The sequence below is a fragment of the Streptomyces sp. Q2 genome (assembly GCF_056820935.1).
On record NZ_JBXEJE010000001.1, the window covers coordinates 322,112 to 378,275 of the forward strand.

At 71.2% G+C, this 56,164-nt stretch carries 51 protein-coding genes, 1 tRNA gene and 5 pseudogenes; 44 read left to right on the top strand and 13 right to left on the bottom strand.

The features are described from left to right. Positions 1-191: 191 nt before the first annotated feature. From ACWBNA_RS01485 to ACWBNA_RS01525, 9 genes are all read left to right on the top strand, one after another. Positions 192-782 (top strand): small secreted protein, encoded by a 591-nt coding sequence (locus ACWBNA_RS01485; protein WP_482701439.1) that lies wholly within the window; start codon positions 192-194, stop codon positions 780-782. A gap of 58 nt (positions 783-840) precedes the next feature. Further along, entirely contained in the window at positions 841-2,373 is a 1,533-nt protein-coding gene (locus ACWBNA_RS01490) for a DUF7059 domain-containing protein (RefSeq protein ID WP_482701441.1), read from the top strand. Between the two features lie 180 nt (positions 2,374-2,553). After that, a complete protein-coding gene (locus ACWBNA_RS01495) occupies positions 2,554-5,145 on the top strand; it encodes a serine/threonine-protein kinase (protein ID WP_482701443.1) in 2,592 nt (863 codons plus the stop codon). 140 nt (positions 5,146-5,285) lie between these two features. Beyond that, a complete protein-coding gene (locus ACWBNA_RS01500) occupies positions 5,286-5,483 on the top strand; it encodes a hypothetical protein (protein WP_482701445.1) in 198 nt (65 codons plus the stop codon). Between the two features lie 248 nt (positions 5,484-5,731). Then, positions 5,732-8,554 carry a type I DNA topoisomerase gene (topA, locus tag ACWBNA_RS01505; RefSeq protein WP_482701448.1) on the top strand — a complete coding sequence of 941 codons (2,823 nt, stop codon included), beginning with the start codon at positions 5,732-5,734 and terminating at the stop codon, positions 8,552-8,554. A 148-nt stretch (positions 8,555-8,702) separates the two neighbouring features. Next, positions 8,703-11,972: a dTMP kinase gene (tmk, locus tag ACWBNA_RS01510; protein WP_482701449.1), complete on the top strand. Its 3,270-nt coding sequence runs from the start codon at positions 8,703-8,705 to the stop codon at positions 11,970-11,972. Between the two features lie 314 nt (positions 11,973-12,286). After that, complete coding sequence (locus ACWBNA_RS01515; protein WP_482701451.1) at positions 12,287-13,492, top strand: DNA polymerase III subunit delta'; 1,206 nt, start codon at positions 12,287-12,289, stop codon at positions 13,490-13,492. 155 nt (positions 13,493-13,647) lie between these two features. Then, positions 13,648-15,279 carry an alpha/beta hydrolase gene (locus ACWBNA_RS01520; protein ID WP_482701453.1) on the top strand — a complete coding sequence of 544 codons (1,632 nt, stop codon included), beginning with the start codon at positions 13,648-13,650 and terminating at the stop codon, positions 15,277-15,279. A 108-nt stretch (positions 15,280-15,387) separates the two neighbouring features. Then, a tRNA-Thr gene (locus ACWBNA_RS01525) sits at positions 15,388-15,461 on the top strand. 120 nt (positions 15,462-15,581) lie between these two features. On the opposite strand, the pseudogene ACWBNA_RS01530 reads toward ACWBNA_RS01525, so the two are convergent. Continuing rightward, positions 15,582-15,803 (bottom strand): annotated as a pseudogene (locus ACWBNA_RS01530) (PIG-L deacetylase family protein); the annotation flags it as partial. A gap of 198 nt (positions 15,804-16,001) precedes the next feature. On the opposite strand from ACWBNA_RS01530, the gene ACWBNA_RS01535 reads away from it, so the two are divergent. Continuing rightward, positions 16,002-16,703, top strand: coding sequence for a helix-turn-helix transcriptional regulator (locus tag ACWBNA_RS01535; protein WP_482701455.1), 702 nt, complete (start codon positions 16,002-16,004; stop codon positions 16,701-16,703). 144 nt (positions 16,704-16,847) lie between these two features. Here ACWBNA_RS01535 and ACWBNA_RS01540 read toward each other — a convergent pair whose 3' ends face one another. After that, positions 16,848-17,780 (bottom strand): UbiA family prenyltransferase, encoded by a 933-nt coding sequence (locus tag ACWBNA_RS01540; protein ID WP_482701457.1) that lies wholly within the window; start codon positions 17,778-17,780, stop codon positions 16,848-16,850. A 204-nt stretch (positions 17,781-17,984) separates the two neighbouring features. On the opposite strand from ACWBNA_RS01540, the gene ACWBNA_RS01545 reads away from it, so the two are divergent. Continuing rightward, positions 17,985-19,430, top strand: coding sequence for an FAD-dependent monooxygenase (locus ACWBNA_RS01545; RefSeq protein WP_482701459.1), 1,446 nt, complete (start codon positions 17,985-17,987; stop codon positions 19,428-19,430). Between the two features lie 81 nt (positions 19,431-19,511). Further along, on the top strand, positions 19,512-19,907 hold the full coding sequence (locus ACWBNA_RS01550; RefSeq protein ID WP_482701461.1) for a PPOX class F420-dependent oxidoreductase: 396 nt from the start codon (positions 19,512-19,514) through the stop codon (positions 19,905-19,907). Here the strand turns inward: ACWBNA_RS01550 and ACWBNA_RS01555 are convergent. Next, positions 19,894-20,415 (bottom strand): cysteine hydrolase family protein, encoded by a 522-nt coding sequence (locus tag ACWBNA_RS01555; RefSeq protein ID WP_482701463.1) that lies wholly within the window; start codon positions 20,413-20,415, stop codon positions 19,894-19,896. The two genes, ACWBNA_RS01550 and ACWBNA_RS01555, sit on opposite strands and share 14 nt — an antisense overlap. Positions 20,416-20,586: 171 nt before the next feature. Between ACWBNA_RS01555 and ACWBNA_RS01560 the strand changes: the two genes are divergently transcribed. The 21 genes and pseudogenes from ACWBNA_RS01560 to ACWBNA_RS01660 all read left to right on the top strand — a co-directional run bounded on the left by ACWBNA_RS01560 (position 20,587) and on the right by ACWBNA_RS01660 (position 36,004). After that, a complete protein-coding gene (locus tag ACWBNA_RS01560) occupies positions 20,587-21,795 on the top strand; it encodes a serine hydrolase domain-containing protein (protein ID WP_482701465.1) in 1,209 nt (402 codons plus the stop codon). 33 nt (positions 21,796-21,828) lie between these two features. Beyond that, the gene (locus tag ACWBNA_RS01565) at positions 21,829-22,236 is read left to right on the top strand and encodes an acyl-CoA thioesterase (protein WP_482701467.1); all 408 of its coding nucleotides are present in this window, start codon (positions 21,829-21,831) and stop codon (positions 22,234-22,236) included. Positions 22,237-22,334: 98 nt separating this feature from the next. Beyond that, positions 22,335-23,714: an MFS transporter gene (locus ACWBNA_RS01570; protein ID WP_482701469.1), complete on the top strand. Its 1,380-nt coding sequence runs from the start codon at positions 22,335-22,337 to the stop codon at positions 23,712-23,714. Between the two features lie 62 nt (positions 23,715-23,776). Next, positions 23,777-24,814: a ketoacyl-ACP synthase III family protein gene (locus tag ACWBNA_RS01575; protein ID WP_482701471.1), complete on the top strand. Its 1,038-nt coding sequence runs from the start codon at positions 23,777-23,779 to the stop codon at positions 24,812-24,814. A 47-nt stretch (positions 24,815-24,861) separates the two neighbouring features. Beyond that, positions 24,862-25,143, top strand: coding sequence for an acyl carrier protein (locus ACWBNA_RS01580; RefSeq protein ID WP_482701473.1), 282 nt, complete (start codon positions 24,862-24,864; stop codon positions 25,141-25,143). A gap of 20 nt (positions 25,144-25,163) precedes the next feature. Then, positions 25,164-26,393 (top strand): beta-ketoacyl-[acyl-carrier-protein] synthase family protein, encoded by a 1,230-nt coding sequence (locus ACWBNA_RS01585; protein WP_482701693.1) that lies wholly within the window; start codon positions 25,164-25,166, stop codon positions 26,391-26,393. Further along, positions 26,390-27,523, top strand: a complete 1,134-nt coding sequence (locus tag ACWBNA_RS01590; protein WP_482701475.1) for a beta-ketoacyl synthase N-terminal-like domain-containing protein — start codon at positions 26,390-26,392, stop codon at positions 27,521-27,523. Before ACWBNA_RS01585 ends, ACWBNA_RS01590 begins: the two co-directional genes overlap by 4 nt. Next, positions 27,520-28,470, top strand: a complete 951-nt coding sequence (locus ACWBNA_RS01595) for an AfsA-related hotdog domain-containing protein (RefSeq protein WP_482701478.1) — start codon at positions 27,520-27,522, stop codon at positions 28,468-28,470. Before ACWBNA_RS01590 ends, ACWBNA_RS01595 begins: the two co-directional genes overlap by 4 nt. Then, positions 28,467-29,189 carry an HAD family hydrolase gene (locus tag ACWBNA_RS01600; RefSeq protein ID WP_482701479.1) on the top strand — a complete coding sequence of 241 codons (723 nt, stop codon included), beginning with the start codon at positions 28,467-28,469 and terminating at the stop codon, positions 29,187-29,189. The genes ACWBNA_RS01595 and ACWBNA_RS01600 overlap by 4 nt, the downstream gene beginning before the upstream one ends. Beyond that, entirely contained in the window at positions 29,186-29,896 is a 711-nt protein-coding gene (locus tag ACWBNA_RS01605; protein ID WP_482701481.1) for an SDR family oxidoreductase, read from the top strand. The genes ACWBNA_RS01600 and ACWBNA_RS01605 overlap by 4 nt, the downstream gene beginning before the upstream one ends. Beyond that, entirely contained in the window at positions 29,896-30,384 is a 489-nt protein-coding gene (locus ACWBNA_RS01610) for an ApeI family dehydratase (RefSeq protein ID WP_482701483.1), read from the top strand. Before ACWBNA_RS01605 ends, ACWBNA_RS01610 begins: the two co-directional genes overlap by 1 nt. Next, positions 30,381-30,887 carry a 3-hydroxyacyl-ACP dehydratase FabZ family protein gene (locus ACWBNA_RS01615; RefSeq protein ID WP_482701485.1) on the top strand — a complete coding sequence of 169 codons (507 nt, stop codon included), beginning with the start codon at positions 30,381-30,383 and terminating at the stop codon, positions 30,885-30,887. Before ACWBNA_RS01610 ends, ACWBNA_RS01615 begins: the two co-directional genes overlap by 4 nt. A gap of 53 nt (positions 30,888-30,940) precedes the next feature. Next, the gene (locus ACWBNA_RS01620) at positions 30,941-31,936 is read left to right on the top strand and encodes an ACP S-malonyltransferase (protein WP_482701487.1); all 996 of its coding nucleotides are present in this window, start codon (positions 30,941-30,943) and stop codon (positions 31,934-31,936) included. A gap of 76 nt (positions 31,937-32,012) precedes the next feature. After that, on the top strand, positions 32,013-33,557 hold the full coding sequence (locus ACWBNA_RS01625; RefSeq protein WP_482701489.1) for an acyl-CoA carboxylase subunit beta: 1,545 nt from the start codon (positions 32,013-32,015) through the stop codon (positions 33,555-33,557). Continuing rightward, complete coding sequence (locus tag ACWBNA_RS01630; protein ID WP_482701491.1) at positions 33,554-33,844, top strand: acyl-CoA carboxylase subunit epsilon; 291 nt, start codon at positions 33,554-33,556, stop codon at positions 33,842-33,844. The genes ACWBNA_RS01625 and ACWBNA_RS01630 overlap by 4 nt, the downstream gene beginning before the upstream one ends. Positions 33,845-33,877: 33 nt before the next feature. After that, positions 33,878-34,045, top strand: coding sequence for a hypothetical protein (locus ACWBNA_RS01635; RefSeq protein WP_482701493.1), 168 nt, complete (start codon positions 33,878-33,880; stop codon positions 34,043-34,045). A gap of 43 nt (positions 34,046-34,088) precedes the next feature. Further along, positions 34,089-34,193 (top strand): annotated as a pseudogene (locus ACWBNA_RS01640) (hypothetical protein); the annotation flags it as partial. An 85-nt stretch (positions 34,194-34,278) separates the two neighbouring features. Next, positions 34,279-34,362, top strand: a pseudogene (locus ACWBNA_RS01645) (ATP-binding protein); the annotation flags it as partial. Between the two features lie 175 nt (positions 34,363-34,537). Next, positions 34,538-34,666 (top strand): annotated as a pseudogene (locus ACWBNA_RS01650) (4'-phosphopantetheinyl transferase); the annotation flags it as partial. Between the two features lie 199 nt (positions 34,667-34,865). Then, positions 34,866-35,384, top strand: a complete 519-nt coding sequence (locus ACWBNA_RS01655; RefSeq protein WP_482701495.1) for a 4'-phosphopantetheinyl transferase family protein — start codon at positions 34,866-34,868, stop codon at positions 35,382-35,384. Positions 35,385-35,422: 38 nt separating this feature from the next. Further along, entirely contained in the window at positions 35,423-36,004 is a 582-nt protein-coding gene (locus tag ACWBNA_RS01660) for an SRPBCC family protein (protein WP_482701497.1), read from the top strand. 106 nt (positions 36,005-36,110) lie between these two features. Here ACWBNA_RS01660 and ACWBNA_RS01665 read toward each other — a convergent pair whose 3' ends face one another. Both ACWBNA_RS01665 and ACWBNA_RS01670 read right to left on the bottom strand, forming a co-directional pair. Continuing rightward, positions 36,111-39,119 carry a S53 family peptidase gene (locus ACWBNA_RS01665; RefSeq protein WP_482701498.1) on the bottom strand — a complete coding sequence of 1,003 codons (3,009 nt, stop codon included), beginning with the start codon at positions 39,117-39,119 and terminating at the stop codon, positions 36,111-36,113. Positions 39,120-39,406: 287 nt separating this feature from the next. Then, entirely contained in the window at positions 39,407-39,640 is a 234-nt protein-coding gene (locus ACWBNA_RS01670) for a hypothetical protein (protein WP_482701500.1), read from the bottom strand. Between ACWBNA_RS01670 and ACWBNA_RS01675 the strand changes: the two genes are divergently transcribed. Next, a complete protein-coding gene (locus ACWBNA_RS01675; RefSeq protein ID WP_482701502.1) occupies positions 39,632-40,114 on the top strand; it encodes a hypothetical protein in 483 nt (160 codons plus the stop codon). The two genes, ACWBNA_RS01670 and ACWBNA_RS01675, sit on opposite strands and share 9 nt — an antisense overlap. 159 nt (positions 40,115-40,273) lie before the next feature. Beyond that, positions 40,274-40,531: a hypothetical protein gene (locus ACWBNA_RS01680; protein WP_482701504.1), complete on the top strand. Its 258-nt coding sequence runs from the start codon at positions 40,274-40,276 to the stop codon at positions 40,529-40,531. Positions 40,532-40,696: 165 nt separating this feature from the next. Here ACWBNA_RS01680 and ACWBNA_RS01685 read toward each other — a convergent pair whose 3' ends face one another. Further along, positions 40,697-42,709, bottom strand: coding sequence for a GDSL-type esterase/lipase family protein (locus ACWBNA_RS01685; RefSeq protein ID WP_482701506.1), 2,013 nt, complete (start codon positions 42,707-42,709; stop codon positions 40,697-40,699). Between the two features lie 308 nt (positions 42,710-43,017). On the opposite strand from ACWBNA_RS01685, the gene ACWBNA_RS01690 reads away from it, so the two are divergent. The 4 genes from ACWBNA_RS01690 to ACWBNA_RS01705 all read left to right on the top strand — a co-directional run bounded on the left by ACWBNA_RS01690 (position 43,018) and on the right by ACWBNA_RS01705 (position 47,299). Then, on the top strand, positions 43,018-44,367 hold the full coding sequence (locus ACWBNA_RS01690; protein WP_482701508.1) for an ice-binding family protein: 1,350 nt from the start codon (positions 43,018-43,020) through the stop codon (positions 44,365-44,367). 47 nt (positions 44,368-44,414) lie between these two features. Next, positions 44,415-45,176: a DUF5819 family protein gene (locus tag ACWBNA_RS01695; protein ID WP_482701510.1), complete on the top strand. Its 762-nt coding sequence runs from the start codon at positions 44,415-44,417 to the stop codon at positions 45,174-45,176. Further along, entirely contained in the window at positions 45,166-46,254 is a 1,089-nt protein-coding gene (locus ACWBNA_RS01700) for an HTTM domain-containing protein (protein WP_482701511.1), read from the top strand. The genes ACWBNA_RS01695 and ACWBNA_RS01700 overlap by 11 nt, the downstream gene beginning before the upstream one ends. 151 nt (positions 46,255-46,405) lie before the next feature. Then, a complete protein-coding gene (locus ACWBNA_RS01705) occupies positions 46,406-47,299 on the top strand; it encodes a glycosyltransferase family 2 protein (RefSeq protein WP_482701513.1) in 894 nt (297 codons plus the stop codon). Between the two features lie 117 nt (positions 47,300-47,416). Here ACWBNA_RS01705 and ACWBNA_RS01710 read toward each other — a convergent pair whose 3' ends face one another. The 3 genes and pseudogenes from ACWBNA_RS01710 to ACWBNA_RS01720 all read right to left on the bottom strand — a co-directional run bounded on the left by ACWBNA_RS01710 (position 47,417) and on the right by ACWBNA_RS01720 (position 50,598). Continuing rightward, positions 47,417-49,102 carry a bifunctional 3'-5' exonuclease/DNA polymerase gene (locus ACWBNA_RS01710; protein ID WP_482701515.1) on the bottom strand — a complete coding sequence of 562 codons (1,686 nt, stop codon included), beginning with the start codon at positions 49,100-49,102 and terminating at the stop codon, positions 47,417-47,419. An 84-nt stretch (positions 49,103-49,186) separates the two neighbouring features. Next, entirely contained in the window at positions 49,187-49,921 is a 735-nt protein-coding gene (locus tag ACWBNA_RS01715) for a Clp protease N-terminal domain-containing protein (protein ID WP_482701517.1), read from the bottom strand. A gap of 48 nt (positions 49,922-49,969) precedes the next feature. Next, positions 49,970-50,598 (bottom strand): annotated as a pseudogene (locus ACWBNA_RS01720) (LysE family translocator). 65 nt (positions 50,599-50,663) lie between these two features. On the opposite strand from ACWBNA_RS01720, the gene ACWBNA_RS01725 reads away from it, so the two are divergent. Then, entirely contained in the window at positions 50,664-51,782 is a 1,119-nt protein-coding gene (locus ACWBNA_RS01725) for a DUF2786 domain-containing protein (protein ID WP_482701519.1), read from the top strand. A 243-nt stretch (positions 51,783-52,025) separates the two neighbouring features. On the opposite strand, the gene ACWBNA_RS01730 is transcribed toward ACWBNA_RS01725, so the two are convergent. The 4 genes from ACWBNA_RS01730 to rpmB form a co-directional block, all read right to left on the bottom strand. Next, on the bottom strand, positions 52,026-52,577 hold the full coding sequence (locus tag ACWBNA_RS01730; protein ID WP_482701522.1) for a DUF4232 domain-containing protein: 552 nt from the start codon (positions 52,575-52,577) through the stop codon (positions 52,026-52,028). 325 nt (positions 52,578-52,902) lie between these two features. Further along, positions 52,903-53,424: a hypothetical protein gene (locus ACWBNA_RS01735; RefSeq protein WP_482701524.1), complete on the bottom strand. Its 522-nt coding sequence runs from the start codon at positions 53,422-53,424 to the stop codon at positions 52,903-52,905. Between the two features lie 84 nt (positions 53,425-53,508). Next, the gene (rpsN, locus tag ACWBNA_RS01740) at positions 53,509-53,814 is read right to left on the bottom strand and encodes a 30S ribosomal protein S14 (protein ID WP_482701526.1); all 306 of its coding nucleotides are present in this window, start codon (positions 53,812-53,814) and stop codon (positions 53,509-53,511) included. After that, a complete protein-coding gene (gene rpmB / locus ACWBNA_RS01745; RefSeq protein ID WP_392005462.1) occupies positions 53,814-54,050 on the bottom strand; it encodes a 50S ribosomal protein L28 in 237 nt (78 codons plus the stop codon). The genes rpsN and rpmB overlap by 1 nt, the downstream gene beginning before the upstream one ends. 63 nt (positions 54,051-54,113) lie before the next feature. On the opposite strand from rpmB, the gene rpmG reads away from it, so the two are divergent. From rpmG to rpsR, 4 genes are read left to right on the top strand one after another with little or no spacing between them, the layout of a single operon-like run. After that, positions 54,114-54,278 carry a 50S ribosomal protein L33 gene (gene rpmG / locus ACWBNA_RS01750; RefSeq protein ID WP_046260352.1) on the top strand — a complete coding sequence of 55 codons (165 nt, stop codon included), beginning with the start codon at positions 54,114-54,116 and terminating at the stop codon, positions 54,276-54,278. A gap of 9 nt (positions 54,279-54,287) precedes the next feature. After that, positions 54,288-54,536 carry a type B 50S ribosomal protein L31 gene (locus ACWBNA_RS01755; RefSeq protein WP_482701528.1) on the top strand — a complete coding sequence of 83 codons (249 nt, stop codon included), beginning with the start codon at positions 54,288-54,290 and terminating at the stop codon, positions 54,534-54,536. Positions 54,537-54,546: 10 nt separating this feature from the next. Next, a complete protein-coding gene (locus ACWBNA_RS01760; protein WP_482701530.1) occupies positions 54,547-55,701 on the top strand; it encodes a CobW family GTP-binding protein in 1,155 nt (384 codons plus the stop codon). Between the two features lie 7 nt (positions 55,702-55,708). Next, positions 55,709-55,945: a 30S ribosomal protein S18 gene (gene rpsR / locus ACWBNA_RS01765; RefSeq protein ID WP_482701532.1), complete on the top strand. Its 237-nt coding sequence runs from the start codon at positions 55,709-55,711 to the stop codon at positions 55,943-55,945. Positions 55,946-56,164 lie beyond the last annotated feature (219 nt).

The window sequence follows — 56,164 nt, forward strand, 5'->3', positions numbered from 1 at the left end:
TCCACCGGGAGCCCAGCTCACAGGGGCGGGCGGGAGGCGCGCGAAGGCGTGTCGACCGCCCGCCCTGCTGTGTTCACGCCGTCATCGTGAGCCTTCTCTCGCATGGTGTAAAAGGCGGCGAAGTATCACAAGATGGTCATCCGTTATACAGGTGGTCCCCTTATGGCGTGTAAGTTCCGGGGCCGAGAGCCATGGAAGGGACCAATCCGGTGAACAAGAAGCTCGCGGCCGCACTGTCCGGCGGTGCGGTACTGGTACTGGCGCTGTCGGGATGCAGCAGTGACGACAGCAGCGAAAAGCTGAACTCCTGGGCCAAGGAGGTCTGCGACGCCGTAAAGCCGCAGGCCAAGAAGATCGAGGCCGCCAATGCCGCGATCCAGAAGGAGACCTCGGACAACAGCACCCCGGAAGAGGTCCAGAAGACCGACGCGCAGGCCTTCCAGGACATGTCGGACGCCTACAAGGCGATCGGGGCGGCGGTGACCAAGGCCGGGGCGCCCGACGTGGACAAGGGCGAGAAGAAGCAGCAGGACGCCGTCAAGGAGCTCGACGGCATCTCCACGTCGTACGCCTCCCTGAAGAAGCAGGTCGACGAGCTCGACACGAAGGACCAGGGGAAGTTCGCGGACGGCCTCAAGGACATCGCGACCGCCCTGGACAAGCTGAGCACGAGCGGGAACGACGCCCTGAAGACCCTCGAGGAGGGTGACGTCGGCAAGGCGATGGCCGAGCAGGAGAGCTGCAAGAGCGCCGCCGCCACGGCGCCGGCGACGAAGAGCTGAGGTTCGCGGCGGCTCACGGGTCGCGTTTCCGCGACGGTTCGCGGGTCACAATGGGGACGTGAGTACCTCCAGCCTGCCCGCCCTGCCCGCTTCCGACCGCCCCGATGTCGCCGCCCGGCTCCGGGACGCCCTGCTCGGGGCCTCCTTCACGGCCGACGGGCTGCTCGAGCTGCTCGGTGCGCCCGCGTACGCGGCGCTCGCCCGGAGTGAGATCGTGCCCGCGCTCCGGGCGACACGCTCCGACACGCCGCTGGAAATGCTCGTACGGCTGTTCCTGTTGCAGCAGCCCGTACCGCACGCGCGCGTGGAGGGCGTTCTCCCCGTGGACGCCTGCCTGGAGAGCGGGTGGCTGGTGCGCGTCGACGAGGACGAGGTGGCCGCGACCGTGGACGTACGGCCGTACGGCGGGCCCGGTGGCGAGGACTGGTTCATCGTGTCCGACCTGGGATGCGCGGTCGGCGGGGCGGGCGGCATCGGCGGCCGCGGCCGTCAGCCGGACACGGCCGTCGTCCTGGGTGTCGGGGGCGCCTCCACGACCCTGGCCGGCATCACCGTCCGCAGGCCCGTCTCCGCCGCCCTCGACCTCGGCACCGGCTCCGGGATCCAGGCGCTGCACGCCGCCCAGCACGCCACGCGCGTGACGGCCACCGACCTCAACCCGCGAGCGCTGCACATCACCGCGCTGACGCTGGCGCTCTCCGGCGCGCCCGCCGCCGACCTGCGCGAGGGCTCGCTCTTCGAGCCGGTCCGGGCCGACGAGACGTACGACCTGATCGTGTCGAACCCGCCCTTCGTGATCTCGCCGGGGGCGCGGCTGACGTACCGCGACGGCGGGATGGGCGGGGACGATCTGTGCCGCACGCTCGTTCAGCAGGCGGGGGAGCGGCTGAACGAGGGCGGGTTCGCGCAGTTCCTCGCCAACTGGCAGCACGTGGCAGGGGAGGACTGGCAGGACAGGATCAGGTCGTGGGTGCCGCGCGGGTGCGACGCGTGGATCGTGCAGCGCGAGGTGCAGGACGTCACGCAGTACGCCGAGCTGTGGCTCAGGGACGCCGGTGACCATCGCGATGACGTGGCCGAGTACCAGGCCCGGTACGACGCGTGGCTGGACGAGTTCGAGGCGCGCAAGGTCAGGGCCGTGGGCTTCGGCTGGATCACGCTGCGCAGGACGGACGCCGCGGAGCCCTCGGTGACCGTGGAGGAGTGGCCGCACCCGGTCGAACAACCGCTCGGTGACACGGTCCGGGCGCACTTCGAGCGCCTCGACTACCTGCGGGCGCACGACGACGCGGCACTGCTCGAACACCATTTCAAGCTCGCCGCCGAGATCGTGCAGGAGCAGGTCGGGCTGCCCGGCGCCGAGGACCCGGAGCACGTGGTGCTGCGCCAGAACCGCGGGATGCGGCGGGCCACCAAGGTGGACACGGTCGGAGCGGGCTTCGCGGGCGTCTGCGACGGCTCGCTGAGCGCGGGCCGCATCCTGGACGCGATCGCCCAACTGGTGGGCGAGGATCCGGTGTTGCTGCGCGACCGTACGCCCGCGCAGATCCGGCTGCTGGTGGAGCAGGGGTTCCTCGACCCGGCCGAGTGACGGCTCGGCGGCATCCTTTCGTGTCACGCGTGAGGCGGGCGCGCGGCCCTGAGTCGCATGTGTCCGATCTGGCGGGATTGCTCCGGAAAAGGGCTCCTGTCAGTGGTGCGTGCGAAGCTACCTTCTAGGGACGAACTTCGCGCGTTCTCGGGGGAGGCGCGCTGTCTCGGGGGAGGCGTGATGGCGGGGGAGACGCCGGATCAGGGCGAAGGCAGGATCATCAACGGGCGGTACCGGCTGCTGCGGACGCTCGGTGCGGGTGGCATGGGCCGCGTGTGGCTCGCCCATGACGAGGAGTTGGCCTGCGACGTCGCGATGAAGGAGATCGCGCTTGGGGACGCGATGGACGCGGCCGAGCCCGCGATGCGGGGGAGCATCGCGCGGGCCCGCAGCGAGGCCCGGCACGCGGCACGACTGCGCGGCCATCCGCACGTGGCCACGGTGCACGACGTGGTGGTGCACGAGGGGCTGCCGTGGATCGTCATGGAGTACGTACCGGACGCCGTCGATCTCCAGGCGCTCGTACGGCGTTCGGGGCCGCCCGCGCCCGCGCAGGTGGCCCGCGTCGGACTGGCCGTCCTCGACGCGCTCACCGCGGGGCATCGCATCGGCATCCTCCACCGGGATGTGAAGCCGGCCAACATCCTGCTGGCCCCCGACGCTTCGGGCGATCCGTACGCGCGCGTGCTGCTCACCGACTACGGCATCGCCCTCCAGCCCGAGTCCCGCGAACCACGGCTCACCGCCACGGCCGGCATCCTCGGGACGCCCGGCTACCTGGCCCCCGAGCGGGTCCGTGGTGAGCCGCCTACCCCGGCCGCCGACATGTTCTCCCTGGGTGCCACGCTGTACGCCGCCGTGGAGGGCCGCGGCCCCTTCGACCGCCACGGCGACTACGCGACCCTCACGGCCCTGCTCGGAGAGGACCCGACCCCACCGGTGCGGGCGGGCGAACTGACCCCGGTGCTCCTGGGGTTGCTGGCCAAGGACCCTGTGCGCAGGTTCGCGCCGGAGGCGGCCGCACGAGGGCTGGAGCGGGTGGTGCGAGGGGGCGCGGGACCGCTGTTGCCGCCTGGCTGGGGTGCGGCACCGGCCGCGGGGGCGGAACAGGCGGGATTCGCCTCGCCACCGGAAGGCTTCGGGCCGCCGCCCGAGGGATTCGGCGCGGAACCCGCGGGGGCGGGGCGGTCGCCCGAGGGTTACGGGGCAGCCCTGGGGAGTCACGACGCGACGCCGCGGGGGCATGGCGGCGCGTCGGGCCAGGAAGCCTCGCCGGGAGGTGCGGCTGCTGACGGCCCGCCACCCGGCTACGTCACGAGCACCCCACCCGGGTACGTCGCGGGCGCGCCCGGCGGCTGGGAGGGGGCTCGGCCGACGCCGGGCACGCCGCCGGACACCCCCCACACCCAGGCCGGCGGCCAGGGCGCGGAGGGGCCGGCCACGCCGGGATCCAGCGGAGCGGCAGGTGGAAGTGGAGGTCAGGGCGCAGGTGGCGCCGCGACACCCGGCGGGAGGCCCGGCCCCTCGCCGTACGACCCGTGGCGGCAGCCCGCCGCCCAGGCAGCGGACGCCGGCAACCCCTATGCGCAGGCCTCCGGTTCGCCGTACGAGAGCGGGAGCGGCCCGTCCCCCTACGCGAGCGGTGGTGCCCGGTCGCCGTACGCCGGTGAGCAGTCGCCGCCCGGAAGCGGTGGCGCTCAGCCGCCGTACACCAGCGGCAGTTCGCAGCCGGGCTACGGAGGCGGCGCTCGATCGGCCTACCCCGGTGGCGCCCCCTCGCAGCCCGGATACGGCGGCTACGGCGGCCCGGGTGTGCCGACCGCTCCCGGTGGACAGCCCCCGCCCGCGCCGTCCCCCGGGAAGAAGCGGCTCGCCCTGGTCGCCCTTGTCGTGGCCGCCGTTCTCGTCATCGCCGGGGGTGCCTGGGGGATCGTCTCGTTGACGGGGGACGACGGGGACAAGAAGGAGGCGGCGACGAAGGGGTCGGCCTCGCCGAGCGTGAGCGTGCGCGAGAGCGGGCCGCAGGGGTCGGCGTCGCCGGCGGGGCCCGTGCTGCCGTACGGCGATGTGGTCGGCCTCGGGGAGGCTCTGGAGCCGGGGGACTGTGTGCAGGCGGTGTGGTCGGGGGCGCCGTTCACATCGGAGCCGAACCTGGGGCTGGTGGACTGCGCCGAGGACTGGCCGGACGGGCAGGTCGTGGCGATCGACACCGCCACGGACCACGCCGACGCCCGCGCGCAGGGCGCGAAACGCTGCGAGAACCAGACCCGGACGCTCGTCGACGCACTACCGGACGCGGCCGGCTACGCCGTCGTACCGACGGCGGAGGGCTTCACCGCGGCGGGTGGCGGTACGGCATGTCTCGTACTCGGCCGCCATGCCGCGATAGGCGGTGAGGTCGGCCGTTTCCGCGACGCGGGGACGGACCTGTGGGTCGGGCAGATGAGCGTCGGCGACTGCTGGGTCTACGAGGAACAGGAGGACAGCTACAACGCCCCGCTCACCGACTGCGCCAAACCGCACACCGACCAGGTCATAGGCACGGTCCAGGCCCCTGCCGGAATGGCCTACAAGAAGGGCACCGACAACGCGTCCAAGCTGTGCGGCAACAAATTCGAGTCGACCTGGGCACCGGGGCCGGAGCGGACCGTGTACGGCTGGGTCGCCGACCAGGACGACTGGGACGAGGGCTTCAACAAGGTCGTGTGCACGGTGAGCCGGGCGGACGACAAGAAGACGACCGGAAAGATACCCGCGCCCGGCGCCGTCTGAGGCCGGCCGGGAGGCGCGGGCCCGGGAGTCCGCAGCCGCGCCGGTCCGCCGTTCACCCGGGGTTCGCCTGTCCGCCGTCCCCGCGTGCCAGTCTCCACGGCCTGAGCACGCAGGGGCCGGAGAAAAGGGGCGAGGCAGCCATGGAAAGCGGACCGGCGATCTTCGTGGGATTGGTGTTCGCCGTGTTCGGAGGCGGACTGCTGGTGTGGACCGCGGCCCGGGTCCGGCACCGGGAACCGGTCGCCCACGGTGTGAGCCCTGTCGCATCGGCTACCGTCGCCAGTCTCGTCGCACTGATCGCGCTGGCCCTCGGCACCTGGTGCCTTACGCGGGCGTGAGAACCGCGCGAGAGCTGCGGTTCAGGTAACTGGGAGATCGCGCTCCGGATGGGCTCGAAAAGGCCGGTGGGTACTCCGGGCGGCAGGAATGGCGGTAGTCGGGTTACCGTTCGAGTGGCCGTTGCGAGCTTTTCCCGTTTGACACGGGGGCGGGATGTACCGTCACACTCCGCAGCGTCAGCATGACCCGACCCCGGGAACCAAGGCCGGGGGAGAGACCCCAGCGCCGACCGGAGAGAAGAGCGAAGTTGTCCCCGACCAGCGAGACCGCACAGGGCGGCCGCCGACTCGTCATCGTCGAGTCGCCTGCCAAGGCGAAGACGATCAAGGGCTATCTCGGCCCCGGATACGTCGTCGAGGCGAGCGTCGGGCACATCCGCGACCTCCCCAACGGCGCCGCGGAGGTGCCGGAGCAGTACACCGGCGAGGTCCGTCGGCTCGGAGTGGATGTCGACAACGACTTCCAGCCGATCTATGTGGTCAACGCCGACAAGAAGGCCCAGGTCAGGAAGCTCAAGGACCTGCTGAAGGACTCCGACGAGCTTTTCCTCGCCACCGATGAGGACCGCGAGGGCGAGGCGATCGCCTGGCACCTCCAGGAGGTGCTGAAGCCCAAGGTCCCGGTCAAGCGGATGGTCTTCCACGAGATCACCAAGGCCGCGATCCAGGCCGCCGTCGCCAACCCGCGCGAGCTGAACCAGAAGCTGGTCGACGCCCAGGAGACCCGCCGCATCCTCGACCGCCTCTACGGCTACGAGGTCTCGCCGGTCCTGTGGAAGAAGGTCATGCCGCGGCTGTCGGCCGGCCGTGTCCAGTCCGTCGCCACCCGGCTCGTGGTGGAGCGGGAACGCGAGCGCATCGCGTTTCGTTCTGCCGAGTACTGGGACCTGACGGGCACCTTCGGTACCGGCCGCGCCGGGGACTCGTCGGACCCCTCGTCGCTGGTCGCCCGCCTCCAGTCCGTCGACGGCAGGCGGGTCGCGCAGGGCCGCGACTTCGACTCGCTGGGACAGATCAAGAGCGCGAACACCCTCCACCTCGACGAGGCCAACGCCCGCGCGCTGGCCGTCGCCCTGGAGAACACGCAGTTCTCGGTGCGGTCCGTCGAGTCGAAGCCGTACCGCCGCTCGCCGTACGCCCCGTTCCGTACGACCACGCTCCAGCAGGAGGCCTCGCGCAAGCTCGGCTTCGGTGCGAAGGCGACCATGCAGGTGGCCCAGAAGCTGTACGAGAACGGCTTCATCACCTACATGCGTACGGACTCCACGACCCTCTCGGAAACGGCGATCACCGCCGCCCGTGCCCAGGTCACGCAGCTGTACGGCGCCGACTACCTGCCGGCGCAGCCGCGGACGTACGCCGGGAAGGTCAAGAACGCGCAGGAGGCGCACGAGGCGATCCGCCCCTCGGGTGATCGTTTTCGCACGCCTGCCGAGACCGGACTCACCGGCGACCAGTTCAAGCTCTACGAGCTGATCTGGAAGCGGACCGTCGCCTCCCAGATGAAGGACGCGACCGGCAACTCCGTCACGGTGAAGATCGGTGGCGCCGCCGCCGACGGCCGCGACGTCGAGTTCAGCGCGTCCGGCAAGACGATCACCTTCCACGGCTTCCTGAAGGCGTACGTCGAGGGTGCCGACGACCCGAACGCCGAGCTGGACGACCGCGAGCGCCGGCTGCCCCAGGTCAGCGAGGGCGACGCGCTCCGGGCCGAGGAGATCACGGTCGACGGGCACGCCACCAAGCCCCCGGCCCGCTACACCGAGGCCAGCCTGGTCAAGGAACTCGAAGAGCGCGAGATCGGCCGCCCCTCGACGTACGCGTCGATCATCGGCACGATCCTCGACCGCGGCTATGTGTTCAAGAAGGGCACGGCCCTGGTGCCGTCCTTCCTGTCCTTCGCCGTGGTCAACCTCCTGGAGAAGCACTTCGGGCGGCTCGTGGACTACGACTTCACCGCCAGGATGGAAGACGACCTCGACCGCATCGCCCGCGGTGAGGCGCAGGCCGTGCCGTGGCTCAGGCGCTTCTACTTCGGCGAGGGCAGCGGCGGGGGCGGTGCCGCGGACGCCGGCAACGGCGACGGGGACCACCTCGGCGGCCTCAAGGAGCTGGTGACCGACCTGGGCGCGATCGACGCGCGCGAGGTGTCGTCGTTCCCGGTGGGCAACGACATCGTGCTGCGGGTCGGGCGCTACGGCCCGTACGTCGAGCGCGGCGAGAAGGACTCCGAGAACCACCAGCGGGCCGACGTGCCCGAGGATCTGGCCCCGGACGAGCTGTCCGTCGAGCTCGCGGAGGAGCTGCTGGCCAAGCCGAGCGGCGACTTCGAGCTCGGTGCCGACCCGGCGACGGGCCACCAGATCATCGCCAGGGACGGCCGCTACGGCCCGTACGTCACCGAGGTGCTCCCCGAGGGCACCCCGAAGACCGGCAAGAACGCCGTCAAGCCGCGTACGGCCTCGCTGTTCAAGTCGATGTCCCTCGACACGGTGACGCTTCAGGACGCCCTCAAGCTGATGTCGCTGCCGCGCGTCGTCGGCAAGGACGCCGAAGGCGTGGAGATCACCGCGCAGAACGGCCGCTACGGCCCGTACCTGAAGAAGGGCACGGACTCGCGCTCGCTGCAGACCGAGGACCAGCTCTTCACGATCACCCTCGAAGAGGCGCTGGAGATCTACTCCCAGCCCAAGCAGCGTGGCCGGGCCGCCGCCAAGCCGCCGCTGAAGGAACTGGGCGCCGACCCGGTCAGCGGGCAGCCGGTGGTCGTCAAGGACGGTCGCTTCGGGCCGTACGTCACCGACGGGGAGACCAACGCGACCCTGCGCTCCGGTGACAGCGTCGAGGAGATCACCCCGGAGCGCGGCTTCGAACTGCTCGCCGAGAAGCGGGCGAAGGCGCCCGCCAAGAAGACGGCGAAGAAGGCGCCCGCCAAGAAGGCTCCGGCGAAGAAGGCGACGGCCGCGAAGAAGACCGCCGCCAAGAAGACGACCACGGCCGCGAAGAAGACGACCGCCAAGAAGACCACCGCGAAGAAGGCGACGGCTTCGAAGACGGCGTCCGAGGACTGAGCCGGGCCGGCTCAATCGGCTCGCTTTCCCCGCCGTTTCCCCACGACGGCTTCGCAAAACGAACGCCCCGGCATCACTTTGGTGTCGGGGCGGGCGTACGTTCGGACGCGCGCCCCGGGCTGTCGGTGGGTCCCGATAGGCTGAATGCATGACCCCAGCGGAGCAGCCAACGGCCCCTCACCCGGCCCCCGACGACGCCCTGGTCGCGGACTCCCGCGAGCGCGCCGTCCGCGCCCTGCTGCGCCGACCGCAGCTGAAACGGCTGTGGAGCGCACAACTCGTGGGCGGTGTCGGTGACACCCTCGCGCTTTTGGTGCTGGTCGTCCTCGCCCTCCAGGCGGCCATCGCCGAGGGCTCCTTCGGCGGCGGCTACCGGGGCGTGGCGTTCGCAGTGGCGACCGTTTTCGGGGTGCGCGTTCTCGCGACCCTGCTCTTCGGAGCCGTTCTCCTCGGCCCGCTGACCTCGCTCACCTCTCAGGACGGCCCGCTCGACCGCCGCTGGACCATGGTCGGCGCGGACGGGCTGCGGGCCGCGGTGCTCATCGTGGCGCCCCTGTGGATCGACTGGACGCCCGACGACGCGCTGGCCATCCTCCTCGTCACCGCCTTCGTGACCGGCGTCGCCGAGCGCTTCTGGACGGTGTGCCGGGAGAGCGCGGCGCCCGCGCTGCTGCCCGCCCCGCCCCCGGAGGGCGCGACGGTACGACCGCTGCCGGACCACATGGACGCCCTGCGTCGTCTGTCGCTGCGGACGACCTTCGTGGCCATCCCGCTCGCGGCCGCCGTACTCGTCGTCGCGAGTCTGCTCAACAACCTGCTCGGCTCGGGCATCGCCTGGTTCGCCCAGCACCAGGCGGCCCTCGCCTCGTACGTCGCGGCCGGACTGTTCGCCGCGTCCCTGTCCCTGCTGACCTTCCTGGAACTGCCCGACACCCGCACCCCACGCGCGCGTTCGCCGCTGGAAGGGCTGCGCCGGCCCAAGACGGGCACCGGCGTCGACAAGGGCCGCACCGGGGCGATCCCTCTGCTGGTGCTCGCCTGCGCGGCGATCGCCGGGGCGGTGGCCTCCGCGGTCGCCGTCTCCGTGCTGCACGCCAAGGACCTGGGCGGCGGCCCGGTGATGTACGGACTGCTGGTCGGCGCGCTGACCGGCGGCGTGGTCGTCGGCATCCGTACGGCGCCTTCGCTGCTGCCGACGCTGTCGCGGCGCCGCCTGCTGGCGCTCGGGCTCGCCTTCACCGGCGTCGCCCTGCTGGCCGCCGGGCTCGTCCCGGACGTCACCAGCGTGGTGCTGATCCTGGTGCTGGCCGGCGCGGGCGCGGGCGTGGCCGCCAACACCGGGCACACGCTGCTCGACCTGGAGGCGGAGGAGTACCGGCGGGCGCGTATGACCGAGCACCTGCACGCGGTCGTGCGGGTGTCCGTGGCCCTGGGCGCGCTGGTGGCGCCCCTGGTGGCGGCGGCGATCGGCCCGCACCGCCTGGAGAACGGCAAGTTCGTGTTCGCGCACGGCGGCGCGGCCTTCACGCTGATGCTGATCGGCGCGCTGCTGCTGCCGGTGGCCGCGCTGGTGCTGGCCAAGATCGACGACCGCTCCGGTGTACCGCTGAGGCACGACCTGCGGGACGCGCTGCTCGGTGGCGACGACCCCGTGACGGCACCCGCCGGCACCGGTTTCTTCATCGCGCTGGAGGGCGGCGACGGGGCCGGGAAGTCCACGCAGGCCGAAGCGCTCGCGGAGTGGATCAGGGCCAAGGGCCACGAGGTCGTGGTGACGCGCGAGCCGGGGGCCACTCCGGTGGGCAAGCGGCTGCGGTCGATCCTCCTGGACGTGTCCAGCGCCGGACTGTCGCACCGGGCGGAGGCGCTGCTGTACGCGGCGGACCGCGCGGAGCACGTCGACACGGTGGTGCGACCCGCGCTGGAGCGCGGCGCGGTGGTCGTCTCCGACCGGTACATCGACTCCTCGGTGGCCTACCAGGGGGCCGGTCGTGACCTGTCCCCGACCGAGATCGCCCGTATCAACCGCTGGGCGACGGACGGGCTCGTGCCTCACCTGACGGTGCTGCTGGACGTCTCGCCGGAGATCGCACGCGAGCGGTTCACCGAGGCGCCGGACCGGCTGGAGTCGGAGCCGGCCGAGTTCCACGCGCGCGTGCGGTCCGGTTTCCTGACGCTGGCCGCGGCCGACCCGGGGCGCTACCTGGTCGTGGACGCGGGCCAGGAGCCCGAGGCCGTCACGACCGTCGTACGACACCGGCTCGACCAGATGCTGCCGCTGTCCGAGGCCGAGATCCAGGCCCAGGAAGAGGCCCGCCGGAAGGCCGAGGAAGAGGCCCGGCGCAAGGCGGAGGAAGAGGCCGCCCGCAAGGCCGAGGAGGAGCGTCTGGAGCGCGAGCGCCAGGAGCAGCTCGAACGGCTGCGCGCCGAGGAGGAGGAACGCAAGCGGCGCGAGCTGGAGGAGGCGCAGCGGCGCGAGGCCGAACGGCAGGCGGAGGAGGCCCGGGTACGGGCCGAGGAAGCGCACCGACGTGCCGAGGAGGAGCGGGCACGCCTGCTCGCCGAGGAGAAGGTGCGGGCCGAGGCAGAGGCCCGCCGGAAGGCCGACGAGGACCGGCGGCGCAGGCAGGCCGAGGAGGAGGCCCGACTGCGTGCCGAGGCCGAGGCACGGCGCCTGGAGAAGCAGCGGAAGGCCGAGGAGGCGTTGCTGCGGGCCGAGGAGGCCCGTCGGCTGGCCGAGCAGGCGGCGGCCGCGGCGGAGGCGGGACCCAAGTCGACGGGGACTCGGCCGACGGCCCCCGGACCCGCGCCGGACGCGGCGACCGTGGCGACGCCCATGGTGACGCCGACGAACGCGTCGGGTGGGCCCGTGGACGAGACGGCCGTACTGCCGGCGGTGGCGCCGAGGGCCGCGGACGACGAGACCACGGTGCTGCGTCCCGTACGGGACGAGCGGGCCGAGGGGCGGCCTTCCGGGGAGGCCTCCAACGGGCCCGATGCCGAGGTGACCGCCGAGCTGCCGCAGCCGCCGGTTCCGCCGGGGGCGGCGGACGAGACGGCCGTACTGCCGCCGGTGCCGCCGGCCGGTGCGGCGGATGAGACGGCCGTACTGCCTCCCGTGCGGGACGAGGGGCCCGGGGATCGGGTGCCGCCGGGATACTTCCGGGAGGATCGGGCCGGGGCTGGGCCTGGGGCTGGGGCCGGCTCTGGGGCGCAGCCGGACGGGACCGAGGACCGGACGCGTGAGATGCCGCAGGTCGACGAGTCGGGCGTGCCGCGGCGCCGGGCGCGGTCGGACTGGGCCGAGGAGACGCCGCTGGACGATCTGCCGACGTTGGCGGACGAGCTGCTGGGGCCGCGCGGGGACGAAGGGATCGACGACGGGCGGAGGAGGCGCGGGCGCGGTCGGCGAGACTGAGCTCGATGGCCGATGGCCGATGGCCGATGGCCGATGGCTGGTGGCTGATGGCTGATGGCGGTGGCTGGTGGTCCGCTTGGCTGGCTGGCTGGCTGGCTGGCTGGCTGGCTGGCTGTCTGTCCGGTCGGGCGGCCGGCCGGTCGGGGGCGTGTCGGCGGGTGGAACTGCCCGCCCCGCCCGCCCGCCTGCCCGCCCGCCCGCGCTCGCGAGGTGAGTGCGTGGCCGTGGTGCGCGGGCCGCTTCGCCCCCGTTGTCAGTGCCGGCCCGCACAATGGGATCCGTAACGCGAAACGTGACGAGGGGCGGGGTGAGGGATGAGCGTCTGGGACGACCTGGTCGGACAGGAGAGGGTGAGCGAGCAGCTCGGTGCCGCTGCTCGGGATGCCGATGCCCTGGTCACCGCTGCCGCCGCCGACGTCCCGCCGCCCGAGGCGTCGAAGATGACGCACGCCTGGCTGTTCACGGGACCGCCCGGCGCGGGGCGGAACCAGGCGGCGCGGGCCTTCGCCGCCGCCCTGCAGTGCGTCAGCCCGGACCGGGCGCTCGGCGGCGTCCCCGGTTGCGGCTTCTGCGACGGCTGCCACACGGCCTTGATCGGCACCCACGCCGACGTCTCGACCATTGCCGCCGTCGGAGCGCAGATCCTCGTCGACGACATGCGGGACACCGTCCGTAAGTCGTTCACCTCGCCGGCGAACGGCCGTTGGCAGGTCATCCTCGTGGAAGACGCCGAGCGGTTGAACGAGAAGTCGGCCAACGCCGTCCTCAAGGCGGTGGAGGAGCCGGCTCCCCGCACGGTCTGGCTGCTGTGCGCCCCTTCCATCGAGGACGTCCTGCCCACCATCCGCTCCCGCTGCCGGCACCTGAACCTGTCGACGCCGTCGGTCGACGCCGTCGCCGACATGCTGGTACGCCGGGAAGGCGTCGAACCGGCCGCCGCGATGGCCGCCGCGCGCGCCACGCAGGGCCATGTCGACCAGGCCCGCCGCCTCGCCACCGACCCGGCGGCCCGCGCGCGCAGAGCCGCGGTGCTGAAGCTGCCGCTGCGGGTCGAGGACGTCGGCGGCTGCCTCAAGGCCGCCCAGGAACTCGTCGACGCGGCCTCGGACGACGCCAAGCAGCTCGCCGAGGAAATGGACGGCAAGGAGACCGAGGAGCTCAGGAACGCGATGGGAGGCGGCCAGGGCAGCCGGATGCCCCGTGGCACCGCGGGCGTGATGAAGGACCTGGAGGACAGGCAGAAGCGACGCCGGACGCGTACGCAGCGCGACAGCCTCGATCTCGCCCTGACCGACCTCACCGGCTTCTACCGCGACGTCCTCGCCCTGCAACTCGGCTCCCGTGTGGCGATCTCCAACGCCGACGCGGAGGACGCCCTGGAGCGGCTCGCCCGCGCCGGCTCCCCGGAGTCCACGCTCCGCCGCATCGAGGCGATCGCCGCGTGCCGCGACGCCCTCGACCGCAACGTGGCGCCGCTGCTCGCGGTGGAGGCGATGACGATGGCGCTGAGAGCGGGCTGAGGTGACGGGAGAGGGCCGTGCGTCCCGGTCCCTGCCCGACAGTCTTTCACCCGCCCACGCCTGACAGATTCCGCGGGAAGTTGACCATGTCACTCGTACGAGCCATGACATACACGGAGGGCATTCGGTCCGCTGCGCACAGTTACGCTCGGTTGATGCACATCAGGCGCAGCTTCCGTCCCCTCAACCCGGCAGACCAGACCGATCCGCCCGGCCGGCACTCCCCGGCGCGCAGAGCCCGCAGCGGTGGTGTTCTCCTCGCCACGGCCGCGCTGTTCGTCTCCGCCTGCTCCCCTGGCGGTGCGACGGGTTCCGGCAGCGCGGCGGCGCAGGCGGCGCTCGCCGCGCTCCCGCAGGCCACGCCGGCCGCCCTCGCGCCGTACTACGGACAGAAGGTGAGCTGGAGTGCCTGCGGAGTCCCCGGTTTCGAGTGCGCCACGCTGAAGGCGCCGCTCGACTACGCGAAGCCGGACGGCGGTGATGTCCGGCTCGCCGTCTCCCGCAAGAAGGCCACGGGTCCGGGCAAGCGATTCGGGTCGCTGCTGGTCAACCCCGGCGGGCCGGGCGGCTCGGCGATCGGGTACCTGCAGGCGTATGCCGGGATCGGCTACCCGGCAGAGGTCCGCGCCCGTTACGACATGGTGGCGGTCGACCCGCGCGGCGTCGCCCGCAGTGAGCCCGTCGAGTGCCTCGGCGGGCGCGACATGGACGCGTACACGCAGACGGACACCACGCCCGACGACGAACGGGAGACGACCGAACTCGTCGACGCGTACAAGGAGTTCGCGGAGGGCTGCGGCGCCCACTCGCCTCGGCTGCTGCGCCATGTGTCCACGGTCGAGGCGGCCCGGGACATGGACATCGTGCGGGCGGCGCTCGGCGACCCGAAGCTGAACTATGTGGGGGCGTCGTACGGGACGTTCCTCGGGGCGACGTACGCCGGCCTCTTCCCGGAGCGGTCGGGCCGCCTCGTCCTGGACGGCGCGATGGACCCGTCGTTGCCCGCGCGGCGGATGAACCTCGACCAGACGGCGGGCTTCGAGACGGCGTTCCAGTCCTTCGCGAAGGACTGTGTGCAGCAGTCGGACTGCCCGCTGGGCGGCAAGGGCACGACGCCCGGTCAGGTCGGCCGGAACCTGAAGGTCTTCTTCGAGAAGCTGGACGCCCGCCCGATCCCCACCGGCGACGCGGACGGCCGTAGGCTCGGCGAATCCCTCGCCACCACCGGCGTGATCGCGGCGATGTACGACGAGGGTGCCTGGGCGCAGTTGCGCGAGGCCCTCACCTCGGCGATGAAGGAGAACGACGGCGCGGGCCTGCTGGCGCTCTCGGACAGCTACTACGAGCGGGACGCCGACGGCCGCTACGAGAACCTGATGTTCGCCAACGCCGCCGTGAACTGCCTCGACCTCCCGGCCGCCTTCGACACCCCGGACGAGGTGCGCAAAGACCTCCCCGCCTTCGAGAAGGCGTCGCCGGTCTTCGGCGAGGGCCTGGCCTGGGCCTCCCTGAACTGCGCGTACTGGCCGGTCGGTGCGACGGGCGAGCCGCACCGCATCGAGGCGAAGGGCGCGGCGCCGATCGTCGTGGTCGGCACCACCCGCGACCCGGCCACGCCCTACCGCTGGGCCCGGGGCCTGTCCGCCCAGCTCTCCTCCGCCCGCCTCCTCACCTACGAGGGCGACGGCCACACCGCCTACGGCCGTGGCAGCACCTGCATCGACTCCACGATCAACAGGTACCTGCTCGGCGGGACCCCTCCGACGGACGGGAAACGCTGCTCGTAACCCCTGCGACCAGCCCCGAGGGCCCCGGCCCCGGGGCCGGTACGGAGCACCCTCGGAAACTGTGTAGACTTTCCTCCGTTGCTGATCGCACCATGGTGCGGACGGCGTGCCGCCTTAGCTCAGATGGCCAGAGCAACGCACTCGTAATGCGTAGGTCTCGGGTTCGAATCCCGAAGGCGGCTCTGTGGAAGCCCCAGAACTCACTCGCCGTGATCTGGGGCTTTTGCTTTTGGTGGATGCGGCGGCGACGCCGGCCACGGGCCGCGCGGGTGTCGGCGGTCTCGCCTCTGGTCTCAGTGGGGCCCGGAATCGGTTGGCACCCCCGGACCGTCACCGCAGCTACCGTCGGTGCACATGACGAGCACCGTGCGGATGCCCTCCGCCGCATAACGTCCCAGGACGCCCCCTGTTCCCGTGGCCTCGTCGTCCGGGTGTGCGTGCACTGCCAACAGCGTCAAAGGCCGGCCCCAGGATCCGACGGCTGGGTCACCCGCTGCTGTCCTTTTTGAATCAGCCTTGAACAATGCTGCGGGCGGGCATTTCGTGCGAATGTGGTACATGAATTCACATTTCGTTCGTGAGGTGGATCGCAAGATCCCGTCACGGTGATCTGTGCGGCGCTACCTTTGTGGGTGGCCGCTTCCGGCCCGACGATGCGCTGGAATGCGGTGCCATGAGCAAAATGCCCCGACTGCGGTTGGGGTATTTCGACAGGGGGACCCGTGCCGTATCCGGCTGCAGCGCAGTTTCTTCGATCAGCGATTCCCGACATCATCCGCTCCTATCAGAGCGCGCTGCGGGCGATCCGCAGCCCGCTGGCGACGCGCAAGGAAGTGTGGGCGAAGTGCCGCGACCAGGCCCAGGCGATCGTCGAGGACTGCGTCGCGGCGTTGATGGGTGAGCAGCCTTCGGCGCCCGCCGAAGCCCGCAGGTACTCGCATCTGGTGGGCGTCGACCGGGCCACGCAGGGGATCGCGGTGGCGGAGTCGGTGCGTGCCGTGGACATCCTGTGGAGCGCGATGCAGCCCGCCGTGCGCAGTGCCGTGAGTTGCGAGGCGGCCGCCCGGCGCACTTCCGCGTTACTGCTGATCAGTACGGTGTTCCGGTCGAGTTCCGGCAGCCGTCTCTACGCCGGCGCCGTCGGGTACGACGCCGCTGCGCCCCAGCTGCCCGACGAGGCGGCGGAGGAGTCCGGCTCCGACGCCCGCGGCGAGACCCCGTTCCAGTCGGCCGCCTGTGCAGGGCTGTCGCAGCGCGAGAGACAGGTGCTGGAGAGGGTGGCGAGGGCCATGACCAACAGTCAGATCGCCCGTGACCTCGGCATCGAGACGGCGACCGTGAAGCGGCACCTCAACAACATCTACGCCAAGCTCCAGGCGGAGTCCCGGATCGACGCCATCAACAAGGCCTACGGGCGGCGCTGAGCCGATGGCGTGCGGGGTGCGGCCCGCCACGTGAGGGTGGCGGGCGGCACCGGGTGCGAGGCGGCCGAAGCCCCGGCCGGGCGCGCGAGGGTCATCTCCCGCGCTCTGGCCGGGGCTTCGGTGCGTCCGGCCCGGCTTCAGGCCTCATCGCATCGTCGCGGGCAGCACCAGCGTCGCCACCATGACAAGGTTCGCCGTGTACTGAGTGCGCATGAAGGCGCGGTAGGCGCTGCGGCGCGTCCGCTTGTCCGCGCCCTCGGTCCGGGCGGTGCGCACGATCTGCACCACCACGCAGACGGCTCCGACGGCCACCACCACCATCGCCGCCAGCGTCGACGGCGCCCAGCGCAGCGCCGCCAGGAGTCCGCCCGCACCGACGGCCAGCGCACCCGCCGCGCCGAGCGCGCGCGCCAGCCAGGCGCCATGGCGCACCGCCACGGTGCGGCGTCCGCCGACGGCGTCCCCGTCGGCGTCGCTGAGGTCCTTGACCACCGATCCCACCAGCGCCATCCAGCCGCTCATGACGGTGGCGAAGACGAGTCCGGCCGTGTTCAGCCCGCCGTCGGCGGTGGCGGCACCGCCCGCGAACGAGGCCCAGCCGAGACCGAACACGACCACCGCGCACGCACTGCTCCAGCGCTTCGCGGGAAAGGGAGGTGCCGAATAGATCCAGCCCAACAAGAGGAATGTCGCCGTCCAGATCGTGAGTCCGGGCACGAATTCGGAGAGAAGCAGCGAACCCACAGCCGCGCCCGCGGTGATGAAAGCGGCCGTCCTTTCCGGCAGATCCCCCCGCGCGATCGGCCGGACGGACCCATTGGCGCGGTCCTCCTTGACGTCCATGACGCCATTGATGAGGTAGGCGGCGACCACGGCCAGCCACCAGGCGAGGGCGCCGACGGCCAACTGCAGTGGGTGCGCCCCGTGTTGACGCGTGCTGAATGCGGTGCCCGATGCGTACCGCAGAAGGAAGACGATCTGAACGGTCGGGCGCGCCTCTGCCAGAGAAAGACGTGCGTAACGAAAGGCCAGAGGCTGCGCCTTGGAGGTGAGTATTGCGTCGGTTATCTCGGCCACGGCCGTAACGTACGAGGCTTTCCGGCGCCGGGTGACGCATCTGCACCCTAGGGTGCACCCCTCGAATTCTGCGCAGTGGTTCCTTGGTTGCAGTCCGCCGCTTATGGGCCGTGCACCGGGCCCCGAAGCCTTCACCATGGCCGTCCGAGGCATTCACCGAAGCCTTGACGCCATGGGACCGACGAAGGTTTGGGGAGGTGGGCCATGACGGACGTGGTCATCGCGGGCGGCGGCCCGGTGGGACTGATGCTGGCGTGCGAGCTGCGGCTGGCCGGAGCGGACGTGCTGGTTCTGGAACGACTCACCGAGCGCGTACCGCATTCGAAGGCGCTCGGCATGCACGCGCGAACCCTGGAGGTGCTCGACCAGCGCGGCATCGCCGAGCGCTTCCTGGAGGGGCACAAGCGGGCGCCCACCACGCACTTCGCCGGGCTGCGGCCGCTCGAGTTCGACGCCTTGGCCACCCGGCACCCGTACATGCTGGTCATACCGCAGGCCCACACCGAACGGCTGCTCGCCGAGCGCGCCGCCGAACTGGGCGTGCGGATCCGGTACGGCGCCGAGGTCATCGGCCTCGCTCAGGACGCCGACGGCGTCGACATCGAGGTGGCCGGCGACGCGCCGCTGCGGGCGCGGTACCTGGTCGGGTGCGACGGCAGCCGCAGCGCGGTGCGCCGGCTGCTCGGCGTGGACTTCCCCGGCACCCGGGCCACGCTCACCGCGATGGTCGCCGACGTCACCCTCGACGAACCTCCGGCCCAGCCGCGGCTGCTGGCCCGGCACCCGGGCGGTCAGGCCGGGGTGCTGGAGTACGGGCCGGGGATGTACCGGGCGATGACCATCGAGTACGACACGGTGGCCGACCCGGACATCCCGGGGACCTTCGACGAGTTCAAGGCGACCTTCCGGCGGATCGCCGGCACCGATCACGGCATGCGTGACGCGATCTGGGTCTCCCGGTTCGGCGACGCCGCCCGGCAGGCCGACCGGTACCGGGTGGGCCGGGTCCTCCTGGCGGGGGACGCCGCGCACATCCACAACCCGTCCGGGGGACAGGGCCTGAACCTCGGTGTGCAGGACGCGGTGAACCTCGGCTGGAAGCTGGCGGCCGTCGTAGGCGGACACGCGGGCGAGGAACTGCTGGACAGCTACCAGACCGAGCGCCACCCGGTCGGCGCGCGCGTCCTGCAGAACACCCACGCCCAGGTCGCGCTGAGCCGCCCCGGGCACGCGGTGGACGCGCTGCGGGAGCTGTTCGCCGAGCTGATCCGCGTGGAGGAGGTCAACCGCCTGCTGACCGACCTGGTCAGCGCGCTCGATGTGCGCTACCCGATCGACGGCGCCCACCCGCTGACCGGGGCGCGCGTGCCGGACGCGGACCTCAAGACCGGCGACGGCGACACCCGGGTGTCCCGGCTGCTGCACTCTGGCCGGGGCGTCCTGCTCGACCTGGCGGAGGACCCCGCGCTGCGCGCCACCGCGGCGGGCTGGGCGCACCGCGTGGACCTCGTGCCGGCGAAGCACGTGGATGCGCGCCTGGACGGCGTGGACGCGGTGCTGGTGCGCCCCGACGGCTACGTGGCCTGGGCCGCCCCGACCGACGTGACGCTGCCCCACGCGCTGACGACCTGGTTCGGCCCGGCGCGCTGACCACCCGGTTCACACGGACCGTGGCGACCGTACGCCCGAACGGGCAGTACGCCCGAACGGGCAAGATGGCGAAGGCACTTGATGAGTCTCATACCCGAAAGCCACCGCGACCTGCTGGAGCGGCCGCTCTTCGCCCATCTCGCGACGATGCGGCCGAACCGGGGCGGCCCGCAGGTGAATCCGATGTGGTGTTCCTGGGACGGCATCCATCTGCGCTTCACGAGCACCAGGACCCGCTTCAAGTACCGGAACGTGACGGCCGATCCGCGGGTCGCCGTCTCCATCAACGATCCGGAGCAGCCGTACCGCTGTCTGGAGATCCGCGGTGTCGTCGAGCGCATCGACGACGACTCCTTCGGCGCGTTCTTCGTCGAACTGGCCAACCGCTACGGCAGGGAGCTGGGCGGCCGGCTGCCTGCGGACGTCAGGGACCGCGTGGTGTACGTGGTCCGGCCGACGGCCGTCAGCTACCAGTGACGAGCCCGGCGAGGACCTCCTCGGTGGTGCGCACCGCGGCACCCGCCCGGGCGAACCGGCCGAGGACCCGGTCCTGTTCAGCGGCCGAGACCGTGGTGGTGGCATCGGAGACCAGGGTGACCCGGTAGCCCGATACCAGCGCCGTCCGGGCCGTGGCGGCGACTCCGTGTGCCGTCGACAGACCGGCGATCACCACGTCGGTGATGCGCAGTGCGGCCAGCCGCGCGTCCAGATCCGTCCCCTCGAACGCGTCGAGGCCGTGCTTGACGACCAGAAGGTCCTCCGGCCCCGGTGCGATCCGCTCGTGCAACTGGTTGGCGGGGGCCTGTGGCCCGCCGTCGGAGCCGTCGGCGTGCAGGTGACGGACCAGCACCACGTCCGTGAAGCCCTCCCGCAGCCGGGCACAGGCGTCGACGACCGCCGACGCGGTCCGCGGTTCCCACGGGTGCATTCCCAGGACCCAGTGCTGCAGGTCGATGAGTATCAGTGCGATACGGGTCTCGGTCATGTTCTCCAAGTTCTCCCCCCGAGCAGTGAGTTCGGTCCGGAAGGCTAGCAGGAATGATCAACGAGATTTCCTGTGCACCCTAGGGTGCAGATCCGAACCGGCGGGGCCGGACCCCTCGTAACGTAGAGCTCGCGGTCGAGGACACAATTCCCGGAAAGGGCAGAAAAAGTCATGGAGTTGAGGGCGGATCGTCTGGATGGTCTGGGGAAGTACTTCGGTCGGCTTACGGCCGAGGGAAAGATTCCCGGATACTCGGCCATGGTTTCGCAGCACGGGGAGGCGATATACGAATCGTCCGGCGGAATGGCGAACATGGCCGAGGGAATTCCGATGACGGCGGACAGCATCTTCCGCACGTGGTCGCTGAGCAAGCCGATGACCTCGGTGGCCTTCATGAAGCTCGTCGAGGAGGGCCTCGTCGGTCTGAACGACCCGCTGGCGGACTATCTGCCGGCCTTCCGTGACCAGCGGGTCTACCGCACCGGACTCCCGGCGGCTCCTGTGACGGAGGGCCTGCTGGAGCCGATCCGGATGTGGCACCTGCTGACCCACACCGCGGGTCTGGGCTACGGCGCCCACCAGTCGCACCCCGTGGACACCGTGTACGTCAACCAGGGCTACACGGTGGAGCCGCCGGCCGGCACCTCTCTCACCGAGGCCGTCGACGCGTGGGCATCCTTCCCGCTGCGGTTCCAGCCGGGCACGGGCTGGAACTACGGGGTGAGCACCGACGTCCTGGGCCGGGTCATCGAGGTGGTCTCCGGCAAGCGCCTCGATGTCTTCATGCGCGAGTCGTTCTTCGAGCCGCTGGGCCTGAAGGACTCCGGTTTCCACGTGGACCCGCAGAAGAAGGACCGCTTCGCCGAGCTCTACAGCCCCACCGCCGACGGCGGCATCGAGCACAACCCGCAGGCGAGCGTCCACGCCGCCGAGGACCCGGTCTTCCTGTCGGGCGGCGGCGGCATCTACACCACGGTCGCCGACTACATGAGGTTCCTCGGCATGCTGGCGGACAACGGCAGGATCGGCGGCGGCTCCGACTTCTATCTGTCGCCGCTGACCGTCGAGTCGATCCGCGGCAACCATCTGCCGGGGAACATCACGCTCGGCTCCGGATTCGGCAACTGGGCGGTGCCCGCCGTCAACGAACTGATGCCCGGCGCCGGCTTCGGACTGGGCTTCATGACGGTCGAGTCGCCGCGCGAGACCCACCTGCTGACGCGGCAGGGCGAGTACTTCTGGCTCTCGATGAGCAGCGCCAACTGCTTCATCGACCCCGCCTCGGGCGTCGCCGCCCTGGTCTCCCCGCAGCTGTTCCCGTCCCGCACCCTGCCGATCACCAATCGCCTGCGGCAGTTCGTCTACCAGGCCTACTGCTGAGCCGAGCCGGCCACGTCGAGACGAGGTGAGGCGATGAGCACGAAATCGATGCCCGTGGAGATCCCGCTCAGATGGGGCGACATGGATTCCTACGGTCACGTCAACAACTGCGAGATCGTACGGATCATCGAAGAAGCCCGCATGAGATGGCTTATGTCGAGTGGCGTCTTCGACGGGGAGACCGCGGTCGTCGCGGCCCATGAGATCGGATATCTGCGTCCTCTCCGATACTCGCTCGATCCGGTCAACGTCGAGGTATGGACCTCGAATGTCCGGCGGTCCAGCTTCGAGTTCAATTTCCGGATCCTGGACAACTCCCGGCAGGTGAGCGTCAAGGCCGTCAGCCGAATGGTGATGTTCGACCTCGGCAAGCAGGAGAGCTACGCCATCAATCCGCGGCTGCGCGAACATCTCGACGCCGCCCGCGGGGACCGCCTGTAGTGCCCGTTCCCCCCAACCGTCGGCCCCGAAGAGAGAAAAAGGGAATCTCCATGTCGACCGTGGTGTCGAAATCCTCCCCACGCGCAACGCAATCGACCATGGGCACGCTGGGACTGACCATCGTCCTGGTCGCCGCGGCACTGACGATGATCGACGCGTCGATCGTCAACGTCGCCCTGCCGTCGATCCAGTCGACCCTGCACACCGACGCCTCGGTGTCGCAGTTCGTGGTCAGCGGCTATGTCATCGCCTACGCCATCCTTCTGGTGCTGGGCGGCAAACTCGGTGACCGCTACGGCCGTCGGCGCCTGTTGCAGATCGGCGTCCTGGCGTTCACCCTGACCTCGCTGGCCTGCGGGCTGGCACCGAGCATCGGATTCCTGACCGCCGCCCGGGTGCTCCAGGGCGGAGCGGCCGCGTTCCTGCTCCCGCAGGCGCTCTCCACGATCCAGACGTCCCTGGCCGAGTCGGCCAAGACCCGTGCCATCGGCCTGTACGGCGCGATCGGCGGCCTGTCGGCCGCGGTCGGCCAGCTGCTCGGCGGCGTCCTCGTCTGGGCGAACATCGCCGGCCTGGAGTGGCGGCCCATCTTCCTCGTGAACGTTCCGCTGGGAATCCTCGCTCTGATCGTCGCGAAGTCCCATGTGCCCGACACCAAAGCCGCCGGCGACCAGCCCATGGACCTCGGCGGCACGGTCCTCCTCGGCGTCGGCGTGCTCGCGCTGCTGATCCCGCTGAGCGTCGGCCGGCAGGTGCACTGGGCGGTGTGGTGCTGGGCGCTGATCGCTCTCGCCATCGTCGCCGGGGCCGCACTGTGGCGCCATGAGCGCCGGTTGGAGCAGCAGGGGCGCACCCCGCTGATCCCGCCGTCGCTGGTCCGGCTGCGCCCGGTCAACCGCGGACTGCTCGTCCTCGGCAGCGGCTTCCTGGTCTTCAGCGGGTTCTCCTTCGCGGTCCCGCTGGCGTTGCAGCAGGGCAACGGCATGAGCGCGATGGAGTCGGGTCTGTCCGTCGCCCCGCTGGCGGTGGGCGCCTTCCTCGGCTCCCTGCGGGCGCCGAAGGTCATGGCCAAGTTCGGCATGCGCACCGTGAACGTCGGCGGCGGCTTCCTGGTCGTCGGTCTGGCCCTGCTGATCGTCGCCGCCAGGGCGTGGTGGCCGCACCTGCACTTCTACGAGCTGGTCGTCGCGATGTTCCTCATCGGTGTCGGCAACGGGCTGTTCATCCCGCCGGTCTTCCGCACGATCCTCACCTCCCTGCCGCCGGACCAGGTCGGCGCGGGCAGCGGGATCATGTCGACCACCCAGCAGACCTCGGTCGCCGTCGGCACCGCGGTCCTCGGCCAGGTGTTCATCGGCTTCTCCGCGGGCGGCGACATGAACCTCGGGTTCGTCACCGTGACCGCGGTCTACCTCGTGGTCGGTGCGCTGCTCCTCCTCTTCGGCGGCGCGGCCCTCACCCAGAAGACCGGCGACTGACCCTTCCGCCCCGGATGCCCGCCCGGCGGACCCGGATCCCCCAACACGAGGAAGTGGCTGACATGTTCATCGGCGACCTGTACCTCAACGGCTGCGCCGTGTCCTATCCCACCACGCGCGTCCCGGTGGCCGAGGCCCTGGCGCAAGGGCTGGTCCGCGAGTTCGACGAGACCATCGGAAACCCGGACGTGCCCGTCTTCGACGAGCAGGCGCCGGCCGCCGACCTGGCCGTGGAGGCTCTGCGCCAGTCGCTCAAGTCGACCGGCACGGACGCCTCGGACGTGGACCTGCTGATCCACTGCGGATGGTGGCACCAGGGCTTCGACATCTGGAGCGCGGCGCACTACGTCGCCCACCGGACCGGTGCCCTGGGCGCCCTCCCGATGAATCTCTCACAGGGCTGCAACGCGCCCATGGCGGCGCTCGAACTCACCGTCCGGGCGATGCGGGCCGACGGCGCCCTGCGGACCGGCGCCGTCACGGCGGCCGACGCCATGCAGTTCCCGCAGATCGACCGCTGGAACCTCAACTACGGCTGCGTGCACGGCGACGCGGGCACCGCGATGCTGGTCTCGCGTGAGCCGGCCGCGCACAACGCCTTCCGCATCCTCTCGATCGCCAGCAAGGCGGCCCCCGAGCTCGAAGCCATGAACCGGGCCGGATACACCGCGACCCCCGGCCCCGCGCTGCGGGACGGCGGCCGGGTGGATCTGAAGGCGGCCAAGAAGGCGTACCTCACCGAGTTCGGCATGGAGGGGTTCATGGGGCGTTCCCGTGAGGCCCTCACGGGGTGCGTGCGCCAGGCCTTGGAGGAGGCCGGACTCGACGGCGGCGAGAGCCGTATCCGCGTCGTCTCGGTGCCCCGGCTCAGCGGCAAGATCTTCGAGACCGTCTACCGGGCCCAGCTCGCCCCGTTCTTCGGCGAACAGAAGCTGGCCTGGTGGGGCGACCGGACGGCCCACCTGGGCGTCGCCGATGTCGGCGCGAACATCGAGGACACCCGCGACGAGCACGCGCTGGAACCCGGCGACATCACCGTCGTGGTGAACGCGGGCGGCGGCTACACCTGGTCCTGCCTGGTGCTGGAGTCCGTCGCCTGACCCACCCGTCCGGAAAGAAGACCCGTCCCACAGAAGGAGAAGGAAAAATGACGACTACTTTCGTTTCCGACGAGACCATCCGCGAGACCACCCTCGACATCATCGTCGACGAGCTGGAGCTGGACGTCGAGCCGGAGGAGGTCGACGGCGGCGCCGACCTGATCGAGTTCTACGGCGCCGACTCCCTCGGCCTGATCCAGGTCCTGGCCTGCGTCAACAAGCAGCTGGGGATACGGGTGCCCCGCGAGCAGGCAGTCGATCTGCGCACCGTCGACCTGCTTGTGCAGCGCATCATCGACATCCGCGACGGCAAGGGCGGCGACCTGTGAGGCGTGCACGCAGGGTCGTGGTGACCGGCCTGGGATGTGTGAGCAGCATCGGGACCGGCGTCGAGGAGTTCACCGAGGGCATCAAGGCCGGCCTGAGCGGAGTCTCCGAGATCGAATCCTTCGATGCCGCTGACTTCCCGGTCCGGCTGGCCGGTGAGGTGCACGGCTTCGATCCCGCCTCGATCGTCCGGAACATCGACCTCGACGACTGGGGACGTACGGCCCACTTCGCGGCCGCCGCGGCCCGGCTCGCGATGGACGACTCCGGGCTCGACCTCGACGAGGAGACCCGTGCGACGGCGGGCGCGATCATCGGCACCACCAACGGTGAGGCGCCCTCCGTCGACACCCTGACCCAGCAGTGGCTGGACGGCGGCCCCAGCACCCTCTCCGCCGACGTGGCCCGCAGGATCCCGGCCGGCAACATCGCCGCCGCCGCGGCGACGGAACTGGGCCTGTACGGCGAGACCGTCGTCATCCCCACGGCGTGCTCGGCCGCCAACTACGCCATCGGAAGCGCCGCCGACAAGATCATCGCCGGTGAGGCCGATGTGATGGTGGCCGGCGGCGCGGACAGCGTGAACCGGTTCACCCATGCCGGGTTCCTCAGCCTCGGTGCGGTGGCCGACGGAGTGCCCCGGCCGTTCGACCAGGACCGCTCCGGCATCGTCACCGCCGAGGGCGGCGCGGTGCTGGTCCTGGAGGAACTGGAACACGCCCGGCGGCGCGGCGCCCATGTCTACGCCGAGCTGTTCGGCTACGGGCTCAGCTGCGACGCCCACCACATCGTGCACCCGGACGCGGAGTCCATCGCCACCTGCATCCGGCGGGCGCACGCCAACTCGGGCATCGTCGCCGAGGACGTCGACTACATCTGCGCGCACGGCACCGGCACCCCGACCAACGACATCACCGAGGTCACGGCGACGCGCCTGGTGTTCGGCGACGAGCATCCGCCGATGAGCTCCATCAAGTCGATGCTGGGCCACACGATGGGCGCGGCCAGCGGATTCGGCGCGATCGCCTGCTGCAAGGCGATCGAGGACGCCTTCCTGCCGCCCACCATCAACCTGGGCACCGTCGACCCGGCGTTCGGCGAGGGCATCGACTTCGTCGGCACGGGTGCCAAGGCCGCCGCGGTGCGGGTCGCGCAGAACCACGGCTTCGCCTTCGGCGGCAACAACGCCATCACCATTTTCGGCGCCTATGCCGACGGCGAGCCCGTCGGCGCGGGGGAGGGACCGCGATGAGCGGAGCGGCACAACTCCAGATCTCCGATGTGTCGGTGCTGTCCGCGGCCGGAGTCGGCCTGGACGCCCTGCGCGCCCGGCTCCGTGAGCCGGGCGCGGCCGCCGGCGGCGAACCCTTCACCGGTCTCGAACCGACTCGGCCGGGGGGACCCCCACCGGACACCGCCCACTACGAGGGCCTGCCCGGCCGGGTCGCGGCCGTTCCGGACTTCGAGATCACCGACTATGTGCCGAGGAAGGGCACGAAGAACCTCGACCGGACCACGAAGCTCGGTCTCGCGGCCGCCACCCTGCTCAAGCGGTCGCTGGGCGAGCGGGCCGAGATCGACGAGGCGTCCTGGGAGTCCACCGGGATCGCCATGGGCACGGCCGTGGGCAGCCTGCGCAGCAGCGTCGACCTGGACGTCGACATCATCGAAGGCAAGGGGACCGACCTCGTCAACCCGGCGGTCTTCCCCAACACCACGATGAACTGCTGCGCCAGCCAGATCGCGATCTGGCACCACTTCCGCGGCCCGAACTCCACCCTCGCCAACGGCACCGTCAGTGCCCTGTCCGCGCTGCGCTACGCGGCCCGGCTGATCCGCTGCGGTCACGCCGGGCGGATGCTCGTCGGCGGTGTCGAGGAGTTGTCGCCCCACACCGCGTGGGCGATCCGGCTGAAGAAGGAGGTGCAGGAGTCCGTCTTCATCGGCGAGGGCGCGGCCTTGGTCGCCCTCGAACCCGCGGGCGCGGACGCACCGCGGGCCGTGGCCACGGTGACGGCCTGCGAGGTGATGTTCGCCCCCGAGCGCACCCAGGCCGGCTACAGCGCGGCGCTGCGCCGTGCTATCGACCGGGCGCGGGCGGCCGCCGAGGCCGCGGGCACCGGCATCGACCTGGTCCTGCCGGGGAATGTCGGAACGGCTCTGCAGAGCGCCGAGGCGTCGGCTCTCGACGGCTTCGACGGCTTCGACGCCGAGCGCGTGGACGTGCGGGCCGCGGTCGGCGAGTGCGGCGGCGGCCTGGGCGCCATGCAGCTCGCCGCCTCGGTGGCCCTCGGCCGGCCCGGCACCGGCGTGCTCATCACCGGGATCGACGACTCCGGGGCGGTGGCCGCGGCCGTACTCACCATGAAGGAGCGGGCATGAGCGTGCCGACTGCCGCTACCCGGGTGCGCCGGGAGCTGGTCCACCGCGCCAACGAGCAGGAGATTCTGGTCTCGCCGCCCTGGCGGGCCGAGGACGGCGGCTACGGCGGTACGACCGTCACCACGGCCCTCAACCCGTACTACCGCGACCACCCCACCACGCATTGGCTGGACGCCCTGCTGCTGATCGAGGCCTGCCGCCAGGCGGCGCTCAGCGCGGCGCACGACTTCGAGGCTCTCTCGCCCGACATCGCGTTCTTCTTCAACTCGATCGACATGGAGATCACCGACGTCGAACAACTGGCCGGCATCCGGGATGAGTTGACGATCCGGTCGGAGTTCGAGGAACTCCGGTTGCGCGGTGACGGCTCGCCCAAGCAGATCACGTACAACCAGCGCGGCACGGACGGCTCCGGCCGGACGGTGGTGGTGACGTCGATGGCGGTGCAGGGCCTGCCCAAGGGCCGCTATCCGGAGCTGCGGGCCTACCAGCGGGGCGGCTCGGCCGCGCCGACCACCGCGGGGCTGCTCTCCGGCACGGGCACCCGGGCCGGCCTCAGCTCGCCGGAGAGCGTGGGCCGTACGCAGGACGCCAACGTGGCGATCGCCGGCGTACGGTCCCAAACGGGCACCTTGGTCGCGGACCTGGCGCCGGACTTCGCCAACGCCAGCCTCTTCGACCACGACTACGACCACTATCCGGCGATGGTGCTCATCGAGGCCGGCCGGCAGCTGGCGCTGTCCGGCACCCCGGACCCCGCCGGGCACGTGGTCACCGCGGTGCGCGCCACCTTCGAGCACTTCGCCGAACTCGACGCGCCGATCCGGCTCGTGGCCCACCACGGCGAGCGGTGGGTCGAAGTGAACTGCGTCCAGGACGACCTGGTCGTCACCCGGATGTCGTTCGCGCTGTCACCGGCCCCCGCCGGCGAGGGGCAGGCGCGATGAGGACCGCGATCTGGACCGACTTCCGCGGGGTGATGACCCCGCCGCTGCGGGAGGGACTGCGCGCCTACTGCGAGGGCAAGCCGTTCACCCCCGCACAGCTCGGGCAGTGTCTGCGCGCCATCGCCGACCGTTACGGCAGTTCGGACGGGATGGCCGTACTGGACTCCGGGATCCTCTCGGAGCGGGAGTGGGCGGCGGAGATCGAGCAGGAGCTGTCCGCCCGGTTCGGCGTGGACGCGGACCTGTCCGGTCTCGGCCCCGAGTGGTGGAGCGACCGCCGGGTCGACCCCGAGTGGCTCGCCGCCCTGCGCACATGGCGGCAGGCGGGCGCCTTCGTGGGCGTGATCTCCAACCTTCCCGCCGACTGGAAGGCCCACTTCGCGGACTTCCTGCACTGGGACGAGCTGTTCGACGAGGTCCTGCTCTCCTGCGACCTCGAGACCCGCAAACCCGACACGGGGATGTTCCGCCACGCCGAGTCACTCTCCGGCCTTCCCTCCGAGTCCAACGTCCTCGTCGACGACCTGGACGACAACGTCGCCGGTGCGCGGCGGGCGGGCTGGGTCGGCGTGATCGGCGGTGGAGGGTCCACGCGTGCCGCCATCGAGCGGATCGACTCGATCGTGCGCTCCGGCGCACCGCAACACCTCGTGCGCTCCGGCGCACTCCAGTACGTGCCTGCACACCAAGAACACCAAGAACAAGGGGCGCAACGATGACCAGTCGATCGGTGTTCGTCACGGGAGCCAGCCGGGGCATCGGCGCGGCGATCGCGAGCGATCTGAACAAGCAGGGCTACCGCGTGGTCGGCACCGCCCGCACCACCCGGCCCGAACTCGAAGGCGTCTCCTTCGTCCAGTGCGACGTGCGGGACCCGGAGTCGGTGCGCACGGCGGTGGAGCAGGCCCGCGAGATCGTCGGCGAGATCGACATCGTCGTGAACTGCGCCGGCATCATGAACGACGGCCTGCTGCTCACCCAGACACACGAGGGCGTCCAGGAGGTCCTCGACACCAACCTCACCGGCTCCATCAACGTGGCGCGCGAGACCGTGCCGGACATGATGGCCAACAAGTGGGGCCGCATGGTCTTCGTCTCCTCCATCGTCGCCCTGTGGGGATCGCCCGGCCAGGTCAACTACTCGGCCTCCAAGAGCGGCCTGATCGGCGTCGCCCGCTCCCTCGCGTGGGAACTGGGGCGCGCCGGGGTCACCTCCAACGTCGTACTGCCGGGCCTGATCGAGACCGACATGATCGCCGAGCTGTCGGACCGCCGACGCAAGGAGATCGTGTCGCAGACGGCACTGCGCCGCACCGGACGGCCCGAGGAGGTGGCCGCACTGGTCTCCTTCCTCGTCTCCGAGGACGCCGGGTTCATCACCGGCGCCTCGATACCGATCGGCGGCGGCGTCGGCATGGGGGTCTGATGAGCGCGACGGCGTTTCCCGTACCGGCCGAGGCGTCCGCCGTCCGTGCGGAGGGGATGCCTGCGCGAGCCGACGCTTCCGCCGTCCGTGCCGAGGCGTTCCCTGTACGAGCCGACGCGCGCCGGATGCCGCTGGTGGCCGTGGACGACGTCGAGGCGGTCGACGGAGGCTTCATCGGCCGCAAGACGATCGTCGCCGACGACCCGTATCTCGCCGGGCACTTCCCGTCCCTGACGGTGTATCCGGGGGTGTTCATGATCGAGAGCCTCCAGCAGATGGTCGAGCTGCACCTCGACGGAGCGCTCGGCGGGGTCGAGCTGGTGGAGATCGGCTCGGTCCGGTTCAGCCGGCCGGCGCTGGCAGGGGACACGGTGATGTTCGAGGCCGCGGTCAGCGGCGACCGTACGCGCCTGGTCACCAGGGTGACGTGCAGCAGCGGCGGCGAGCGCCTCGCCCGCATCACCGCGACGTGGAGGAGCCGGACATGACGGCCCGGGACCAGGCCCAGATCCAGCCCGACTCACTTTCCGGGCTCCTTCCCGACCCCGGCGACCTGCTGCCCTACGGCTACCCGGCGCTCCAGGTCGACCGGATCGTCCGGCACACGCCGGGCGCCCTCGAGGCCACGAAGGCCGTGACCTACCACGAGCTGGACGCCCATCTGGGCGGCGCCCGGCCGGGCCGGTTCCCCGCCACTCTCACCCTGGAGTCGTTCCTCCAGGCGTGCGGACTGCTTCTGATGCGGGAGTCCGCCCCGGACGACCGCCGGCTGCTGATCTTCGGGTCGGCGCGCGGGGTACGGGTGACCGATGCGGTGCAGGCCGGTGAACTGCTCGTGCACTCGGTGGAGTTGATCGACCGGGACGAGGAGACGGCCACGTTCTCCGGTGTGTCCCGGGCCGGGGACGGCCGCACCGTCCTCGAAGTCGACCGTGCCATCACCCTGCTGCGCCCCGCCGACTCGTTCGAGGGCCCGGGCAGCGGGAGCTGAGATTTCTGATGTCCGAGTTCTGATGTCCGATGTCCGAAACGGAGGATTCGGTGGTGTACCACTATGTCGTGACCGCCCCGGGACAGGGAGTCCAGCGACCCGGGATGCTCGATCCCTGGCTGGCCGCCGTCCCCGGGGCACCCGCCCTCGTCGACGACTGGTCGCGGGCCGCGGGCTTCGACCTGGTCGAGGCCGGCCGTGACGAGGCGCTGCTGGCCGACACGGCCTGCGCACAGCCCCTGATCGTCGCAACGTCCCTGCTGGCCCACCGACTGCTGCACGACAGGCTGCCGTCGGCCGCGGGCGAGGTGCTCTTCGCGGGCCACTCGGTCGGCGAACTGGCCGCCGCCGCGGGAGCGGGCTATCTCAGCCCCCGCGACGCGGTCGCCCTCGCCCGGGTGCGCGGCGTGGCCATGTCGGCGGCGTGCGCGGTGGCGCCGACCGGCATGGCCGCGGTGATGCCGTCCAGGCGGAGCCCCGCCTCGGACGAGGAGATCGTCGCCGCGGTCGCTGCGGCGGGACTGACGGTGGCCAACTTCAATGGCAGCCACCAGTTCGTGGCGGCGGGACCGGTCGACCGGGTCGAGAACCTCGCCGACGCGCCGCCGCCGGGCACCCGGATCGCGCCCCTCGCCGTCGCCGGCGCCTTCCACACCGAGGCCATGGCGCCGGCGGTGGCGGAGTTCGCCCGCGCGATCGAGGACGTCCGGATCACCGAGCCGGCCTCGGCGCTGCTGGGCAACGGCGACGGCGCGCCGGTCGCCGGCCCGGAGGAGCTGCGGCGCCGGCTGATCACCCAGATCACCTCACCGGTCCGCTGGGACCTGTGCGCGAGGACGGTCGCCCACCGGGCCCCCGGCGCCCTGCACATCGAGCTGGCACCGGCGGGACCGCTCACCCGGCTGCTCCGGCGCGCCCGCCCCGAGGCACGCGCAGTCGCCCTGGGCGTCCCGCAGGACCTCGACCTCGTACGCGCCGAGGCCGTGGCGGGCGGTGAGCCCGTGGTGGCGGGCAGGCCGCAGGAGTGCTCGCCTGTGGACGCGCGATGACGACAACAGCCTGTGCTGACGACAACGGCCTTGGGCGGGACGAACACCCGGGAGGCAAACGATGGGGGAGGATCTGATGCGCACTGGTGTCGCAGAGCTGGCGAGCCTCAGGCGTGAGATCGCCGAGGGCCCGGACCCGGCCGCCACCAGGCGGCAGCGCGACAAGGGCAAGCTGACCGCCCGGGAGCGGATCGAACTGCTCCTGGACCCCGGATCCTTCCAGGAGGTCGAGCAACTGCGCCGGCATCGGGCGACCGGGTTCGGGCTGGAGGCGAAGAAACCGCACACCGACGGTGTGATCACCGGCTGGGGCACGGTCGAGGGCCGTACGGTCTTCGTCTACGCGCACGACTTCCGCATCTTCGGCGGCGCCCTGGGCGAGGCCCACGCCGAGAAGATCCACAAGATCATGGACATGGCCATCGCAGCCGGCGCGCCCCTGGTGTCGCTCAACGACGGCGCCGGCGCCCGCATTCAGGAGGGCGTCACCGCCCTCGCCGGCTACGGCGGCATCTTCCAGCGCAACACCAAGGCGTCGGGCGTCATCCCGCAGATCAGCGTGATGCTCGGCCCGTGCGCGGGCGGTGCGGCCTACTCGCCGGCCCTGACGGACCTCGTGTTCATGGTCCGCGAGACGTCCCAGATGTTCATCACCGGCCCGGACGTGGTCAAGGCGGTGACGGGGGAGGAGATCAGCCAGAACGGGCTCGGCGGCGCGGACGTACACGCCGAGACCTCCGGCGTGGCGCACTTCGCCTACGACGATGAGGAGACCTGCCTCGCCGAGGTCCGGTATCTGCTGTCGCTGATGCCGCAGAACAACCGGGAGAGGCCCCCGGCCGCCGCGGCCGACGACCCGGCCGACCGCCGCTGCGAGGAACTCCTCGACCTGGTTCCCGCCGACGGCAACCGCCCCTACGACATGCGTGCGGTGATCGAGTCGCTCGTCGACGACGGCGAATACCTGGAGATCCACGAGCGCTGGGCCGGCAACGTCATCGTCGCCCTGGCCCGCTTGGACGGCCAGACCGTCGGCGTCGTGGCCAACCAGCCCCAGTCGCTGGCCGGTGTCCTCGACATCAACGCGTCCGAGAAGGCCGCCCGCTTCGTCCAGATGTGCGACGCCTTCAACATCCCGCTCGTGACGCTCCTGGACGTCCCCGGGTTCCTCCCGGGCGTCGACCAGGAACACGGCGGCATCATCCGGCACGGCGCCAAACTGCTGTACGCCTACTGCAACGCCACCGTCCCGCGCATCCAGCTCATCCTGCGCAAGGCGTACGGCGGCGCCTACATCGTCATGGACTCCCGTTCCGTGGGCGCCGACCTGTCGTACGCCTGGCCCACCAACGAGATCGCGGTGATGGGCGCCGAGGGTGCGGCGAACGTCATCTTCCGGCGCCAGATCGCCGGGGCCGGGGACCCCGAGGCGATGCGGGCCCGGATGGTCAAGGAGTACAAGGCCGAGCTGATGCACCCCTACTACGCGGCCGAGCGGGGCCTGGTGGACGACGTGATCGACCCCGCCGAGACCCGTGAGGTGCTGATCCGTTCCCTGCGGATGCTGCGGACCAAGCACGCCGACCTGCCCTCGCGCAAGCACGGCAACCCGCCCCAGTGACCACGCACCACCTGCGCCATCTGTACCGACGGCACCACCGCCCCACCCGCCCCACCCGAACGGAGCTGATCCAGGTGACCCCAGCCGACGAACGCACCGCACCCGCCCCCCTGGTCCGCGTCGAACGCGGCCTGCCGTCCGACGACGAACTCGTGGCCCTGACCGTGGCACTGCTCTCCCGCGCCACCGCCACCGCCACCGAGACCCGGCCCGCCGCCCCGCTCGTCCCCATGTGGGACCGCCCGGAGCGCCACGCGTCCTACCGCCCCGTCAGCTGGCGGCGGTAGCCGGGAGAGCCGACGCAGCCACAAGGAAGCGACATGGAAGTGGAGTCGGAGGAGATGCACATGGCCGGTACACCCCGCGACGACTCGCCCCGCGCCGGACGAGGGATCCAGTCCACGGAGCGGCCCGCACCGCCGTGGCCGCTGTTGGCAGGGGAGGAGGACAGTGGCGACGAGCCCCACATCCTGCGCGGAATCGACTGAGGGCGTGCCCACGGCGGGCGAGCGGTTCGGCGCGGTCCGCAACGTGCTGATCGCCGGCCGTGGCGACATGGCTGTCCGCGTGTCCCGGACCTGCCGGGACGCCGCGATCGTGAGCGTGGCGGTCCGCGCCGGGCCCGGCCGGGACGCGCTGCACGTCCGCGCGGACGCGGCCCACCCCCGCTACGGCTTCCTCTCCGGGAACGCGGAGTTCTCGGCGGCGGCGGCCGCGGCAGGACGGCGCGATCTCCTTCCTGGAGGTCAACACCCGGCTCCGGGTGGAGCATCCGGTGACCGAGGAGGTCGCGGGCATCCCGCTCACTCCCGACGCCGCGATCCGCGTCATCAGGGAATGAGGCGATGAGGACGTACGAGACGTGCGAGGCAGGGGGATTGATGGCCTCGCTGCTCCCGCCCCGGGTGGTGGCCGCGGAGGTGTTCGGGCACGGGGAGGAGGACTGGTGGGGAGCGCTGCTGCCCGCTGAGGCGCGGCTCATGGCGGGCGCGGGGGACAAACGGCGGCGGGACTTCGCCGGGGTGCGGGTGTGCGCCCGGCGCGCGCTGCGGATCCTCGGCTTCCCGCCGGCGCCCGTGCTGCCGGGACCGCGCGGAGAACCGCGCTGGCCGGCGGGCGTCGTGGGCTCGATGACGCACTGCGCGGGCTACCGGGCGGCGGTGGTCGCCCGCCCGGGGGCGGACCTGGCCGGGCTCGGCATCGACGCCGAGCCGCACGCCCCGCTCTCGCCGGACGTGCTGGAGATGGTCGCGAGCCCCGCCGAGCGGGGCCACGTGGCGCTGCTGGCCGGCGGGCGTCGTGGGCTCGATGACGCACTGCGCGGGCTCCCGGGCGGCGGTGGTCGCCCGCCCGGGGGCGGACCTGGCCGGGCTCGGCATCGACGCCGAGCCGCACGCCCCGCTCTCGCCGGACGTGCTGGAGATGGTCGCGAGCCCCGCCGAGCGGGCCCACGTGGCGATGCTGGCCGGCGGCCGGCCGCGGGTGCACTGGGGGCGCGTCCTGTTCTGCGTGAAGGAGGCGGTCTTCAAGGCGTGGTACCCGCTGGCCCACACCGAACTCGGCTTCCTGGAGGCGGAAGTGGCGTTGCAGGTGGACGGCGACGGCTTCTTCGGGAGTGTCACGGCCGAGGTGCGGCGCCCGGGTCCGTTCGCCGTGGTCTCGGGCCGGTGGCGCGTCGCCGACGGCGTGATCGCGACCGCGGTCGTGGCGGAGGGGGCCGCGTGCTGGAAGCCGGACCACACCACGCCCGCGCCGCGCCACCGGGCGAACGCCCCGCGGCCTGATCCCCGCGCACCACGTCCGGCCCCCCCTCCGATCCATCTCTGATTCCCGCAGCAATCAACCATGTCCAGGAGGAAGAAACGATGCGTCTCGCCGATGCCCGCGTGGAGTACGTGACCGAGATCGCCGCCGCGCCGCAGCGTGTCTGGGACCTGGTCTCGGACATCGCCACCTCGGCCCGGCACAGCCCGGAACTGCAGGAGGTGGAGTGGCTCGACGGGGCCGAGGGACCCGCGGTCGGCGCCTGCTTCTCCGGCCGCAACCGCAACAGTGGGCTGGGGGAGTGGCGCACGGTCAGCCGTGTCGCGCAGCTGTCGCACGAGCGCGTCTTCCAGTGGGAGGTCGTCCACTACAACGATCGGCGCCACGGCGAACCGCTGGCCGTCTGGACGTACACCCTGGAACCGCTCGCCGACGGCTCCGGCACCCGCCTGCGGCACGGCATGCGCTTCGGCTCGGCCCGCGGCCCCATGCACGAGGTCGTCGAGCGGTACCCGGACCGCGAGGAACAGATCATCGACGGCCGCCTGGCCCTGCTGCGTACGGGTATCGAACAGACCCTGGCCGGCGTGAAGGCCGAAGCGGAGGCGTGGCCGAAGTCACCGCCTAGGGCACCACACAGCGCGACCGATCCAGTGCCGGCCCCGACGCGCAACGCCCTGTAACGGGCGGCTGTTGCGCACAACGGGCAGGCATGAACTCCGCCCGCAACAGCGCTGCCCCGCCGACCACGCGGTCGTCGGGGCAGCGCCGTTGTGCCGTCGGTAGGTGTCAGCTCATGTAGCCGGCCACGTCCGCGAGCACCTGGGTGGTGCTGCTGGCGTAGAAATCGACCTTGCCGTCGGAGCCGACCGGCACGATCACCTGGTTGGCGATCGTCTTGCCCGCCACCCAGTTCAGGTTGGAGGCCGTCGGACGGGTGCCGCCGTCGGCCCAGGCGGTGAGGTAGCCGCTGCCGGTGGTGCCGGTGACGGTGACGGTCAGCACGACGGCCTTGACGCCGGTGGAGGGAATGGCGTCGCGGCCCGAGATCTGCAGGGCCAGCGTCTTGCCGGCGCCCAGCGCCGCCGTGGTGCGGGTGTCCAGCAGGCGCAGCGGGGTGACGGTGTGGAAGGCGGAGCCGCTGGTGGAGAAGTAGCCGGAGACGTCGGCGATCACATGGCTGGTGCCGTGGACGTAGAGGCTGACGTTGCCGTCGGAGCCGATCGGCACGACGACCAGGTTGGGGATGGTGGTCCCGGTCGCCGACCAGTTGACGTTGGAGGCGGTCGGGCGGGTGGCACCCTCGGGGTAGGCCTCCAGGTAGCCCGAGCCGACGGTCTGGGTGGCCGTCAGGTTGAGCACCACGGAGGAGGCGCCGGTCGGCACGCCGCCGTGGCCGCGGACCTTGAGGCTGACCACCGAGTTGGTGATCTTGGTGGTGGTGGAGATGCCGACCTTGGAGCGGGTGTCCAGCAGGCGGGCCGGCTTCAGCGCCGTGTACGTGGACCCGGTGGTACCGCTGGTGTAGTAGCCCTGGACATCGGCGATCAGGTGGGTGGTGCTGCTGGTGTAGAGGTCCACCACCCCGTCACCGGCCACGGTGACGGTCGACGAGGCCGCGATGGTCTGGCCGGCGGCGGTCCAGTTGAGGTTGCTGGTCGACGGCTTGCCGGTGCCGTCGGCCCAGGCGATCAACGAACCCGAACCGGTGGTGCCGGTGACCGTGAGGTTGAGCACGACACCGGTCACGCCACTGCTGGGGATGCCCCCGGCGCCCTCGATCCTGACCGGGGCGGTGCCGCCCGCGACCAAGGGTTTGGTGGACGGGACGGAGCTGAGGCCCCAGCCGGTGCCGTTGCGGGTGTCCAGCAGGCGCTTGGGGCTGCTGAGCGGGTGGAAGGTGGAAGCACCGGTGGCCGCGGTGCCCTTGGCCGCGCACAGCGAGGTGATCAGTCCGGCCTCCTTGGGCGAGCCCAGGCCGGTGACCTCGTCGTAGCCGGCCGCCGCCGTGTAGCCGGTGGCGTAGACGGAGTTGTTGCCGCTGGTGACGTCCCAGAAGTTCGTCGGGTAGCTGCTCCGCGCTGCCTTGTAGAGGGCGTTGTTGAGGAAGCCGACCCGGCCGTTCGTCTGGCAGGCCGTACTGGCGTTGGCCTGGACGATCGCGGCGGCCCACGTCGGGGCCGCACCGCTGGTGCCGCCGATGATGCCGGGGACGGGCGTGGTGGAGACGCTGTTGTCCTGGTAGTAGATCGGATAGCCGGTGCGCGGGTCCGCCAGGGCGGAGACGTCCGGAACGGCACGCTTGGCGGTGGTGGCGACACCGCCCTGGTAGACGACGGGAGCCCAGCGCGAGGAGATGCCCCCGCCGGTACCGCCGGTGTCGTTGTTCCACGTCTTCTGGGTCGCGGTGCTGCCCGAGCCGGTCATCGTGGTGCCACCGACGCCGGTGACGTAGGGCTGGCTCGCGGGGTCGTCGACGGCCTTGGCGGTGGAGCCGGTCGAGAGGTAGCAGTCGCTGGAGCCGTCGTCGCCCGAGGCGGCGACCACGCTCTGACCCTGCGCCGCGGCCTCCGCGAAGATGGCGTTCTCGGCGCTCGCGGTCGCGCTGATCTCGGCGGCCTCGCACAAACCCCAGCTGGAGGAGATGACCTGCGCCTGGTCGTCAGTGACCATCCGCTGATAGACGTCGAGCACGTTCTGGTCGGTCGCGGACTGGGCGTCCACGCCCTGGTAGTCGATGATGCTCGCGCCCGGCACCAGACCGATCAGGTCCTCGATGTCGAGCGCCGACTCCACGCCGACCGATCCGTCGGTGGCCGGCGCGCCGGCCCCTGCCGCCGTATCGACGTACACGGTGGAGACCGGCGTGCTGGTGCCCGCGCAGGACTGGTACGCGGCGAGGCTGCCGGCGTCGACGTTCTCCAGCTCGAACACGGCCACGGTCTGCCCCGTGCCGGCAGTGCCGGAGCTGCTCATGCCGTAGGTGCCGGCCAGCTTGCCGGGGCTGTAGTAGTCGGTGCCGTCGGTGAGGCCCGAGCTGGTGAAGTCGGTGCAGAGTCCCGGGCTGTACGCGTGCGGGGCCACGGCGCGCGAGGCGCGTCCCGCGGCAGAGCCGGTCTTGCTCGCCTGACGCACGGCTGAGTGGTGACTGGTGATGGTGTTGATGTCGCTCAGACCGACGATCCCGGTCACCGACGCCGCTACGTTCGCGGGCAGCGCGGGGGCCGCGGTGTTCATGTAGTCGGTGGTGCCGTCCTTGAGCCGGACGTCTCGGAAGGCGGTGTCGAAGGCGTGGGACGCCTTTGCGACGGTGGTGGTGACCGGGATGGACAGGCCGTCCGAGCTGGCCTTGCCGGGAGTGAGGCCGGCCGCCATCAGCGCCCGGGAGACCTGGGCGATGGTGGCCGGCGTCGGGCCGAAGACCGAGGCGAACTGCCCCTTGGCCAGGTAGTGGTGGTACTGGGCGTTGCCCGGGGTGGATACCGCGGTGACGAAGTCGGCCAGCGCCTGCGGGTCACGCGGGGCGAGGTTCACACCGAGGTGCAGCGTGGTTCCCGAAGCTGTCGTGCCGGCCGCGGTAGCGCCGGCCGGGACGTGGGGGGCCGTGCCTATTCGCTTGGGCGGGTGCGATCCCGTGTCGGCCCCATCGGTGACCGCGCCATAGGCCGCGGCGGTGGTGGCGGCGACGGTCAGAGCGACAGCGGCGGTGACAGCCGCTGTGATCCCCCGAGCTCGTCTGCCGGTTCTGCCCGCCGTGTGTCTGGGACGTCCCAGCGCGGCATGGACCTTCTTGGACATGCGGAAACTCCCCTAGGAACTGACACACCGTCATATCCATGGACAGGTAGACAGATAGGAACGGTGGTCGAAGCCGCACCTGGCAGCCGACCTGCGCGGCGTCGGCATGTGCACACGCAGAAGCAGATCCCTCTTCGCCAGATGTGTGCGTTTTTCTTATCAAGCGTTGACAGACGTTGTCTTCGGTCCCAGGGGAACCATGGAGGGATCTTTGCGACACACAGAGACGAGGGTGAGGATCCCGGGATGCGGAGGATGCCCCCATCCCGTGTATCGCGTCTCGGTCGTCACCTCACGATGCAGCTCATGGCGGCCCACAGCAGGGGCGCATGCTCGATCCGGTTGACGGTCCGCCAGCGGTCCAGTTGTTCTCGTTGCCAGACACCCAGCCGGTGCACGGGGTCGGGGTGTTCGTGGGCGGTGTGGGACAGGCCGAGCGGAGCACAGCTGCGAGTGATCTCGCGCCGCACCAGTTCCGGGACCGCAGGCAGGTGTTCGCGCCGGGCCGGCGCGTGCAGCATCACGAAGATCCGCTCGAACACCGTACGGTCCAGGGGCGCCGGGAGCGTGGCCGAACTGTCGGCCGAATACCGATCCGGTTCGACCTCACGGTCGCGCCGGACGACGCGCCGACGTACCGCGTCGACATCACCCAGGCCATCAACCTGGTAGACGTCCCCGGCTACCGGCCGCGCGGCATCCTGGTGGTCGAGTACCCGCCGAACCGGCCGTGGCAGGTCCGGATCGTCGAGCGGCCGACAGCGGACTGGAAGCGCCGGGCGGCGGAGGCCCGCCTCGACTCCGCGCCCGAGTCCGCCGTGGTCCGGTCGCCGCCGGAGGGCTGCGCGTTCGGGGCCGTCTTCCTCGTCGGACTGTTGCTGGGCGCGGCCGCCGTGATCCTGCTGTTCCGCGCGGAGTTGTTCGCCTCGGCCTCCGACTCCCAGCCGCCCGACGCGGCGAAGCCCTCCGTCTCGTCCACGTCGTCGTCCACGTAGTCGTCCACCACGGTCACGTCGTCGTCGGGGCTGGCCGCGGTCACCGTCGGCCCGGGCCAGTCGCTGCTCGACAAGGGTGAACTCCGCCGGTCCGTCGACGCCCTGACGCAGGGAAAGGGCAGGCGTCCAGCGATCTCCGTCGTCGTTCAGGAAAGCCTGATGTCGGTGGTGTTCGCCCCCAGTGGCACCCCGGCCCCCCGGTTCGACCTGGCCTCGGTGCCGTACGAACGCATCCCCGCCCTGGTCGAGGAGGCCAGAACCACCCTGGGCGTCCGGTCCCCGCAGTCCTGGCAGGTCACCGTCGACCACCTCACCGGCGCCCTCGTCGTCCGGGTCGCCGTGACCGGCCCCGACGGCATGGCCTCGCTCGACGCGGACGGAAAGGGAAAGGTGATCCGGCGCAGCCCGGCACGCTGACCGAGAAGAGGCGTCGGCGGATTCTGCGAGTCGGCGGATTCCCGCGAGTCGGTCAGCATGCGCCCGGCCGCGCGGGAGCCTCCCACGGCGGCGAGGAGGCCGCCCGCGCATGCAACGGACAGGTCGGACTCGGCCGGGTGGGCGGTGTGGCCGGGGCGGGGCCCGTCAGGCGCCGATCCTGGCGGCGATGACCGGTGCGAGGCGGTCGGCGATGACCCGGTGGCCCTGGTCGTTGGGGTGCACCGAGTCCGAGAGGTCGCCGGAGCCCAGCCAGCCCGTGGTGTCGACGAAGGAGACCCGCGAGTCGCCGCCCTGAACCGCCGCGCCGACGGCGGCCTCGGTCTGCGGGACGTACCGTCCGCGGAAGGTCTCCAAGGCGAAGATCCAGGCCTGCGGGTAGGCGGCGCGGACCTTGCGCAGCAGGCTGGTGTAGGCCGCCTGGAACTGCGTCGAGCTCACCGCGTGTCCGACGTCGTTGGTGCCGAGGTTGATGACGACCGCGTCGGCCCGGTAGCGGGAGAAGTTCCAGTCGGGTGTCGAGGCGTTCGGGTTGAGCTTGGTGAACCGCTGCTCCAGGCCCACACACCCGTCCGCCGCGGCGACGAGGCAGGCGCCGCCCTGGGCGATCTGGGTGTGCTCGGTGCCCAGCCGTTCCCCGATCAGCCAGCCGTAGGCGGTACGGGCGTTCTGCGAGGTCGTCGTGCCCACGGTGATCGAGTCGCCGACGAACTCGATCAGCTTGCCCGGGGCGGGAGGGGCGAAGGTCGTCGCCCCGCTGTCCAGGGCGAGCCCCTGGAAGACGGCGTCACCGCGGTAGGACCCGGCGACCACCTGGTAGTTGACCTGGAGGGTGTGCCGGCCGGCCGGCAGCGCGGCCGGGGTCAGATTCACCGTTCCCTTGACGTCGTCGTAGAACTTCACGGGCCCGTCGTCGATCCGCGCCCAGAAGTCGATGGTGTTGCGCTGCTTGAGTTTGACGGTCGTGCCGGTGAAGCCGACGCGGTAGTACGCGCCCGCCCAGTACGGCGTGTAGGCGGTGGCGGAACCGGTGGTGTCCCAGCGTCCGACGAACTTGATGTTCGGGTCGCCGGGCTGGCCGGGAGCCGCCGCCTTGGTGGACAGGGTCGTGGCGGCGCTGATGACGGGGGCCAGGCGGCCCGCGAACTTGGTGTGGCCCGCCTCGTTGGGGTGCCCGTTGCCGTCCTCGTAGTCGGTGCCGTCGGTGAGCCAGCCCGTCGTGTCGACGTAGCGCACCTTGGTGTCACCGGCGGCGGTGCGGGCGTTGACGGCCGCCCTGGTCTCGGTGACGTAGCGCTTCTTCAGGGTCTGCACCGCGAAGAGGGTCGCGTTCGGGTACTTGGCGCGGACGTCCCGCAGGAACGTGGTGTACGCCGACTGGAACGCGGCGCCGGTCACTCCGTGCCCGATGTCGTTCGTGCCGAGGTTGATGACGACCGCGCTCGCCTGGTAGCGAGCGAAGTCCCAGTTCGTACTGCCCGTGCTGGCCAGCCTGAAGAACTGGCTGCTCAGGCCCGTGCACCCGGACTGGGCGACGAGGCAGTAGCCGGAACGAGCCACCTGCGTGTGTCGCATTCCCAACTGCTCGCCGGTCTTCCAGGCGTACGAGTCGAGCGCCAGCCGGTCGGTGAGGGCGCCGGCGGTGATGGAGTCGCCGACGAACTCGATCAGCCCGGCCGGGGCGGCCGGGGCGACCGTGCGGGCGCCGGAGTCGAGGACCAGGCCCTGGAAGGCGGTGTCTCCGGAGCGGTAGGAGATCCGCAGGGTGTGGGTCCCCGAGGGGAGGGGCTGGGGGGTGAGGTTCACCGTGCCGCGCACACCCGCGTGGAAGACGTCGGGCTTGCCGTCGATGCTCGCGTAGAGGTTGACCGCGTCTCTGGCCTTCACCTTCACCGTGGTGCCGGTGAAGGACGTCTGCACGTAGGCACCGGTCCAGTTGGCCACGGCCGTCGTGCCCGAGCTGGTGTCCCAGCGTCCGACGTAGGCGATGTTGGGATCGGACACCGAGCCGTCTCCGGGCGCGGCGTGGGCCTGGGTGATGCCGGTCAAGGACAGCAGGCAGGCGACGAGTACGGCGGTGAGGGTGGCGGCCAGTCCTCGTTCGGCCGCCAGTCCTCGTCCGGCCGTGCGAAGCGCGACCGGGTGGGGGGAGGTCTGCATGGGGATCCCTTCAGGATTCCTCTCGCACCGAATATGGGAGCGCTCCCATGTAGCCACCTTGCCAAGTACACGTCAAGACATCGCGCACGCTCTGTCACGCGAACGGCCCGTGGGCGCGGCTGCAGCCATTCGGCCCATTAAGCATTCCTATGCATTTCTCAATTCGTTCGTCGATTTCAGTGATATTACTCGAATGAACCGTAAATTGATTTCATGCTTGCGTAATGTGCCGACGGCAGAAACAGGCGATTCCGTGCGACCGAGAACCGCCGAATAGGCACCACCCCCTCACAGGAGTTGGCCCCTCGATGACGCTGAACATTCCTGATGCGCCGCTACGGCGCACCATGTCGGTGTGGATCATGGCGGTAGCGGCTGTGGTGATCGCCGCCGTCGTCCTCGCAATGACACCGACACGCGCGAATGCCGTTGCCACCCCCGTGCCGATCGGCACGACACTGGCCACGTACGGAGTACTGGGTGGCGCGACGGTCACCAACACCGGCCCCACGGTGGTCGAGGGTCTCAACGTCGGTGTGAGCCCCGGTACAGCCATCACCGGGTTCCCGCCCGGCATTGTGACCCCGCCCGGGACTCTGCACGCCGCCGATGCCCACGCGGGCCAGGCCAAGGTCGAGTTGACCACCGCGTACAACCAGGCCGCCGGACAGTCTCTGGACCCCGTGGTGTACGGCGACGCTCCCCACGAGTTCGGCGGCCAGGTGCTGACGCCGGGCCTCTACAGGACGACCAGCAGTGCACAGATCACCAACACTCTCACCCTGGATGCCCAGGGCAACCCCGATGCCGTCTGGGTGTTCCAGATCGGTTCGACTCTGACGACGGCAGCCGAGAACAGCACGGTGAGCCTCGTCAACGGTGCCTCGCCGTGCAATGTGTTCTGGCAGGTGGGCAGTTCGGCCACGCTCGGCACCAACACCTCGTTCGTGGGCACCATCCTGGCCAACGCCTCGATCACCGCCAACACGGAGGCGACCATCAACGGCCGACTGCTCGCGGATGCGGGCGGTACCGGTGACGGCGCCGTGACGCTGGACACCAACAGGATCTTCCTGGGACCGTGCGCGGCCGGGGGCACCACCGGTGGCCTGATCACGGGTGGCGTGATCACGGGTGGCGTGATCGCCGGCACTACAGGCGGTACCACCACTACAGGCGGTACCACCACTACAGGTGGTACCACCACCACCGGTGGTACCACCACCACCGGCGGTACCACCACCACCGGCGGTACCACGGGCGGCATCATCGGCGGAGTGCCGACTGGTGGCGGAACCGGCGGCGTCCTGGGTGGCCTCATCGCGGGCACCACGGGTGGCACCACGGGCGCCCCCACGGGTGGCGGGATCGGCGGTGTGAACGGTGGCAACGGGCACGATCACGGCGGGAAGCCCGGCGACCACGATCACGGCGGCAAGCCCGGCGACCACGATCAGGGCGGGAAGCCCGGCGGTCAGGGCCATGGTGGGAAGCCCGGCGGCCAGGACTACGGAGACAAGCCCGACGGCCAGGACTACGGAGACAAGCCCGACGGCCAGGACCACGGTGGGAAGCCCGGCGACGACCACGACGCGAAGCCCGGCGAGTCCGAGGGCTACGGCAGTGATCACGAAGGTCACCACAAGAAGGCTGCCTAGCTCCATCTGAGCGAGCAGAACGAGCGGCGCGCGGCGGATCGATTTCGATGTCGATTCCGTCGCGCGCCGTTGGCGACATCTCGGGAGAAGTGATGAGAGAAGCCAGGGTCAGCGCTGAGCCGACAGAACAAAGAGACCGGGGTGACGAAACTGAGAAAACCCCTGCGTATCAAGGGCTTCCTGAGAAACCTTCGCCCATTCTCCTGAAGGCGGCAACGAGTGCCGTCGTGATCCTGTGCCTGGCGACAACCCTGGCCCATGTTCTCCTCGTGTTTTTGCACGTGGCACCACCGAATCCCCTCTCCCGGCAATACAGCCGTCAGATCAATGCGTGGGTCTTCCCGCTGTTCGAGCAGAACTGGCGGCTCTTCGCACCGGATCCCGAGTCGGTCAACCGGCAGATTTCGGCGAGGACCCTGCACACCACCCCGGACGGCAGGCTCCACGTGAGTGGCTGGTTCGATCTGAGCGCCGTCGACAACTCAGCGGTGGAACACCAGGCCTTCCCGAGCCATACGGCGCAGAACACGCTGCGCCGGGCTTGGAGTTCGTACCTCGAAACCCACGGTGGCGACGATCAGCCTCGATCGCAGCGGGCGCTGATGATCCAGCACTACCTGACCAACATCGCCGCGGATCGCATCTCCGGCCACCGGGGCGGAACCTTCGAGTCCGTCCAGCTGCGGGTGACGACGGTGCCCATCGCGGGGCCTGCCGCGGCGGGCCCCGCAGGCTCGGCCGCCGTGACACCAAAGCCTGCCGAGACGCGGTATCTGCCCTGGTGGAAGGTGGCCTCCCATGGAAACTGAGCGGGCGCGTGCTCCGCACCGGATCGGTGAGTTCCTCACCGTCCTGACCGAGCGGCCGGTCTCCCTCTACGCCGCGGCGGTCCTGCGCATCGGATACGGACTTCTCTACCTCGTCTTCCTGTTGCGCGAGTTCCCGCACCGGGACGAGATCTGGGGCCCCGGGTCGCCGTGGACGCCCGAGCTGGCGAGGCAGCTGTTCGACCAGACGGGGTGGGCCAGCATCCTCACCCTGTCCGACAACCGGGCGTACTTCGAGGTCTGTTACGCGCTGGCCCTCGTCACGTCCGCGCTGTTCACGCTGGGCTGGCGGACCAGAGCGGTGTCCGTGCTGTTCGCCGTCGTGGTGGCCTCGTTCCACGCCAGGGCGATCTTCATGACCGACGGAGGAGACAACCTCATCCTCCTCATGGCCATGTACCTCGTCTTCACCGCGTGCGGCAGCCGCTGGTCGCTGGACGCGCGCAGAACCGGTCTGCGAGCCTCCGCGGGCACCACATCACGCACGCCGCCGACTCAGGGCGCGGACGAACTCCGTCGGTCTCGCCGGACGTTGACGGCGGTACTCCACAACTGCGCCATGCTCGTCATCGCGGCCCAGGTCTGCTTCCTCTACGGGTCCGCGGGTCTCTACAAGGTGCAGGGCGGCTCCTGGGGCAACGGGACCGCTCTCCACTACGTCCTGAACCTCGACCTGTTCCGGCCGTGGCCCGAGCTCTCCCTCATGGTGGACGAGCACGACGTACTGATCAGCATCGCCTGCTACCTGACGGTGCTGTTGCAGGTCGCCTTCCCGTTCGTCCTGTTCGGACGGCTCAAGTACCCGGTCCTGACCATGCTGCCGGGCATGCACCTGGGCATCGCCGTCCTCATGGGGCTGCCCCTCTTCTCCGGCGCGATGATCATCGCGGACGCCGTGTTCCTGCCGGACCGCTTCTACCGGTCGCTGGGACGGCTGTGGCGGCGCACGATCGGGCGGGCGGACGCCGGGAAAGTGAACGTTCCGAACCGCGGAAGGCCGGCACTCGTGCCGTCGCAGCCCGTGCCGCACCGCGTTGACGAGGACGTCACCGGACGTTGACCCGCCACAGAGCCGCCCGCGAGGTCGACTCCGGCGTGTCCGCGCCGGAGTCGTCGTGACTGGACCCGGTGCCGCGCGCGTACGTCAAGAGTCCTTACAGTGAACGGCTAGCATCGCGAACGCGATCGTCGTGGCGGGATGGGGTGAGGGCGTGCGGGAACCGAGGATCGGTGTCGCCGTGGTGACCATGGGCAACCGGCCCGCCGAAGTGGACGCGCTGCTGGAGTCCGTGGCCAAACAGGATCTCGCCCCGGCACGCATCGTGATCGTCGGCAACGGCTGCCGGCTGCCCGGGTTCGCCGCGCGGCTGTCCCTGCCCGGCGAGGTCACCACCATCGACGTCGAGGAGAACCTCGGCTGCCCCGGCGGACGGAACGTGGCGCTCGCCCGACTGCGGGAGTTCGGTGACGTCGACGTCGTCGTGGAACTCGACGACGACGGGCTCCTCGTCGACGCCGACGTGCTGCGCCGCGTGGCGGACCTGTTCGCCGCCGAACCGCGCCTCGGCATCATCGGCTTCCGCATCGCCGACGAGAACGGGGAGACACAACAGCGGCACGTCCCGCGCGTCGGCTCCGCCGATCCGATGCGCGGCGGGTACGTCACCGGGTTCCTCGGCGGCGGACACGCCTTCCGCATGGCGATGCTCGCGGAGATCGGCGACTGGCCCGCCGAGTTCTTCTTCGCCCACGAGGAGACCGACCTGGCCTGGCGGGCCGCCGACGGAGGTTGGCGGATCCGGTACGCCCCCGAACTGCTGCTCCAGCACCCCAAGACCTCGCCCGCCCGGCACGCCATCTACTACCGGGTGAACGCCCGCAACCGCGTGTGGCTGGTCCGCCGCCGGCTGCCGCTCGCGCTGATCCCCGTACACCTGGGCGCGTGGACACTGCTCACGCTGCTGCGGGTGCGGTCGGTCGCCGGACTGCGCGCCTGGTTCGGCGGATTCGTGGAAGGCGTACGGGAACCAGCCGGCGAACGGCGGCCCATGCGCTGGCGGACGGTCTGGCAGCTCAGCCGACTGGGACGGCCCCCGATCATCTGACGCCGACCGGACAGCGTGCGGCCGGGACGCGATACGCGGCACAGCCGGGGCCGGCGACGGCCTGGCCCGCGACCACGGGGGCCCGTGACCGCCGGACCCGCCGCCGAGACCCGCCGATCACTTCGCGTCCGCGTAGCACTCCACCACCGCCGTGGTGAACGGAAACCGCACCGGCGTTTCGCCGAACGTCAGCCGGCCTGCCAGGTCCGATGCCTCCCGGATGGCCGTGACGACCGTCTCGGCCTCCTCCTCGGGGCAGTGCACGATCACCTCGTCGTGCTGGAAGAAGACCAACTCGGCGGCCATGCCCGCGCAGGCCTGCCGCAGCGCGGCGAGCAGCAGCAGGGTCCAGTCGGCGGCGCTGCCCTGGACGACGAAGTTGCGGGCGAACCGGCCGCGGGCGCGGGCGTTGCTGGAGGCGTAGCCGGGCACCCACTGCCGGTCCTCGGACTCGTCCTCGGCGAGGGGGATACCGGCCTCCTCGGAGGCGTCGTCGCCCGTTCGGGCCGCCGGTGGGCAGGTGCGGCCGAGCCAGGTCCGTACGAGCCGGCCCTCCTCGCCCGCGCGGGCGGCGTCGTCGACGTAGGCCACCGCGCGCGGGAAGCGGCGTCTGAGGGCGGCGAGGTTCTTGAGGCCGTCGCCGGAGGTCTGGCCGTAGACCGCGCCGAGCACGGCGAGTTTGGCCTGGGCGCGGTCGCCGGAGAAGGCGCGCTCGGAGACGGACTGGTACAGGTCGCTCTCCCGGCCGGCCACCTCCATCAGCCCGGGGTCGCGGGAGATCGCCGCGAGGACGCGCGGCTCCATCTGGTCGGCGTCGGCGACGACGAGCCGCCAGCCGGGGTCGGCGACCACGGCCCGCCGGATGACCTTCGGGATCTGGAGCGCGCCCCCGCCGTTGGTCACCCAGCGGCCGGTGACCGTCCCGCCCGCCTGGAACTCGGGCCGGAAGCGGCCCTCGCGCACCCAGTCCTGCAGCCAGGACCAGCCGTGCGCGACCCAGATGCGGTACAGCTTCTTGTACTCGATCAGCGGTTTCACGGCCGGATGGTCGACCGACTCGATCTCCCAGCGCCGGGTCGACTTCAGCTTGATGCCGTCCTGCGCGAACGCCTTGACGACGTCGGCGGGCAGGTCGGGGCGGACCCGGCGGCCGAAGGCGGCGGACACCTCGTCGGCGAGTTCGGCCAGGCGGCGGGGCTCGCCACCGCCCGCGTACCGGTCGCCGAGCAGTTCGTGCAGCATGCGGCGGTGCACGTCGGCGCTCCACGGCAGTCCGGCCCGGTTCATCTCGGCGGCCACCAGCATCCCGGCCGACTCGGCCGCCGTCAGCAGTCGCATCCGGTCCGGGTGCGCGGTGGCGTCGTGCCGGCGCTGCTGCTCGGCGTACACCTCGACGAGCTCCGTCAGGGGCAGGTGCACGGACTGGGGCTCGAAGAGAGGGGACTGCGAGCCCGGTTCGGCGGACCGCTGCGGCGGATCCGGCGGTACCGGTCCACCGCGCAGTCGGGCCAGGGCGGCGGCCGCCGAGCGCGGTTCGCCGGAGCGCCCCTCGTGGCCCAGCAGGAGCGTCTCCGCGTCCTCGACGTCGTAGCACCGCTCCACTCGCACCCCCGTGGCGAGCAGACGCGGATACGTCTCGGCCGTCGACCGCCACACCCAGCGTGGGACGTCCGGCAGGCTCCGGACCGCCTCGGCGGGGTCCGCCGCCCTTCGGACCGGCCCGGCGAGCAGCCCGCCGGGGCCGAGGGGAGCGATCTCCACGCCACCGTCCTCGGCCGGCGCGAGAGCCCACCGGTCGGTCATGACTGCGAGTGTGGCAGCAGGGTCTGACAACGGCCTCCGACCTGCCCGGACGGGATGCGACGGGTCGCCCCTGCGCAGTCCTGCTCAGTCCTGCTCTTCGAGCTTCCCCTTGATCGTGGCGAGCGCGGCGGTGACGTTCTCCTCCACCGCCTCCTTGGTGATGCCGAGGCCCGACAGCACTCCCTGGCCGTTCTCGAACTCCAGCAGGGCCAGCAGGATGTGCTCGGTGCCGATGTAGTTGTGGCCGAGGCGGAGGGCCTCGCGGAAGGTGAGTTCCAGGACCTTCTTTGCGTCGGAGCCGTAGGGGACGAGCTCCGGGACCTCCTCGACCGCGGGCGGCAGTGCGGAGGTCGCGGCCTGGCGTACGGAGTCCAGGAGGATGTCCTGCGCGGTGATCGCCTTGGCGGCCAGGCCCTCCGGTTCGGCCAGCAGACCGAGGACGAGGTGCTCGGGGCGGCCCTCGGCGTTGTGGGCCGCGATGGCCTCGTTGTGGGCGGCCATCACCACGTTGCGGGCGCGTGGCGTGTAGCGGCCGAAGCCCTGGCTGGGATCGAGGTCCGCCGTCTCCTTGGGCACGAACCGCTTCTGTGCGGCCTGCCGGGTCACGCCCATGCTCTTGCCGATGTCGGTCCAGGACGCGCCCGAGCGCCGCGCCTGGTCCACGAAGTGGCCGATCAGGTGATCAGCCACCTCGCCGAGATGGTCGGCGGCGATCACCGCGTCCTGGAGCTGGTCGAGCGCGTCCGTGTGGACCTTCTTGATGGCCGCGATGAGGTCGTCGAGGCGTACGGATGACGTGAGGTTGGGGTTCGTCGTCATGTGTCAACCTTAGGTTGACAGTGCTGGGGTGTCAACCTTGGGTTGACATTACTTCGGTGCCGCCACAAGCCGGACCGCCAGCCCCGCGAAGACCGTTCCGGAAAGGACGTTCAGCCCCCGGTTCAGCCGCGCCCTCCGGCGCAGGACCGACGCCAGCCGTCCCGAGAGCAGGCCCACGAAGCCGTCCCACAGGAAACCCATCACCACGATCGTGCAGCCGAGCAGCAGGAACTGGCCCTGGACGTGCCCCAGTGACGGATCCACGAACTGTGGCAGGAACGCCACGTTGAAGAGGATCACCTTCGGGTTGAGCAGATTGGTCGCCGCGCCCTGCCAGAAGGCCCGCCGCAGCCCCGAAGCGACCCCCGTGGCCCCCTCCTCGCCGGCACCGACCGGTCCCGGAACGCCTTCACCGCCAGGTAGAGCAGATAGGCAGCGCCCACCCACCGCAGCACGTGATAGAGCGTCGGCAGCGTCAGGAAGAGCGCCGACAAGCCGAGCGCCGCGGCCACCGTGTGCACGAGCATGGCGCAGGCCACGCCGAACGCGGCCATCACCCCGGCCGTGGGCCCGCCCCGTCCGCCCATCGCCACGATGAACATCATGTCGGGACCGGGCGTGACGCAGAGCGCGAAGGCGGCGACGAGGAATGCCGCGTAAAGGGACATGTCCACCATGCGGCCATGCTCGAAGCCCGGGCGCACGGCGGCGATCGAGTTTCGGGGGATGAGACGATCGCCCGGTGACCAGCACCGTCGACCGCGCCTTCCAGGCCGCCCTCTACGCCGACACCGACTCCGCCCTCGACACCGGCGCCTCCCTCCTCGCGGCCGACCCCGCAGCGGACGCCGAACTCGACCGGCGGGGCCAGGAGTTCGTGGCGACGGCATGGCGGCGCGGCTGGCAGCCCGCCGATGTCGTACGGATCGTGCGGCGTGAGCTGGACGACGTGCACGCGCGCGTGCTGTCCGCGCTGATCCGCTCCCAGGCGTCGTACGACCGTCCGCGCGGCCCCCGCTGGACCACGCAGCTCGACGAACTGGCCGCCGAAGCCGCCGAAGCCACCGAGGCGCCGTCCCGCACGGACCGTTTCTCCTACGCCACCACCGTCCTGGAGCTGTACCGCCTCCTGCTGGGCCTGCCCGGCATCGAGCCGCTGGAGGAGCCCGCCGCGCGGCACCACCCCACATCCGACACCCGCATGCTCACCCGCATCCGCGCCCTCCTCGCCAAGGCGGAGGCGACCGGCTTCCCGGAGGAGGCCGAAGCGCTCAGCGCCAAGGCGCAGGAGCTGATGGCCCGGCACAGCGTGGACGAGGCACTGCTCGCGGCCGGGGCGCCCGCGGCGGACTCGCCCGGCGCCTGCCGGATCGGTGTCGAGCCGCCGTACGAGCAGGCCAAGGCGGTGCTGCTGGACGCGGTCGCCGCGGCCAACCACTGCAGGGCCGTGTGGAACGAACCCCTCGGCTTCTCCACCGTCGTCGGCTTCGAACCGGACCTGGAGGTGGTCGAGCTGCTCTACACCTCGCTCCTCGTGCAGGCGCAGTCCGCGATGGCGAAGGCGGAGGCGGCACAGCGCGCGGGCGGCCGCAGGCGGACCAAGACCTTCCGGCAGTCCTTCCTCGCGGCCTACGCCCACCGCGTCGGAGCCCGCCTGGCCGAGGCGGCCGACACACAGGTGAGCGACGACCTGCTCCCGGTCCTCGCCACCCGCGAGGTCGCGGTCACCGACCGCCTCGACCAGATGTTCCCGGAGACCACCACGACCCGCCTGCGCGGCGTCAGCGACGAGGCGGGCTGGACAGAGGGTTCGCAGGCCGCCGACCGGGCACAGGTGCGGGCGCGCCGACCACTCGGCTGACCCGACCGCGCTCTGGCCGGCCGGTCGGTCACCCACTTGCCGGAGCCCGCTCACCGAGGCGTCGGCTCGCGCCCGTAGGTCCTGACTGCGACATCGCCGTACGACTGAGCCGGCCTCGCCTCGGTCGGCCGGGTCAGCCGAGCGGCCTGCTGGAGCCCGCTCACCGAGGCGTCGGCTCGCGCCCGTAGGTCCTGACTGCGACATCGTCGTACGACTGAGCCCGCCTCGCCCCGGCCGGCCGGGTCAGTCACCGACCTGCTGGAACCCGCTCACCGAGGCGTCGGGCTCGCGCCCGTCGCCCTTGAGCGCGACATCGCCGTACGACCAGGTGAAGCTGTGCGTGGCCGTGGCCCCGGGCAGGCTGAACCTGCCGGTCTTCGCGGCCAGACTCTTCGCACCCGACTCGCCCCGGACGTAGGTGATGGTGAAGGACAGGGCTTGGCCCTTCGCGAGGGTCAGCTTCTGGGAGGAGTCGGCGGCCGGGTCCGCGGGGACCTTCGTCGAAGTGTCGCCCGCGGAGAGGTCGACGGTGGGGAGACCGTCGAGGGTGCAGTCGGCGGCGCTGTTGGTGATCGTGACGGGCACGCTGCCGGTGTCCCCGGCGGCGGGGGCGGCGTTGGCGGGCCCGACCTCGACGGTCACCTTGTCGATCTTGCAGGCGGTGCTGTCCTGGCTGGCCTTCGCGCTGGTCTTCGTGTCGTCGTCGCTGCCGCTGCCGCCGCCCTCGTCACTGCAGGCGGTGAGGAGGAGGGCGGCGGCGAGAGCGGTGGCCGCGAGAGCGGGGGCGGTGCGCATGAGGGTCCTCTGGGGAGTGTGATGCCGATGGTCCGGTGCATGGATCATCACGCATGACAACCGCGACGCGGTTGCCCGCCCCTCGGGGAGTCGGAGGCCAGGGTCTTCGGGCTCGACTGCCGGTGCGGGGGCGGAGGTCGGAAACCCCTGCTCGGCCGTTCCTGCCGGAGTCGGAGGTCAGGCCCTCGGGCTCGACTGCCGGTGCGGGGGCGGAGGTCGGAAACCCCCTGCTCGGCCGTTCCTGCCGGAGTCGGCGGTCAGACCCCCGGGCTCGACCGCCGATGCCGGAACCCCCGTGTTCGACCGCCCCTGCCGGAGCCGGCTGTCAGGACCCCAGGCTCGCCGTCGGCAGGTCGCTCGGCAGTTGTCCGCCCTCCGACCTGGTGTAGGTCTCCTTGCCGAGGCCGCTCTTCCAGGTCACCTCGAGGGTCGACTCGTCGATGGAGTCGACCGTCCCCTCGGCCCGGTCCTTGCCGCCGTCCGAGCACTTGAGGCGGATGGTCTCCGCGCCGGACTCCTTGCCGGCGGTGCCGCTGCACACGACACCGCCGGTGGCGAAGAGCCCGGCCTTGGAGCCGGTGATGACCAGCGCCACGGCGTCGCCGTCGGTGGTGGCTAGCCAACTGCCCTCCAGGCCGTCGGACGGGACCGTGGCGCCCTCGCTGCCGCCGCTCGTGCCGCCGGTGTCCGCGCTCGTGGTCGGGCTGGGGCCGGCGGAGGTCTCCTCGTCGGAGCCGCCGTCACCGCTGCACGCGGTCAGCGCGAGCACACCGGCCAGGGCCGCGGCCGCCACCGCGCTCCGCACCCACCGCCGTGCCGCCGTACGCGAGAAGGTCGCAGAAGTCACTGGAAGCTCCCAAGCTGTGGCCGGTCGCCCCGCCGACCGGGACGGCCGGGCGGACCGCAGCAAGCTACCAGGGCGTAACCGGGCCTACCAGGACGACTTGCGAACGCCCGGCAGGTACCCCGCGTGCGCCTGCACACGCAGACCCACCCGGGACAGCCCGAAGGCACGGAAGTAGCCGCGGGGCCGCCCGTCGACCTGGTCGCGGTTGCGTACCCGCGTGGCACTGGCGTCCCGCGGCTGCCGGCGCAACTCCCGCTGCGCTTCGAGCCGTTCCGCCTCCGTCGAGGACGGCCGCCGGATGATCTCCTTCAGCTCGGCCCGGCGGGCGGCGTACCGCGCGACGATCTCCTGCCGCTGCTCGTTCCTCGCGATCTTGCTCTTCTTCGCCATCAGACCTTCACTCCTCGGGCCCGGATCCGGGCCACGGCCGCTTCGACGCCGATAGCGTCGACGGTCTTGATCCCCTTGGTGCTCAGCCGCAGCCGTACGTGCCGGCCTTCGCTCGGCAGCCAGTAGCGCTTGGACTGGATGTTCGGGTCGAAGCGGCGCGAGGTGCGCCGGTGGGAGTGGGAGATGCGGTTGCCGAAGCCGGGCTGGGCGCCGGTCAGCATGCAGTGGGCGGACACGGGGTGATGCACCTCTCTCGAAGCGTTGATGCAAATGGAAGTCATTTTCAGTAAGATACCAGCATGGCTCGCAACGAACTCCGCCCGGTCATCAAGCTCCGGTCCACCGCCGGGACCGGCTTCACCTACGTGACCCGCAAGAACCGCCGCAACGACCCGGACCGCATGACCCTGCGCAAGTACGACCCGGTCGCCCGCCGCCACGTCGACTTCCGAGAGGAGCGCTGAACCACCGCCATGCGCAACGGAATCCACCCGCAGTACGGTCCCGTCGTCTTCCGCGACAAGGCCGCGAACTACGCCTTCCTCACCCGCTCGACGATGACCAGCGAGAAGACGGTCGAGTGGGAGGACGGCAACACCTACCCGGTCGTCGACGTCGAGATCTCGAACGTCAGCCACCCCTTCTACACGGGCACCGCCCGCGTCCTGGACACCGCCGGACGCGTCGAGCGCTTCGAACGCCGGTACGGAAAGCAGGGTTAGCGAGGTGCCTGTGCCTTCTGCGCTCCCCGTCGTGATCGTCGGCGGGCTGCACGCCGACGCCCGCAAGGCGGCCGTCGAGCAGCTGCTCGCCGACGTGCCCGGCAGCGTCGTACTCCACCACGACCTGGCCACCGCCACGGCCGGCACGGTCGTACGGACCATCCGCGACGCCACCGGCATCCTGTCCGCCGGCGAGGCGCCGCTCGTCAACGACTGCGCGTGCTGTGCGCTCCGGGAAGACCTGGTGCCGGAGCTGCGCCGGCTCGCGGAGGCAGGCATGACGCGCCTCGCGGTCGTCGAGCTGTGGGACTCCGTCGAGCCCAAGGCCATGGCCGAGGTGGTCACGTCCGGCGGGCTCACCGTCACCGGCGTGATCACCGCCGTCGACCCGGCGCTCGTCCTGCCGTACCTCGCAAACGGCGACGACCTCGCCGAGCGCGGCCTCGCCGCCGCGGCCACCGACCAGCGGACGGTCGCCGACACCTTCGCCCGGCAGCTGGAATACGCCCCCGTCCTCGCCCTCGCCGACTCCCCGGAGGCCGACGACGAGGACCGGGAGCTGCTGGCCCAGCTGCATCCGACGGCCCGTCAGGTCGCGCTCGGCCACGGCGACCGAGCGGGTGCTCAAGGGGAGCTCGCCCGCGCCGCGCTGGCCGGGTTCGACGTGGAAGCCGCCGCGGCCGCCCAGCACCCCGCGTGCGCCCTGCTCCCGGCCGAGGCCGACGCGCACGGTGTCGCCACCCTCGTCTGGCACCGTCGCCGCCCCTTCCATCCGGAGCGGCTGTACGACGCCCTGGAGGACATCACCTGTGCCGCCGCCCGCAGCCGCGGCCGGTTCTGGCTCGCCGACAGGCCGGACTCGCTGCTGCACTGGGACGCGGCGGGCGGGGCGCTGTGCGTGGAGAGCGCCGGCCCCTGGATGGCGTCCCTGCCCGACGCGGCCTGGGAGATGGTCCCGCCGGTGCGCCGCGCCGCCGCCGCGCTGGACTGGCACCCCGAGCACGGCGACTGCTGCCAGCACCTCGTCTTCACCTCTCCGGGCCTGGACCGCCACGGACTCGAGGCGCTGCTGGAGTCCTGCCTGCTGACCGACGCCGAGTACGCCGCCGGGCGCGACGCCTGGAAGCGCCTGCCGCCCGCCTTCGACACCTTCCTGGAGGTCTGACCCCGCCATGCCGCCCCGCAAGATGGACCGCAAGCCCGCCAAGAACCGGCCGAATCCGCTCGACCAGGCCGACATCACCTACATCGACTACAAGGACACCGATCTGCTGCGGAAGTTCATCTCCGACCGGGGCAAGATCCGCAGCCGCCGGGTCACCCGCGTCACCGCCCAGCAGCAGCGACAGCTGGCCCGCGCGATCAAGAACGCGCGGGAGATGGCACTCTTGCCGTACTCCAGCCGCTGACGTCTGCTTCCCGGCACCGCCTGGCGACCCGTGGCCGGGCAACGGCCCATTCCGGCCAACGCCCGGCCGATGGAACACGAATGCCGCGCGATGCGTCTCTTCCTAAGGCAAGCCTTGGCGCACGTCATGAGGCAAGCCTCGGCGCACGCGGCATCGGCAGGACGTCCGTCAGAGCTGTAATCGCAGGAACACCCCGCGTGCACGTGCATCTGCAGATGC

What these genes read in the sequence shown, in the direction of transcription:
- ACWBNA_RS01495 (WP_482701443.1), top strand. Translation starts at nt 2,554, where the DNA reads ATGGCGGGGGAGACGCCGGATCAGGGCGAAGGCAGGATCATCAACGGG.
- ACWBNA_RS01605 (WP_482701481.1), top strand. Translation starts at nt 29,186, where the DNA reads ATGACCAGTCGATCGGTGTTCGTCACGGGAGCCAGCCGGGGCATCGGC.
- ACWBNA_RS01515 (WP_482701451.1), top strand. Translation starts at nt 12,287, where the DNA reads ATGAGCGTCTGGGACGACCTGGTCGGACAGGAGAGGGTGAGCGAGCAG.
- ACWBNA_RS01715 (WP_482701517.1), bottom strand. Translation starts at nt 49,921, where the DNA reads ATGACGACGAACCCCAACCTCACGTCATCCGTACGCCTCGACGACCTC.
- ACWBNA_RS01680 (WP_482701504.1), top strand. Translation starts at nt 40,274, where the DNA reads ATGTCGGTGGTGTTCGCCCCCAGTGGCACCCCGGCCCCCCGGTTCGAC.
- ACWBNA_RS01695 (WP_482701510.1), top strand. Translation starts at nt 44,415, where the DNA reads ATGTCGATTCCGTCGCGCGCCGTTGGCGACATCTCGGGAGAAGTGATG.
- ACWBNA_RS01625 (WP_482701489.1), top strand. Translation starts at nt 32,013, where the DNA reads ATGCGCACTGGTGTCGCAGAGCTGGCGAGCCTCAGGCGTGAGATCGCC.
- ACWBNA_RS01520 (WP_482701453.1), top strand. Translation starts at nt 13,648, where the DNA reads ATGCACATCAGGCGCAGCTTCCGTCCCCTCAACCCGGCAGACCAGACC.
- ACWBNA_RS01565 (WP_482701467.1), top strand. Translation starts at nt 21,829, where the DNA reads ATGAGCACGAAATCGATGCCCGTGGAGATCCCGCTCAGATGGGGCGAC.
- ACWBNA_RS01560 (WP_482701465.1), top strand. Translation starts at nt 20,587, where the DNA reads ATGGAGTTGAGGGCGGATCGTCTGGATGGTCTGGGGAAGTACTTCGGT.
- ACWBNA_RS01570 (WP_482701469.1), top strand. Translation starts at nt 22,335, where the DNA reads ATGGGCACGCTGGGACTGACCATCGTCCTGGTCGCCGCGGCACTGACG.
- ACWBNA_RS01500 (WP_482701445.1), top strand. Translation starts at nt 5,286, where the DNA reads ATGGAAAGCGGACCGGCGATCTTCGTGGGATTGGTGTTCGCCGTGTTC.
- ACWBNA_RS01635 (WP_482701493.1), top strand. Translation starts at nt 33,878, where the DNA reads ATGGAAGTGGAGTCGGAGGAGATGCACATGGCCGGTACACCCCGCGAC.
- ACWBNA_RS01575 (WP_482701471.1), top strand. Translation starts at nt 23,777, where the DNA reads ATGTTCATCGGCGACCTGTACCTCAACGGCTGCGCCGTGTCCTATCCC.
- ACWBNA_RS01590 (WP_482701475.1), top strand. Translation starts at nt 26,390, where the DNA reads ATGAGCGGAGCGGCACAACTCCAGATCTCCGATGTGTCGGTGCTGTCC.
- rpsN (WP_482701526.1), bottom strand. Translation starts at nt 53,814, where the DNA reads ATGGCGAAGAAGAGCAAGATCGCGAGGAACGAGCAGCGGCAGGAGATC.
- tmk (WP_482701449.1), top strand. Translation starts at nt 8,703, where the DNA reads ATGACCCCAGCGGAGCAGCCAACGGCCCCTCACCCGGCCCCCGACGAC.
- ACWBNA_RS01550 (WP_482701461.1), top strand. Translation starts at nt 19,512, where the DNA reads ATGAGTCTCATACCCGAAAGCCACCGCGACCTGCTGGAGCGGCCGCTC.
- ACWBNA_RS01655 (WP_482701495.1), top strand. Translation starts at nt 34,866, where the DNA reads ATGACGCACTGCGCGGGCTCCCGGGCGGCGGTGGTCGCCCGCCCGGGG.
- rpmG (WP_046260352.1), top strand. Translation starts at nt 54,114, where the DNA reads ATGGCTCGCAACGAACTCCGCCCGGTCATCAAGCTCCGGTCCACCGCC.
- ACWBNA_RS01595 (WP_482701478.1), top strand. Translation starts at nt 27,520, where the DNA reads ATGAGCGTGCCGACTGCCGCTACCCGGGTGCGCCGGGAGCTGGTCCAC.
- ACWBNA_RS01690 (WP_482701508.1), top strand. Translation starts at nt 43,018, where the DNA reads ATGACGCTGAACATTCCTGATGCGCCGCTACGGCGCACCATGTCGGTG.
- ACWBNA_RS01600 (WP_482701479.1), top strand. Translation starts at nt 28,467, where the DNA reads ATGAGGACCGCGATCTGGACCGACTTCCGCGGGGTGATGACCCCGCCG.
- ACWBNA_RS01670 (WP_482701500.1), bottom strand. Translation starts at nt 39,640, where the DNA reads ATGCTGCACGCGCCGGCCCGGCGCGAACACCTGCCTGCGGTCCCGGAA.
- ACWBNA_RS01685 (WP_482701506.1), bottom strand. Translation starts at nt 42,709, where the DNA reads ATGCAGACCTCCCCCCACCCGGTCGCGCTTCGCACGGCCGGACGAGGA.
- ACWBNA_RS01545 (WP_482701459.1), top strand. Translation starts at nt 17,985, where the DNA reads ATGACGGACGTGGTCATCGCGGGCGGCGGCCCGGTGGGACTGATGCTG.
- ACWBNA_RS01755 (WP_482701528.1), top strand. Translation starts at nt 54,288, where the DNA reads ATGCGCAACGGAATCCACCCGCAGTACGGTCCCGTCGTCTTCCGCGAC.
- ACWBNA_RS01665 (WP_482701498.1), bottom strand. Translation starts at nt 39,119, where the DNA reads ATGTCCAAGAAGGTCCATGCCGCGCTGGGACGTCCCAGACACACGGCG.
- ACWBNA_RS01700 (WP_482701511.1), top strand. Translation starts at nt 45,166, where the DNA reads ATGGAAACTGAGCGGGCGCGTGCTCCGCACCGGATCGGTGAGTTCCTC.
- ACWBNA_RS01660 (WP_482701497.1), top strand. Translation starts at nt 35,423, where the DNA reads ATGCGTCTCGCCGATGCCCGCGTGGAGTACGTGACCGAGATCGCCGCC.
- ACWBNA_RS01610 (WP_482701483.1), top strand. Translation starts at nt 29,896, where the DNA reads ATGAGCGCGACGGCGTTTCCCGTACCGGCCGAGGCGTCCGCCGTCCGT.
- ACWBNA_RS01555 (WP_482701463.1), bottom strand. Translation starts at nt 20,415, where the DNA reads ATGACCGAGACCCGTATCGCACTGATACTCATCGACCTGCAGCACTGG.
- ACWBNA_RS01580 (WP_482701473.1), top strand. Translation starts at nt 24,862, where the DNA reads ATGACGACTACTTTCGTTTCCGACGAGACCATCCGCGAGACCACCCTC.
- ACWBNA_RS01485 (WP_482701439.1), top strand. Translation starts at nt 192, where the DNA reads ATGGAAGGGACCAATCCGGTGAACAAGAAGCTCGCGGCCGCACTGTCC.
- ACWBNA_RS01710 (WP_482701515.1), bottom strand. Translation starts at nt 49,102, where the DNA reads ATGACCGACCGGTGGGCTCTCGCGCCGGCCGAGGACGGTGGCGTGGAG.
- ACWBNA_RS01730 (WP_482701522.1), bottom strand. Translation starts at nt 52,577, where the DNA reads ATGCGCACCGCCCCCGCTCTCGCGGCCACCGCTCTCGCCGCCGCCCTC.
- rpsR (WP_482701532.1), top strand. Translation starts at nt 55,709, where the DNA reads ATGCCGCCCCGCAAGATGGACCGCAAGCCCGCCAAGAACCGGCCGAAT.
- ACWBNA_RS01615 (WP_482701485.1), top strand. Translation starts at nt 30,381, where the DNA reads ATGACGGCCCGGGACCAGGCCCAGATCCAGCCCGACTCACTTTCCGGG.